Origin of the sequence: Mesorhizobium sp. M5C.F.Ca.ET.164.01.1.1, assembly GCF_004792125.1 — a bacterium.
Taxonomy (GTDB): Bacteria; Pseudomonadota; Alphaproteobacteria; order Rhizobiales; family Rhizobiaceae; genus Mesorhizobium; species Mesorhizobium wenxiniae.
In genome coordinates this window covers 1-57,671 of sequence record NZ_SRTG01000011.1, presented here as the reverse complement: position 1 = coordinate 57,671, position 57,671 = coordinate 1, and the positions used below count along the sequence as shown (strand labels likewise).

General features: G+C 58.0%; 47 protein-coding genes and 4 pseudogenes. 26 read left to right on the top strand and 25 right to left on the bottom strand.

Annotated elements, in window-relative coordinates; translation table 11 throughout:
• Positions 1-571: 571 nt before the first annotated feature.
• The 9 genes from EN807_RS30290 to EN807_RS30250 all read left to right on the top strand — a co-directional run bounded on the left by EN807_RS30290 (position 572) and on the right by EN807_RS30250 (position 10,149).
• On the top strand, positions 572-1,162 hold the full coding sequence (locus EN807_RS30290) for a NodA family N-acyltransferase (RefSeq protein ID WP_127211607.1): 591 nt from the start codon (positions 572-574) through the stop codon (positions 1,160-1,162).
• The gene (nodB, locus tag EN807_RS30285) at positions 1,159-1,815 is read left to right on the top strand and encodes a chitooligosaccharide deacetylase NodB (RefSeq protein WP_135937775.1); all 657 of its coding nucleotides are present in this window, start codon (positions 1,159-1,161) and stop codon (positions 1,813-1,815) included. The genes EN807_RS30290 and nodB overlap by 4 nt, the downstream gene beginning before the upstream one ends.
• 15 nt (positions 1,816-1,830) lie before the next feature.
• Positions 1,831-3,156, top strand: a complete 1,326-nt coding sequence (gene nodC, locus EN807_RS30280; protein ID WP_127210724.1) for a chitooligosaccharide synthase NodC — start codon at positions 1,831-1,833, stop codon at positions 3,154-3,156.
• A gap of 264 nt (positions 3,157-3,420) precedes the next feature.
• Complete coding sequence (gene nodI / locus EN807_RS30275) at positions 3,421-4,329, top strand: nodulation factor ABC transporter ATP-binding protein NodI (RefSeq protein WP_127210725.1); 909 nt, start codon at positions 3,421-3,423, stop codon at positions 4,327-4,329.
• A gap of 3 nt (positions 4,330-4,332) precedes the next feature.
• The gene (locus EN807_RS30270; RefSeq protein ID WP_135937774.1) at positions 4,333-5,121 is read left to right on the top strand and encodes an ABC transporter permease; all 789 of its coding nucleotides are present in this window, start codon (positions 4,333-4,335) and stop codon (positions 5,119-5,121) included.
• A gap of 275 nt (positions 5,122-5,396) precedes the next feature.
• The gene (locus EN807_RS30265) at positions 5,397-6,152 is read left to right on the top strand and encodes a sulfotransferase domain-containing protein (RefSeq protein ID WP_127210727.1); all 756 of its coding nucleotides are present in this window, start codon (positions 5,397-5,399) and stop codon (positions 6,150-6,152) included.
• 390 nt (positions 6,153-6,542) lie between these two features.
• The gene (locus EN807_RS30260; RefSeq protein ID WP_128248104.1) at positions 6,543-7,826 is read left to right on the top strand and encodes a dicarboxylate/amino acid:cation symporter; all 1,284 of its coding nucleotides are present in this window, start codon (positions 6,543-6,545) and stop codon (positions 7,824-7,826) included.
• A 294-nt stretch (positions 7,827-8,120) separates the two neighbouring features.
• On the top strand, positions 8,121-9,182 hold the full coding sequence (locus EN807_RS30255; RefSeq protein WP_127211545.1) for a LacI family DNA-binding transcriptional regulator: 1,062 nt from the start codon (positions 8,121-8,123) through the stop codon (positions 9,180-9,182).
• Between the two features lie 163 nt (positions 9,183-9,345).
• A complete protein-coding gene (locus tag EN807_RS30250) occupies positions 9,346-10,149 on the top strand; it encodes a TIM barrel protein (protein ID WP_127211546.1) in 804 nt (267 codons plus the stop codon).
• Between the two features lie 48 nt (positions 10,150-10,197).
• Here the strand turns inward: EN807_RS30250 and EN807_RS30245 are convergent, their stop codons facing one another.
• A complete protein-coding gene (locus EN807_RS30245) occupies positions 10,198-11,115 on the bottom strand; it encodes a LysR family transcriptional regulator (protein ID WP_128176747.1) in 918 nt (305 codons plus the stop codon).
• A 1,566-nt stretch (positions 11,116-12,681) separates the two neighbouring features.
• Between EN807_RS30245 and nifA the strand changes: the two are divergent.
• Both nifA and EN807_RS30235 read left to right on the top strand, forming a co-directional pair.
• Positions 12,682-13,749 (top strand): annotated as a pseudogene (nifA, locus tag EN807_RS30240) (nif-specific transcriptional activator NifA); the annotation flags it as partial.
• Positions 13,750-14,068: 319 nt separating this feature from the next.
• Positions 14,069-14,632 (top strand): sugar O-acetyltransferase, encoded by a 564-nt coding sequence (locus tag EN807_RS30235; protein ID WP_127211807.1) that lies wholly within the window; start codon positions 14,069-14,071, stop codon positions 14,630-14,632.
• Positions 14,633-15,222: 590 nt separating this feature from the next.
• Here EN807_RS30235 and EN807_RS30230 read toward each other — a convergent pair.
• The 9 genes from EN807_RS30230 to EN807_RS30190 form a co-directional block, all read right to left on the bottom strand.
• Positions 15,223-15,438, bottom strand: a complete 216-nt coding sequence (locus tag EN807_RS30230; RefSeq protein ID WP_128176729.1) for a hypothetical protein — start codon at positions 15,436-15,438, stop codon at positions 15,223-15,225.
• 245 nt (positions 15,439-15,683) lie between these two features.
• A complete protein-coding gene (locus EN807_RS30225; protein ID WP_127211805.1) occupies positions 15,684-15,869 on the bottom strand; it encodes a hypothetical protein in 186 nt (61 codons plus the stop codon).
• Positions 15,870-16,211: 342 nt separating this feature from the next.
• The gene (locus tag EN807_RS30220) at positions 16,212-16,682 is read right to left on the bottom strand and encodes a MucR family transcriptional regulator (protein ID WP_128176745.1); all 471 of its coding nucleotides are present in this window, start codon (positions 16,680-16,682) and stop codon (positions 16,212-16,214) included.
• Between the two features lie 376 nt (positions 16,683-17,058).
• Positions 17,059-17,337, bottom strand: a complete 279-nt coding sequence (locus EN807_RS36915; RefSeq protein ID WP_246684449.1) for a TolC family protein — start codon at positions 17,335-17,337, stop codon at positions 17,059-17,061.
• A gap of 947 nt (positions 17,338-18,284) precedes the next feature.
• Positions 18,285-18,818, bottom strand: a complete 534-nt coding sequence (locus EN807_RS30210; RefSeq protein WP_246684448.1) for a tetratricopeptide repeat protein — start codon at positions 18,816-18,818, stop codon at positions 18,285-18,287.
• 53 nt (positions 18,819-18,871) lie between these two features.
• Entirely contained in the window at positions 18,872-20,935 is a 2,064-nt protein-coding gene (sctV, locus tag EN807_RS30205) for a type III secretion system export apparatus subunit SctV (protein WP_135937772.1), read from the bottom strand.
• Between the two features lie 232 nt (positions 20,936-21,167).
• Positions 21,168-22,058 (bottom strand): hypothetical protein, encoded by an 891-nt coding sequence (locus EN807_RS30200; protein WP_135937771.1) that lies wholly within the window; start codon positions 22,056-22,058, stop codon positions 21,168-21,170.
• A 116-nt stretch (positions 22,059-22,174) separates the two neighbouring features.
• Positions 22,175-22,417 (bottom strand): nodulation protein NopA, encoded by a 243-nt coding sequence (locus EN807_RS36910; RefSeq protein ID WP_236370642.1) that lies wholly within the window; start codon positions 22,415-22,417, stop codon positions 22,175-22,177.
• Between the two features lie 72 nt (positions 22,418-22,489).
• Positions 22,490-22,819: a hypothetical protein gene (locus EN807_RS30190; protein ID WP_029354838.1), complete on the bottom strand. Its 330-nt coding sequence runs from the start codon at positions 22,817-22,819 to the stop codon at positions 22,490-22,492.
• 1,370 nt (positions 22,820-24,189) lie between these two features.
• Here EN807_RS30190 and EN807_RS30185 point away from each other — a divergent pair.
• Entirely contained in the window at positions 24,190-26,286 is a 2,097-nt protein-coding gene (locus EN807_RS30185; protein ID WP_246684447.1) for a hypothetical protein, read from the top strand.
• A gap of 546 nt (positions 26,287-26,832) precedes the next feature.
• Here EN807_RS30185 and EN807_RS30180 read toward each other — a convergent pair.
• The 12 genes from EN807_RS30180 to EN807_RS30125 all read right to left on the bottom strand — a co-directional run bounded on the left by EN807_RS30180 (position 26,833) and on the right by EN807_RS30125 (position 36,393).
• Complete coding sequence (locus EN807_RS30180; RefSeq protein ID WP_024505378.1) at positions 26,833-27,636, bottom strand: hypothetical protein; 804 nt, start codon at positions 27,634-27,636, stop codon at positions 26,833-26,835.
• A 356-nt stretch (positions 27,637-27,992) separates the two neighbouring features.
• Positions 27,993-29,030 carry an EscU/YscU/HrcU family type III secretion system export apparatus switch protein gene (locus tag EN807_RS30175; RefSeq protein ID WP_029354843.1) on the bottom strand — a complete coding sequence of 346 codons (1,038 nt, stop codon included), beginning with the start codon at positions 29,028-29,030 and terminating at the stop codon, positions 27,993-27,995.
• Entirely contained in the window at positions 29,027-29,845 is an 819-nt protein-coding gene (gene sctT / locus EN807_RS30170) for a type III secretion system export apparatus subunit SctT (protein ID WP_024505376.1), read from the bottom strand. The genes EN807_RS30175 and sctT overlap by 4 nt, the downstream gene beginning before the upstream one ends.
• 8 nt (positions 29,846-29,853) lie before the next feature.
• Positions 29,854-30,102, bottom strand: coding sequence for an EscS/YscS/HrcS family type III secretion system export apparatus protein (locus EN807_RS30165; RefSeq protein ID WP_081714428.1), 249 nt, complete (start codon positions 30,100-30,102; stop codon positions 29,854-29,856).
• Between the two features lie 29 nt (positions 30,103-30,131).
• Positions 30,132-30,797: a type III secretion system export apparatus subunit SctR gene (sctR, locus tag EN807_RS30160; RefSeq protein ID WP_095486053.1), complete on the bottom strand. Its 666-nt coding sequence runs from the start codon at positions 30,795-30,797 to the stop codon at positions 30,132-30,134.
• A complete protein-coding gene (gene sctQ, locus EN807_RS30155) occupies positions 30,790-31,818 on the bottom strand; it encodes a type III secretion system cytoplasmic ring protein SctQ (RefSeq protein ID WP_127212435.1) in 1,029 nt (342 codons plus the stop codon). Before sctQ ends, sctR begins: the two co-directional genes overlap by 8 nt.
• Positions 31,819-31,907: 89 nt before the next feature.
• Positions 31,908-32,420: a hypothetical protein gene (locus tag EN807_RS30150; RefSeq protein WP_091595843.1), complete on the bottom strand. Its 513-nt coding sequence runs from the start codon at positions 32,418-32,420 to the stop codon at positions 31,908-31,910.
• Positions 32,396-33,754: a type III secretion system ATPase SctN gene (gene sctN, locus EN807_RS30145; protein WP_024505372.1), complete on the bottom strand. Its 1,359-nt coding sequence runs from the start codon at positions 33,752-33,754 to the stop codon at positions 32,396-32,398. The genes EN807_RS30150 and sctN overlap by 25 nt, the downstream gene beginning before the upstream one ends.
• Entirely contained in the window at positions 33,751-34,374 is a 624-nt protein-coding gene (gene sctL / locus EN807_RS30140) for a type III secretion system stator protein SctL (protein WP_135932615.1), read from the bottom strand. Before sctL ends, sctN begins: the two co-directional genes overlap by 4 nt.
• Complete coding sequence (locus tag EN807_RS30135; protein ID WP_281405227.1) at positions 34,371-35,066, bottom strand: nodulation protein NolU; 696 nt, start codon at positions 35,064-35,066, stop codon at positions 34,371-34,373. Before EN807_RS30135 ends, sctL begins: the two co-directional genes overlap by 4 nt.
• On the bottom strand, positions 35,011-35,874 hold the full coding sequence (sctJ, locus tag EN807_RS30130; RefSeq protein ID WP_135937770.1) for a type III secretion inner membrane ring lipoprotein SctJ: 864 nt from the start codon (positions 35,872-35,874) through the stop codon (positions 35,011-35,013). The genes EN807_RS30135 and sctJ overlap by 56 nt, the downstream gene beginning before the upstream one ends.
• Positions 35,875-35,883: 9 nt before the next feature.
• The gene (locus EN807_RS30125; protein ID WP_135937769.1) at positions 35,884-36,393 is read right to left on the bottom strand and encodes a nodulation protein NolB; all 510 of its coding nucleotides are present in this window, start codon (positions 36,391-36,393) and stop codon (positions 35,884-35,886) included.
• Positions 36,394-36,579: 186 nt separating this feature from the next.
• Between EN807_RS30125 and EN807_RS30120 the strand changes: the two genes are divergently transcribed.
• The 8 genes and pseudogenes from EN807_RS30120 (at position 36,580) to EN807_RS36905 (ending at position 46,445) form a co-directional block, all read left to right on the top strand.
• The gene (locus EN807_RS30120) at positions 36,580-37,278 is read left to right on the top strand and encodes a secretin N-terminal domain-containing protein (protein WP_091595837.1); all 699 of its coding nucleotides are present in this window, start codon (positions 36,580-36,582) and stop codon (positions 37,276-37,278) included.
• A gap of 427 nt (positions 37,279-37,705) precedes the next feature.
• Complete coding sequence (locus EN807_RS30115) at positions 37,706-39,517, top strand: HrpF/NolX family T3SS translocon protein (RefSeq protein WP_246684450.1); 1,812 nt, start codon at positions 37,706-37,708, stop codon at positions 39,515-39,517.
• A gap of 1,050 nt (positions 39,518-40,567) precedes the next feature.
• Positions 40,568-40,891 (top strand): helix-turn-helix domain-containing protein, encoded by a 324-nt coding sequence (locus EN807_RS30105; protein WP_245486299.1) that lies wholly within the window; start codon positions 40,568-40,570, stop codon positions 40,889-40,891.
• A gap of 54 nt (positions 40,892-40,945) precedes the next feature.
• Positions 40,946-42,282, top strand: a pseudogene (gene glyA / locus EN807_RS30100) (serine hydroxymethyltransferase).
• Between the two features lie 58 nt (positions 42,283-42,340).
• On the top strand, positions 42,341-43,516 hold the full coding sequence (gene metK, locus EN807_RS30095) for a methionine adenosyltransferase (protein ID WP_128248102.1): 1,176 nt from the start codon (positions 42,341-42,343) through the stop codon (positions 43,514-43,516).
• Positions 43,517-43,616: 100 nt separating this feature from the next.
• Positions 43,617-44,602: pseudogene (locus EN807_RS30090) on the top strand (adenosine kinase); the annotation flags it as partial.
• Between the two features lie 91 nt (positions 44,603-44,693).
• Entirely contained in the window at positions 44,694-45,728 is a 1,035-nt protein-coding gene (tdh, locus tag EN807_RS30085; protein ID WP_127212469.1) for an L-threonine 3-dehydrogenase, read from the top strand.
• A gap of 471 nt (positions 45,729-46,199) precedes the next feature.
• Complete coding sequence (locus EN807_RS36905; RefSeq protein WP_246684446.1) at positions 46,200-46,445, top strand: hypothetical protein; 246 nt, start codon at positions 46,200-46,202, stop codon at positions 46,443-46,445.
• A gap of 388 nt (positions 46,446-46,833) precedes the next feature.
• Here the strand turns inward: EN807_RS36905 and EN807_RS30070 are convergent, their stop codons facing one another.
• Positions 46,834-47,124: a hypothetical protein gene (locus EN807_RS30070; RefSeq protein WP_127212811.1), complete on the bottom strand. Its 291-nt coding sequence runs from the start codon at positions 47,122-47,124 to the stop codon at positions 46,834-46,836.
• Between the two features lie 309 nt (positions 47,125-47,433).
• On the opposite strand from EN807_RS30070, the gene EN807_RS30065 reads away from it, so the two are divergent.
• The 4 genes from EN807_RS30065 (at position 47,434) to EN807_RS30050 (ending at position 52,142) form a co-directional block, all read left to right on the top strand.
• Positions 47,434-48,120 (top strand): response regulator transcription factor, encoded by a 687-nt coding sequence (locus tag EN807_RS30065; RefSeq protein WP_128248103.1) that lies wholly within the window; start codon positions 47,434-47,436, stop codon positions 48,118-48,120.
• 71 nt (positions 48,121-48,191) lie between these two features.
• The gene (locus EN807_RS30060) at positions 48,192-49,613 is read left to right on the top strand and encodes a type II and III secretion system protein family protein (protein WP_245493090.1); all 1,422 of its coding nucleotides are present in this window, start codon (positions 48,192-48,194) and stop codon (positions 49,611-49,613) included.
• Positions 49,614-49,622: 9 nt separating this feature from the next.
• Positions 49,623-50,186: a CpaD family pilus assembly lipoprotein gene (locus EN807_RS30055; protein WP_127212730.1), complete on the top strand. Its 564-nt coding sequence runs from the start codon at positions 49,623-49,625 to the stop codon at positions 50,184-50,186.
• An 84-nt stretch (positions 50,187-50,270) separates the two neighbouring features.
• Positions 50,271-52,142, top strand: a complete 1,872-nt coding sequence (locus tag EN807_RS30050) for an acyltransferase family protein (protein ID WP_091595825.1) — start codon at positions 50,271-50,273, stop codon at positions 52,140-52,142.
• Positions 52,143-52,631: 489 nt separating this feature from the next.
• On the opposite strand, the pseudogene EN807_RS30045 reads toward EN807_RS30050, so the two are convergent.
• A pseudogene (locus EN807_RS30045) lies at positions 52,632-53,770 on the bottom strand (porin).
• Between the two features lie 682 nt (positions 53,771-54,452).
• On the opposite strand from EN807_RS30045, the gene EN807_RS30040 reads away from it, so the two are divergent.
• Together EN807_RS30040 and hemN are read left to right on the top strand one after the other, a co-directional pair.
• Positions 54,453-54,809: a hypothetical protein gene (locus EN807_RS30040; protein WP_127212655.1), complete on the top strand. Its 357-nt coding sequence runs from the start codon at positions 54,453-54,455 to the stop codon at positions 54,807-54,809.
• Positions 54,810-55,322: 513 nt separating this feature from the next.
• Positions 55,323-56,651, top strand: a complete 1,329-nt coding sequence (hemN, locus tag EN807_RS30035) for an oxygen-independent coproporphyrinogen III oxidase (protein WP_135937768.1) — start codon at positions 55,323-55,325, stop codon at positions 56,649-56,651.
• Positions 56,652-56,883: 232 nt separating this feature from the next.
• Here the strand turns inward: hemN and EN807_RS30030 are convergent.
• On the bottom strand, positions 56,884-57,671 hold a 788-nt coding region (locus EN807_RS30030), incomplete at its 5' end, for an MFS transporter (RefSeq protein WP_189522625.1).

Sequence of the window (57,671 nt, the reverse complement as noted above, 5' to 3'; positions counted from 1 at the left end):
CGGCGAAACGGGCCGACGCCCCCAAGCCCAGAACTTGGGCGAAACCAACTCCCACCAAAGGACAGCCAGAGCTGGATACACGAAAGAGATACTGAACCCGCGAATCAGACGCTGATCAATCGTCGTTTCTGAGCTCCGCTCGGCTCTTACGGAGATAATCGCGCGGCCCGGCAACGACCGCACTTACCGGCAGGGATAAGTTGATCCTGCGTGCCGCGGGCGTGAGCTTTGCGCTTCGTTTGAAGTGCCTCGAGCGTGATGACGATAATTGACAAGTCATATGGAACGCATTCGCGCACCTATCCAAAGCGTGGATACCTTTCATCTAAACAAAGGATTTTGCCGTTTTTGCTGCAGGTCCCATAGAAGCGCTTCAAGTTGGAAAGAAGGTAATTCCGATGGTTGCGTTGGCTCCGAGGAGCATCATCTGGTGTGCAGGGCGCACAAAGTCAGTCGCATCTGCATTGCGGCTTGGTCTTTCGGCGGTCTGCACAAGTTACGCCGCGTTCGCACGACGCCAATTATGCTTGGACATTTATCTCAACCAGACAGCTACAAGGTGAGGTCTTCCATGCGCCCGAATGTCGAGTGGAAGTTGTGCTGGGAAAATGAGTTGCAACTGGCCGACCATGTCGAACTCTCCGACTTTTTCCGAAAGACCTATGGACGGACTGGCGCCTTTAACGCAGAGCCATTCGAAGGCGGTCGCAGTTGGGCCGGCGCGAGGCCGGAATTCCGCGCAATCGGCTACGACGCGCAAGGGGTAGCGGCTCACATCGGCATGCTGCGGCGCTTCATCAGGGTTGGCGAGGTCGATTTGGTCGTCGCTGAATTGGGCTTGTACGCGGTTCGTCCGAATCTTGAGGGACTCGGAATCAGTTTTTCAATGCGCGTTGCGTACCCCGTGCTCCAGCAAATGGGTGTTCCATTCGCTTTCGGCACGGTTCGGCACGCGCTGCGAAACCATGTCGAAAGATTCTGCAGAGCCGGCCTCGCCAACATTGTGTCGGGCGTTCGCGTACGGTCGACCCGTCCAGACGTGCATCCCGACCTGCCGCCCACACGCCTGGAAGACGTACTCGTGTTGGTTTCGCCGATCGGACGCTCGATGGACGAGTGGCCGTCGGGTACCCTGATCGACCGGAACGGTCCGGAACTATGAAGCCTCTGGACTACATATGCCAAGGGCAGAGTGACGCCGATGGCATTGCAGAGCGCAGCGTCTATCTGACGTTTGACGACGGTCCCAATTCATTTTTCACACCGCAGATACTCAATGTGCTGGCGCAACATCAGGTGCCGGCGACCTTCTTCGTTGTTGGGGCCTACGCGGCCGATGAGCCGGAACTCGTTCGCCGAATTATTACAGACGGGCACGGTATAGCCAACCACACAATGACTCATCCGGACCTGGCTAAATGCGGGCCCGTCGAAGTCGACCGCCAGATAGTTGAGGCAAACAGAGTCATCGGGATGGCTTGCCCGCAGGCCATGGTTCGGTACTTTCGTGCACCGTATGGCATCTGGACCGAAGAAGTAATCGCTGCATCAGCGGGTGCGGCATTGGCGCCCGTCCATTGGTCCATTGATCCACGCGACTGGTCTCGCCCCGGCGTTGACGCCATCGTCGACAGAGTGCTCGCCGATATCCGGCCGGGCGCAATCGTGCTGTTGCACGACGGGTGCGCTCCCGACGAATTGCAACCAGGCAATCAAGCCAGTCTGCGCGACCAGACGGTGACAGCGTTGTCACGCCTCATTCCAGAATTGCACGGCCGCGGATTTGTAATCCGATCACTTCCTCAACATCCCTGAACAAACAGAGATCCTATGGACCTTCTCACCACAGCCAGTACTGTTGCCGTTTCGTCTTATGCGGTGCTCTCAACTGTTTACAGAGGCATGCAAGCGGTCTACTCCCAACCGGAAAATGTTACGCCGCCGTCGGAAAGCTTGTTCGGATCCGACCGTTGGCCGAGCGTGGATGTCATTATCCCCTGCTACAATGAGGACCCGCGCACACTCGCGGCGTGTTTAGCTTCCATTGCAAATCAAGATTACGCCGGAACATTTCAGGTCTATGTGGTTGACGACGGTTCTGGAAATCGTAATGCCGTCATCCCGGTACACCACGCCTACGAGGGCGACCCGAGGTTCAATTTCATTCTGCTCCGCGAGAATGTTGGCAAACGCAAGGCGCAGATCGCCGCCATCCGCCGCTCATCTGGAGATTTCGTGCTCAGCGTCGACTCTGACACGATACTTGCGTCCGAAGTCATCACGAAGCTTGCAGTAAAAATGCGGGATCCCATGGTCGGAGCGGCCATGGGCCAGCTGACGGCATACAACCGCAGCGACACTTGGTTGACCCGGTTGATCGATATGGAATACTGGCTGGCTTGCAATGAGGAGCGCGCGGCGCAAGGTCGCTTTGGTGCGGTCATGTGCTGCTGCGGCCCATGTGCAATGTACCGCCGGTCTTGTCTCCTTTCTCTGCTGGATCAATACGAGACGCAGCTGTTCAGGGGGAAACCAAGCGACTTCGGTGAAGACCGTCATCTTACGATCCTCATGCTGAAAGCAGGCTTTCGAACCGAGTACGTTCCAGGTGCCGTCGCGGCGACAGTCGTTCCGGACAAGCTGGGACCTTATTTGCGCCAACAACTCCGCTGGGCACGGAGCACTTTTCGGGACACGATGCTTGCGCGAGGTCTACTGCGTGGCCTGGATCGCTATCTAACGTTGGATGTGATGGGAGAGAATCTCGGCCCATTGTTGCTCGGCATCGCGGTAGTAACGGCGCTCGGTGAGCTACTAGTTTTACATACAGTAAATTGGTGGACGGTGCTGGCTATTGTCACCATGACCACAATCAGATCTACGGTGCTATCTTTCCGGACTCGGCAGCTTCGATTCATCGGCTATTCAATGCACGCGTTCATCAGGATATTCCTGTTGATCCCCTTGAAGGCTTACGCCTTGTGTACATTGAGCAATAGCGATTGGCTGTCGCGTAAAAGTGTTCCCCTGCCCAACAGGAACAAAAAGGAAATCACAAGCGCAATGCCGCTTGCCGGAGCAAATGCTGCGGACGATTCTGGAATTGCGGAGTCACTTCATACTGCAGATCTTTCGCTCACGGCTGGTGAAGTCTGACGGCCCTGCAGCGCCGAGTGACCGAGTAAGTTGTGTCAGTCGACACGTGGTGAAGCTTGTCGAGTTACACCTATGGTCAGAACGGGAACTATCTGGAAGCGACACGTGGCATCTTGACGTTAATTCTTTGGCGGAAGCGATACACGCGTCGCTCCGGCCGCGACTTTCCAAAGGTGCCATCTCAAGGCGGTGGCCTGCTCTGAACCAGAATTCGTAAGTAAGCTGCCGGTGGCCAATCGGACTCATTCCGCTTGAGATAAACGCATGTCCAATGTAGCAATCGACCTTACCGGCGTAACCAAATTATTCGGAAACAAGCTCGTTGTGGACGGGCTGTCCTTCACCGTTGCATCGGGAGAGTGCTTCGGTCTGCTGGGGCCGAACGGCGCAGGCAAGAGCACGATTGCGCGTATGCTCCTCGGTATGACCCGGCCTGACGCGGGTGATATAACAGTCCTCGGTTTGCCGGCACGCAGCCGCTTGGCCCGCAAGGGCATAGGCGTGGTCCCGCAGTTCGACAATCTCGACCTGGAATTTACGGTACGTGAGAACCTGTTGGTGTTCGGGCGCTACTTCGGCATGAGTACAAGAGAGATCAACGCCGTCATCCCACGGCTCCTCGAGTTCGCTCGCCTTGAGAGCAAGGCGGATTCACGTGTCGGCCTGCTATCCGGCGGGATGAAGCGGCGCCTGACGCTGGCACGTGCTCTGATCAACGACCCCCAGTTGCTTGTGATGGATGAGCCCACGACCGGCCTCGACCCGCATGCCCGCCATCTGATCTGGGAGCGACTTCGTTTCCTGCTGGCGAGCGGAAAAACGATCATTTTGACCACCCATTTCATGGAAGAGGCTGAGCGGCTTTGTGATCGGCTGTGTGTTCTCGAGCGGGGACGCAAGATCGCCGAGGGCAGTCCTCATGCGCTGATCGACGAGTACATTGGGTGCAACGTGATCGAGATCTTCGGCGGCAATCCACAGGAGCTGATTTCGCTGATCAGGCCGTACGTTCAGCGTATCGAGGTAAGCGGCGAGACGCTCTTTTGCTATGCGCCTGATCCGGAGCAGGTGCGTGTCCAGCTTCGCGGTCGCGCGGGTCTGCGTCTTCTGGAACGACCACCTAGTCTGGAGGACGTTTTCTTGCGGCTAACCGGACGTGAGATGGAGAAGTGAACAATGGGTGAAGGTTTTACAGCGGCTCTACCCGCCAACGCGTGGAACTGGATCGCGGTATGGCGCCGCAACCATATGGCATGGAAGAAGGTCGCATTTGCTTCAATTCTCGGTACCCTTGCCGATCCTATAATTTACCTTTTCGGGCTCGGCACTGGCCTTGGACTTTTGGTAGGCCGCGTTGAAGGTGCCTCCTACATTGCATTTTTGGCAGCCGGCATGGTCGCGACAAGCGCGATGACCGCATCGACCTTCGAAACAACTTACGCGGTTTTCGGTCGCATGCGCGATCAGGGCACTTGGGAAGCAATCCTGCATACACAACTTACCCTCGGCGACATCATTCTCGGTGAATTGGCGTGGGCAGCCACCAAGGCCTTTCTGGCCGGTACGGCAATTACTGTTGTTGCCGCCACGCTGAGCTATGCCGCGTGGACGTCCGTTCTCTACGTGCTGCCGGTCATCGCTCTCACCGGGTTCGCCTTTGCGAGCCTGGCGATGGTCGTCATCGCGCTCGCGCCTAGTTACCACTATTTTATATTCTATCAGACGCTGGTCATCACACCCATGCTGTTCCTGTCAGGCGCGGTTTTTCCAGTCAGCCAATTGCCAGGCGCCTTTCAGCAGGTAGCGGCTTTCTCGCCGCTGGCGAATTCTATCGACCTAATTCGTCCGGTGATGCTTGGCCGCGTGGGCGACAATGTCGGGCTGCATATCGGCGCACTTTGCATATACGCGGTATTGCCGTTTTTCCTGTCGGCTGGACTGTTTCGTCGACGCCTGATGCGTTGACGCTACTTACGACCAGCACGAGAAGGAGGTCCGCAATGCTGCATCGCGAACTGGCCACGGCGGCCTGGAGGCAAGCGTGCTTGGCCTAGGAATCGTGAGTGGTACAGCAACACCGAAGCTGAGGCGCCGCCCATCTTCGCGACCAAACCTCAAGCTGCGGTCCAGTGGCGTGGAGCGCGGATCTATCCGTCGCGTCTCAAGATATAGCAGCCAGGCTTCTTGTGCTGGGCGTCCCCTAAACCGTCGCGCCATTATTTTAATTGGAAACATATGCAATGACCCACAACGTACCAACGCCTGAGCCTTTTGTGATTCTTGCTATGCCAAGAACCGGCACGCACTATTTAGAAGAATTGATAAACGAGCATCCGACCGTACTGAGTAACGGTGAGTTGCTCAACGAATACGATCCCAATTGGCCCGGCAAGGATCGCCTGCTACGCACCGATCGCGAGCTTCTCGAGCTTGCCTATTTGCGCTGCCCCATGCGGGACGTCAAGAATGTGACGCACCTTGGCTGCAAGATCAATGAACCTCAGTTTCACGAACGTCCGGCATTTTTTGCTGAACTGGCTCGTTGGCCAGCACTCAAGGTCATCCTCGTAATTCGCAGAAACATGTTGGAATCGCTCCGATCCTTTGTGCAGGCGAGGCAAAGCGGTCAATGGCTAAAGTTCAGTTCGGATGCCGCTCGGCCGCCGAGCGTCAGATTGTCAATCGCTGACTGCGAGGCTTACTTCAAAGCCGCCGACGATTTTCACACTCGCGTCGCGCACTCCTTCACGTTGAGCAACCTGCTTGTAGTGGAATACGAGAGCCTTCTTCACGAACCCGCCCGATGCTTGGGAACGGTTTGGGATTTCCTAGGCGTTCCAGCGCGTCCGCCATCAGATCACGCCATCCTGCAGCGCCAGGAAACGCGCCCGCTGGACCAAACGGTGCAGAATTTTGATGAGTTGCGGATTCACTTCGCACGCGGACCTTATTCAAGATTTTTTGACCTCGGAAATTCCAGGCGCTCGTCCACTTAATCGCGTGTCCCGCGTGCTCTGATGGTTGTGTAGGGTATGCTACGCATTCTGTCGCAAAGACGACAAAACCAGGGGCGCACCAAGGCGCCAGAGATATCGGCGGGCAGCCGATCTGCAGCAAAAATCAAAGGGGATGTCGCAAGGCAGCCTAGTCAATTCTCCTCTACTACCGAAGCACTTTGTCAGTACCCGCCCATTGGCGAGCCTTGGCTGCGAGATTCCGCCAACGGTAGAAGGCAGCCAGTGCGAAACCCGCACCAACCTCGCTGGCTGGGACAGGTCTCCCAGTTGGCACGGCGCTTGCGCCGAGATGACAGCAGCGCCCGACCGGAGCGCCGCGACGGGAGAAGCTGGGAAGGGAGACCCCCGAGCCGGTCTGGGAGAGAAACGGTGTTGGTTCCAAAAATCCGCCGCGCGAACGCAGCGCCTCGCAAGCCCCTTTTTGCCCACGCCTACGTACAGGTGCTTGCCGGCATCGCCCTGGGGGCTGCAATTGGCTATTTCTATCCGGAGACCGGCGAGAGCCTGAAGCCGCTCGGCGATGCTTTCATCAAGGTCGTGAAGATGATCATCGCACCTGTCGTCTTCCTGACCATTGCGACCGGCATCGCCGCGAACGATCTTCACAAGGTCGGCCGCGTTGCCGGCAAGGCGATGATCTATTTCGTCACCTTCTCAACGCTCGCACTTGTCGTCGGACTTATCGTCGCAAATGTCGTTCAGCCTGGCGCTGGCCTCAACATCGATCCGGCTTCGCTCGATCTCCAGGCCGTGAAGGGCTTTGTGGCCAAGGCCCACGAGCAGTCCGTGACCGGTTTCCTGATGAACATCATCCCGTCAACCATTCCCGGTGCCTTCGCGGACGGCGACATCCTGCAAGTCCTGTTCTTCTCGGTCCTGTTCGGCATCGCTCTGGCGACGGCCGGAGAGACGGGGAAACCGGTCGTTTCCTTTCTCCAGGCGCTTACCGCCCCCATTTTCAAGCTCGTCGGCATCCTGATGAGGGCCGCACCGATCGGCGCCTTCGGCGCAATGGCCTTCACGATCGGCAAATATGGAATCGGTTCGGTGGCTAATCTCGCGATGCTGGTCGGAACCTTCTATCTCACCGCCTTCCTCTTCGTGTTCGGGGTTCTCGGCGCGGTCTGCCGCTACAACGGCTTCTCGATCTTTTCTCTGGTCCGCTATATCAAGGACGAGCTGCTGCTTGTCCTGGCAACGTCCTCCTCGGAGGCCGCGCTGCCCTCGCTCATGGAGAAGATGGAGAAGGCCGGCGCCACGCGTTCGGTCGTGGGTCTCGTCATCCCGACTGGATATTCATTCAATCTGGACGGTACCAATATCTACATGACGCTCGCGGCCCTCTTCATCGCCCAGGCGACGAACACTGATTTGTCAATTGGCGACCAGATCCTCCTGCTACTGATTGCGATGCTTTCCTCGAAGGGTGCGGCAGGCGTCACCGGCGCTGGCTTCATCACTTTGGCCGCTACGCTCTCTGTCGTACCGAGTGTTCCCGTTGCTGGAATGGCTCTAATACTCGGCGTGGACCGCTTCATGTCGGAATGCCGCGCGCTGACGAATTTAGTCGGCAACGCGGTGGCATCGCTCGTTGTCGCCCGCTGGGAAGGCGAATTGGACCAGTCGCGGATGGAAGCCGCCTTCCGCGGTTAGGGCTTTCCGCGATTTCAAACTGGCCACCCCGCCGACCAAGGTTGCAGCAGCGCCACCTGTATCGAGGGGTTTGGCCACAACAATCGAATCGCCAGGCTCCAAAGAGTGCTCAGCGGGAAATAAAAGCACTAACGCGGTGAGTAATACAAACAATATGGACGACCTAAGCAAACGAACGGTTCACGGATACGCATCTGGTTGCACTTGGAGCGCTGTTCGTCGAATCCACTGTCGAGCGCGGGGTGTGGGAATTACTTCACCTTGCCGCCCCAAGCCGTCGCCGGGGCGCACCGGATGACGGAGAACCGGCCGATCAGAATCGCCAGCGGCAAGCGCGTCACAATTGCCGATCTAGCCCGCGAAGCCGGAGTCAGCGTGGCAACAGTCGATCGGGTTCTGAACGTACGCCTTCCGGTGCGGGAGGAGACCGCCCGGCGGGTCCATGCGGCCGCGCACGCGATCGGCTATCATGCTGCCGGCCTCATCAAACAGCGCTTGCAGCAGCACCTGCCGCACTACAAGCTGGGCTTCATCTTGAGAAAACCTGCCCACCATTTTTACCAAGATTTCGCTCGCGAGATCGAAGCGTCGGTCAGTTTGGCCCAATCCTTTCACGGCCTTCCGGTCATCGAGTTCGCGCAGTCACATTTGCCGCGTGACCTGCTCCCGCTTCTTAAGGACCTTGGAAGCCGCTGCCAGGCGATCGCCATGGTGGCGGCCGATCACCCGAAGATCACAGCATCAGTCGAGGAGCTCAAAGCGAAAGGTATCCCGGTTTTTTCGCTGCTGTCTGACTTCGCCGACGGCGTGCGCGAGGGCTATATCGGCCTCAACAACCGCAAGGTCGGACGGACTGCCGCTTGGGTGTTTTCCAAGGCCGCAAAACGGCCCGGCAAGGTGGCGGTGTTTGTCGGAAGCCACCGTTTCCAGGCCCATGCGCTCCGGGAAATCGCCTTTCGTTCGTATTTTCGTGAGAACGCGCCAAAATTCGAGGTGCTTGATACGCTCGTGAACCTTGATAAACGGCAGCTCACTTACGAAAAATTGCTGGATCTTATGCACCGGGAACCAGAGCTCGTCGGCTTCTATATGGCCGGCGGGGGGATAGAGGGGGCAATTTCCGCGCTCCGAGAAGAGGGGAGCGGTCAGGATCTCGTCGCGATCGTGAGTGAAATCACGCCGCAGTCACGTGGGGCGCTTGCGGATGACATCTTGACGATGGCGGTCGGCACGCCAATGCGCCGACTTTGCCAGGAGCTGATAATGGCAATGGAGCGGGCCATCAAAGCCGGCGTCGCGGAGAGCCCGGGGCAGACATTTCTGCCGTTCGACATCTATCTTCCAGAAAATGTTTGAGCTTGATGGATTTCTATCATGAGCGCCCAGTTTCTTTCACCGATGAAAGGAAAGCTCGATTGACTAGGCGGTCTCTGTCCGATCTGTGAACCGGCGTGGTTCCGTCTTGAAAGAAGCCGGATGCCGATATGGCGGCCGCGCTTCATGGAAGGAAAGTCAAGCAATGCGCCAGGTATCGCCCCGCTTTGAACTCGATCACATGGCGGCGCCCCGCCTTGACGTCAGTGCGCTTTTCGCGCTTGCCCGTGACCAAGGCCTGACCGACGTCCAAATCCGTTACCCTCATTTCAGCAATCCTGTCGCACGCGGCATTCCGGCTGCGGACGTCCGGTTTGCCGCTACCGAAGCGGGCGTCACGATCATCTCTGTCAACGCCTTGCAGCGCTTCGACGACTGGACTCCAACGCGTCAGGCCGAGGCAAGCAACCTCGCCGATTATGCGACGGCGTGCGGGGCGGAGACGCTCGTGCTGGTGCCGGCCAACCGCAGCTCGTGGCCCGCCAATGGCGAGCGCCAGGACAATCTTCGTTTCGCTCTAAACGAGATCAAGCCAATCCTCCAGTCGCGGGGTCTGATCGGTCTCATCGAGCCGCTGGGTTTCCGAACCTGCTCGCTTCGATCAAAGAAGGAAGCGGCCGAGGCCGTTGCCGCGGTTGATGGCCAGTCCGTCTTTCGCCTCGTGCACGACACGTTCCACCACACCCTGGCCGGGGAGACATGCCTGTTCTGCGAGCTTACTGGCCTGGTGCACATTTCAAGCGTAAATGACCCGACCTTCTGGATTTACCCCGATCGCTTTCTTGGAGGTTCCGACAATGGCAGCCAGATTCAGGCGCTGCTGGATGGCGGCTACGCGGGACCTTTCTCGTTCGAGCTGGTCGAGGAAGTCCATTCTCTGGACGATCTCGCAGGCGCACTTGCCGCCAGCATCGACTTTATCCAGCGAGGGCTATTGTCGTCAGAGTAGATGGTGACAGGAGTAGTGAATATAGGTGCGCCTGAATTTTCCGTGGGTTCACAGCGGGGCAGCCATCCGAGATGCCTCCTGCATCATTATCTCCCGCATCCAGATGCTTGCCGGATCGCTATTGTGGAGGGCCGGCCATTGGAGGGTCTCGGTGAATGTGGGAAATGGCAGCGGAAGTTCGATGACCCGCAGGGGGAACGTTTTTTCGAAATGCCTGACCAGCCGCAAGGGCATGGTCGCTATACGAGCTGTGCCGGACACCATAGGTGGGATCATGCTGAAGCCCTGCACGGCGACCTCGACACGTCTCTTAAGGCCATGCTCAAGCAAAAACCATTCCTCGATAGACGGCTTCATCGTACGCCCGAACCTGACCGCGACGTGCCTCATCGACATGTATCTCTCGAATGTAAGCTGCTGTGGCAGCTGCTTGTTTGTCGGACAGCCTACGCACACGAGCTTCTCGTCAAACAGCGCAACGCTTGAATGCACACTCGACGTGAACATATCCGGTAGAATTAGAAAATCGACGTCACCGCGCCGGAGAAGCTCATCGGGGCTATCGTCGACAGGCAGCAGTTCGAAGCTGACGGCGGGGGCTTCCCGTGAAATACGCTCCACAAGCTTTTCGAAAAACACGAGCGTGACGAAATCGGAAAGAATGATCCTGAAGAGGCGATCGGATCGAGCTGGGTTAAACGGATCCGAAGAAATAATCGAGCACTGGATGTGCTGGAGAGCGTCGCGAACTGCAGGGGCAAATGCTGCCGCACGCGGAGTTAGAAAACGTTCGCGGCCTCTTATCGTAAATAGTTCATCGCGGAAATAATCGCGCAGTCGGGCGACGGCCGCACTCATGGCGGGCTGACTCAGGTTGATCCTGCGTGCCGCCGCCGAGAGATTACGCTCCGTCAGCAGTGCGTCGAGCACAACGAGGAGATTTAGATCAAGCCCTTTGAAACGCATGTCATCAGCCATCCATCGGATGGATGCCTTTAACTGAAACAAACGACTTTAACAATATAACCTTCTTGCAATCTTTTGTCGCAAAAAGTTTACGATGGATGACGTTAAGGTCCGACATGTCAACGGCGTGATCTGCCGAAGCGAGCAATCGTACGGTAGTGTGCAGGCTGCCGTGAGGCCTGTGCCAATTCTATCGGCGAAGCCAATGCAGCAGTTCGGCAGCGTTCTTGAGAGCTGTTGTAGGCTCGGCCTAAGCCCATTGGCGCAAGCCTGTCTGAACGAAGCGCCTAGCCTTGTCGTTGGCTTGGGCGTTTACGGCCGGGTGAAGACTTTGCAGGTGGCCCGGAAAGCGTTTGACTGTAGCAGAAGCAATTGTCGGTCATTACGCGCTCGACCCGGGTGCCCAGCTTGGCATAAGGGCTACGGCGGCCTCCACGAAGGCACCGGCACTCGTCTTGCGCTCATCCGGCATGACGTCCTGCGATGCCCCCGAGCGGATGAGTTCGCCCGGATGCTCCCGGTCACGACGCACGGGTTCGGGTTCCAAGCCGCTCAGTTTGTTCAGGCCCAATCGGTGTAGGACGCGGCAGAAATACGAGCGTGACGAAATCGGAAAGAATGATCCTGAAGCGGCGATTGGGTAGAGCCGGGTCAACTATCCGACGAAATAAACGAGCACTGGATGGGCAGGAGAGCGTCGCGAACTGGAGGGCAAGAGCTTTCGGACGCAGCGTTAATTTTGAATACGTCCGCGGCCATGGTCGCGAGCTCGTCGCGCAAATAATCGAGCAGCCGAGCGCTGGCCGCACTCATGACCGGCTGGGCCCGGTTGATCCTGCATGCCGCGCCCATGAGGTTGCGCTCTGTCGGGAGCGCGTCGAGTTCAACGAGGAGATGTTAGTTCACGACCTTTGAAACGCGTGGTCAACTATCCAAAGTGTGGATGCCTTTCATTGAAACAAACGATTTTATCAATGCTCTGGAATCTTGCATGGGCAGAAGCAGCCTCGCTCGACGAGCCGCCGCCTCTACTGGCAGCGGCATCACGCTGTTGAAGCGAGCAGCGCAGCGGCTACTGTTTCCGCACAACTCGGATGGCAATTGGGGCAAGTCCGCACATGTCGTCACGTACGCTGAACGCCGCAGGTACAGCCAAATTGTGGGCGGGGCGTTTCTCCCGTTTTGATAGAACTCTATCAAGCTGACAATTTTCCTCGCACAAATGCAAGGAGAGCTCGATTGACTACCCTCCCTCTCTTGCGTCAACGATGGGTTTGCAGGTTGCGGTGCGGCAGAGGCCGGACAGAACGGCGACCGGTCGAGTAAAGGCCTGCGCAAACAAGCCCGCATATTGCGGGCGCCCGACGAGGAGAAGAAGGCGCTCGTCCTGGTGATAGGCAACGATGGCTCAGGCGCCATTGCCATTTGCCGAGGGCGTCCGCGCGCCGGAAAGCTTCGAGGCAACGAAGGCGCGAGATCGGAGGGTGACAATGATGAAATGCAACGTAGCTCACCGTTCCGTGAAGTTCTGTCGGCGGATGGCGGAGTGGGACGGGCTGCCAAATGGAGCGTAAGAAAGTTATCAAGGAGATGATTGGCGACAGTCCGGCGCTGCGCAAGCTGCGTGAGGAGATCGGCAAGGTGGCCAAGACGAAGACTACGGTCCTGGTGCGAGGTGAATCCGGAACCGGGAAGGAGCTGGTTGCCAAGGCCATTCACGAGCTCTCGCCCCGTGCCAAGCAGCCCTTCATCAAGGTCAATTGCGCGGCGCTCACCGAGACGCTTCTGGAATCTGAATTGTTCGGTCATGAGAAGGGTGCCTTCACCAGCGCATTCAATTCACGCAAGGGGCGCTTTGAGGCTGCCGATAAAGGCACATTGTTTCTGGACGAGATTGGCGAAATATCGGCCTCGTTCCAGGCTAAGCTACTGCGTGTCCTGCAGGAGCAGGAGTTTGAGCGTCTCGGGAGCAACCACACCATTAAAGTCGATGTTCGCGTGATCACCGCAACGAACAGGGACTTGGAAAAGGCGGTTCGATCCAATGAGTTCCGGGAGGACCTCTATTATCGCATCAACGTCGTCCCTTTGCGCGTGCCGGCATTGCGCGAAAGACGAGGTGATATTCCGCTCTTGGCCGCTGAGTTTCTCAAAAATTTCAATGCTGAGAATGATCGCACGCTGACCTTCACTCCCGAAGCGATTGAGGCGCTTATGAACTGCGATTTTCCAGGCAACATCCGAGAGCTCGAAAACTGCGTTCACCGGACAGCGGTTCTGGCGACGGGTCCATCAATCCTCAGAACTCACCTTGCCTGTTGCGTCGGTCAATGCTTCGCTAAGGCGCTTTGGAAGGACGGACCGTGTAAGATCGCGCAACAGCCGGAGCCGACGCCATCGACCGAGGCTTCGGCCGCCGTTGCCGTCCCGCCCGTCGGCAGCGGGCAAGCGCCGGTAGGGCCTGCCGCGGCAGCCCACTTGAATGGTCGGAGGGTGCCCGATGCCGATACGGTCATTGCAGCAATGGAAAAGTGTGGCTGGGTGCAGGCAAAGGCGGCGCGCCTGCTTGGTTTGACTCCGCGCCAGATTGGCTACGTGCTGAGGAAATACGGCGTCAAGATCAAGCGTCTCTGAAACAAACCGCCGAGCGAGAGTTGGATGTCCGCAGGGCAGGAACTGGTCGCTACATACGCCGGTCGCTTACCGCTCGATATCGCGCGCCAATCTGAGATGGGCAGGAAAGTGAGTTCGACCGCTGGACAGTTGCCGACTTGGTCAGGTAATGGCGCCTGCGACCGGTTGATCTGCGATATCTCCAACGTCGCACTGGTCGCGACGAGACTATCGCCCCGTTTCGTGACCGCGCGCCGGCAAACCGAGTTACAAAGTGGCCGAGGCAGTTTGATGTGCGTTCCTGCATTACTGCACGGAACACGACCTGACGGGAGACTATATGCGCAGCCAAAAAGAAAAGATGCTCGCAGGCGAGTTTTACAATGCGGCGGATCCGGAGATCCAAGCTGACCTGTTGGCCACCGGGGCTTGGATCAAACGGTACAATGATACGCTAGGCCAGACCCCGGGGCATTGGCATGAGCTTTTGTCCGAGCGGCTAGGAGAGGTTGGGCGCGGAACGGTCATCCGTCCGCCCTTTTTTTGCGACTACGGATTCAATATCCGCATTGGCGCCAATGCCTACATCAACTTCAACTGCGTTATTCTTGACGTGGTAGAGGTCACGATCGGGCAAGGAACGGCAATTGGGCCTGCCGTGCAGATTTATACCGCCGATCATCCACATGATCCCGAGCAGCGGCAGGCCGGCCTGCAGGTCGGGCGTCCTGTCCGCATTGGCAGCCGTGTCTGGATCGGCGGTGGAGCAATCATTCTGCCTGGCGTCACGATTGGCGATAATGCGGTCGTGGGCGCTGGCAGCGTGGTCACGCGAGATGTTCCCGCCGGGGCAAAGGTAGTGGGAATTCCTGCTCGTGTGGCCAACCCAAATAAACAGGCATAATCAACCTCCTTGATCGTGGAGGTGTCTGCGGGCTGTCGAACTGTGCCGAATTTCTTGTCGAAGCAGTTGAGCGTTGCATATTTTGTCGCGGTCGGCTCGGGCCGCTTCGGTTCATTTTCCACGGGTCGCGAAATCATACGCCTAATGCGCAGCAGCGTGCTCAAGTCCCGCCCCAGCGCCTTCGTTGTGCTGCCATTAGCATTCTACCCCGACGAGTCGAGCCGCGGCGGCGGACGAGCGCAATATGGAGGACTTCCGGGTAGCCCTCGCATTGTCGCGCATGAATGCGCGCATGTGGAAGAGAATGCCGCCCGGGAACGACAATTTCCTGGCATCCTGCTCGACCAGACGCCTGCGGGGTACGTCCGCCTCCTCGAGCGCCAATTCGCCGAAGCCTTCTGGTGTGAATACGCCGTTTGTCGCGTCTCGCGCGGAACGAGGAACAGCGCTTCCGAGAGAACCTGACTTCCCGCCTGAACGATGCGCGTACGCATGCCCGCGAGGCCATCCGTTCATACCGGACCCATAGAGATGTCGAGCGCGTTTTGCAGGAAGTGGGCGGAGCGGCTCTGGAGCCGCTACGGATAGCGTCATACCTGTTCGGCCATCTCGATGGCACTTCGGACGAAGAATGTGACGTTGCCGCCGAATTGCAGGCCGCCGATCCTATCTTCGTAGCCGCGATCGGGGAACTCGTATCGCAAATGCGCCTGCTGTGGAACCGACGCGGCGCGTGGGAAACCCATGACGACATGTTGGTGCTGGGCCGGACTGCGTTCGCCCTCATCCGGGTGTGTGGCGTGCATGCAATAGCTCAACCGGATGGCAGAGCGTATATCAGCGTCCCATTCACTGCCGACACCAATGTAGCGACTTCGCTCGTCCGCGATGGCGGGAACCGAACTGCGGCGTTCCCCTTACAGGAAGTGGCGGCAGGGGGCGTCATCGTGCTTGGGGGATCGTTTAAGTCGGCGGTCGTGTCTCGACCAGGCGTCGAAATCAATAACCTTTGTCGCTGTTCCCGCTGCTGGGAATAGGATTTGGCGAGCGTTCAGCGCACCTGCTGCGTGCGATGGACCAGGAAGATCGAAACAGCGCAGGCGACGCTGACAACCAGCTCTGCCTCGTCATCGCCGAGTTGCTGTCCCTCCCGAATATGTCTTGCCTTGTCCGAGGCAAAACCCCACAGCTTTTCCACGGCCTCGTCGAGCGGGCGAGGAAGGCCGAGGCGCGGCACCAGTCGTCCAGCGTCAGTCCCGGTTCATTGGCGACGTCGCGTGCAACGCTTTCCAGCGCCGCAACGGAAATGCTGGATAGCTGTTTGATCCCAGGTTTTGATGGGGCAATGCGTCCGGGCAAGACTCGGGAAGGATGCGACACACTCCGGACGAACTGACCGGCTCGAAGCCCCGGCCGCAGCATGCAACCCGGTACTGCCGCGGCAGCAATTGCTGGAGCCGTCGCGAATTCCTCTGGGAATGAGGCCCTTAGATGGGAAAGGCGGGGCTCGTCCCCGCCCTTTGATTCCGCGCAGATTGGCCTACGGCTGCTGCGCTCCCGAACGACTGTTGATACGGATTTAGGCTGCGACCTTCTTGCGGGTCCGTTTCGCCGGCGCCGGCGCCGGGGCTTCCGGCTCTTTCGGTTTGCGGCCGAGTCCCATGGTCTTGGCCAAGGCGGAGCGCGTAGCGGCGTAATTCGGCGCGACCATGGGATAATCCGACGGCAGACCCCATTTGGCGCGATATTCGTCCGGGGTCAGACCATAGTGCGTCGCCAGATGGCGCTTTAGCGATTTGAATTTCTTGCCGTCTTCAAGGCTAATGATGTAGTCCGGTTCGATCGACTTTTTGATCGGGACAGCAGGTTTTTTCACAGGCACGGGCTCTTCTGCCGGTATGAGCCCGGCTGTGCCTTTTAGAGCCCCGTGCACTTGGGCGATCAGGGCAGGAAGCTCCCCCGCCGGGACGGGGTTGTTGGAGACGTAGGCTGACACAACATCGGCAGTGAGCTCGATGAGGATGTCGGTGTTGTAGGCTTCTTCTGTCATAAACTTCTCCGGGCAGCTTGAAACACAGTCGGGCGAAGTGTCGCTACATAGTGGCGGTTGCTGCTGAAAGCAAATGGATCGACGGGTGCGCTGCTCCTCCACCATTGAAGTCTCGGGGACGCATCCCGTCATCGTCCATCGGCCTAGAGGCAGCGTATTGCATTATGGGAGCGGTCGCGCCTGCCGCCTTCTGCCGATTTGACCGAAAACGCCGCTGCATCAACCAGATACTGAGTCGCGAGGATGGCTGGATGCCTGGCCGACGCGATCGCGATTGCCGTATCGTGGCTCAAGGGCAGCAGTTTCGCTAAGACCGCAGCGGGCCTGAGTTTGCCCGGCTCATCGCAGATGATTTGGCGATAAGTCGCAGCGCTCATCAGAACCTGTGCGCGGGCAGCGGATCGCGAACGACATCCATATAGGCTTGGGCTGCGTTGAACAGGATGTTACTTTCGGTGTTGCGCAGGCTTTCGACAGAAGCCTTGACTTGCGATTTGGCTGCGGCGACGCTGTTCTTCGCCTGAAAACCGTCTAACAGCGTCTGATTGATCTCGACTCGATACTTGCCGGAAGTCAAACGCGCGTCATCATTCCTCTCATTGAGGTGGCTGCTTGAGTCATCAACGCTCGCGGACCCTTGATGGTCGGGCGCCACCCCGACTTGGCGATGGCCACGCTCTCGGCGGTGACGCGAACCTTGGCGCGAGACGAATTCAGCGAAGAATTATACTGGTGGCCTTCGACAGGGCGCTCAAAACGGTTTTGGCCGAGGCGCCGCTCGAATATAGCGATACAGCCTAAAAAAACCGGTCTTTTGCTTGGTCTCAAATCATTTCTGCTTTCGTGAACGCTAAAGCTTGACTGCCATGCGGGCGCCAAGCTGCTACACATCACCTCGCGGGCAACCGTGCACCACACGGGAGTCGCCCGAGCGATACATTCGTCACTTGCCGCGTATCAGCGCTGGTGATTGCACTTTGCAGCCTGCCTCCGGGTCCGCAGCGCTCACGCTGTTGGTTTTGCGCCTGTAGGCTTCGGAAGTCGGATTGCCGCAGCTAATTTCGTCACGCGGACGAATTCAACAGTCGATTGTTTGGATCGAGGGCATCCACACCATTGATGCCTCCAGAATAGATCCAGCTACTATCACCGTGCTCTAATGGCAGGGACGGCCAGCACAAGCGCAACACGATCCGGCTGTGGCTGCGAAAATCATTTCGTCTCGCAAGAGCGCCAGTTGATCATCGACACCGCGCGCGGGTCTGTCGCTGCGTTACGTATTCATGCTACTGCATCGCGCGCTCGGTCGACCCCTTTAAGCCAGGTGGCTCGCCGCATTGCGAGACGGTGACGGGCAAGGGAGAGCGTATCTCGCGGGCAACCACGAAGGCGCTGGCAAAGAAGCGAGGCGGATGGCCTTGCGGGTGGCCGAGAGTGATGTCATCCGGCTCTCCTGCCGATCTCTGCCGGCTAGTCTAGATCTGGAGCAACAGCTTTGCGTAGATATGGCTCTCTTCAGAGGCCATCTATGATGGGAGCCGAGCGCGTCTTCGAGCCGGGGAATAGGCTGCACATGCGCTGTGCCCACCTATTGCGATCGTGCTAACCTTGGCTATTCGGACTTGCCGTTAAGGCAAGCGACAGATTGAAGTTATGCTGCACCATCTGATTCCCTGGCTCGGTTTCGAGAGCTCGCCGATACAGGGCCTGTGCCGCGTCGTGCCGCCCCTCAATGTCCAAGATCACGCCCTTCGCATTCAATGCACGTACGTTTGCTGGGGCTGCAACCAAGACGCTGTCGAGCACCTCAACTGCTTCGTGCGGGCGCTTCTGGGCCACCAAGGCTTTTGTAAGCCGTATCGCCGCATCGACATTGTCCGGGTGCTGCTTCACCTCATCCCGCAAAGCCCGCTCTTGAACATCCTGACCAACTTCGCGCAAAATGCGTTCGCGCATAGCCGGATCGATTTGATCGGCGCTGAGCAACTCTGGGGAAGATGTCTCCTGCACGGAAAGAGCGGGCTTTTGCCAGCTGGCGCAACCGCCCAAAGGCAGAATGGCGAGTACGGCAAAAAGAAGTGAGTTCCGGCGCAGAAACATAGGCGATGGAGAAACTGTATTACTAACAAATTTCATATTATCTCTCGGTTATCAGGGAGGCGCGTGGCGTTCAGTTAGGAAAGGTGGAACTACTCTAACAATCCGCTGTTCGATCCGTGCGGGAGTTTGACGGATCCTGCGGGGCGAATTGTAAAGTCGGAGGCGAGGTCTTGATAAGACAGCACGGCGAGATCGATCCCGTTTCGCGTCAGAAAGCCGCGGACGAAACGTCGGACATCCATTGACGTCAACAGAATAGGGCGGGTTTGACCCGGTTCTGTGTTCGAAACGACCTGACGTATCTGTGATAGCATCGCTTCGCTTTGCCGATCCTCCAGTGCGAGATAGGGGCCTGCATCCGAATCTCGAACCGCGCCACGCAACACATCCTCGCTCTCGCGTTCGACGACCAGGGCGGACACGATGCCCTCGGTGTTGGCATAGCGGTGGCAGATCTGTCGCTTCAAACCAGAACGGACATATTCCGTCAGCAGGGCAACGTTTTGCTCACGCTCGCTCCATTCGGCCAATGCCTCCAAGACGAGACGGGTGTGGCGGATTGGTATACCTTCCTCCAGGAGGCGGCGCAGAACATCGGCAATCCGAGGAATCGGCGTCGTGCGCAGCACCTCTTTCACAAGCTCAGAATATTCCTGCTCCATTCGGCCCAGGAAATGTCGCGTCTCTTGGATGCCCACCAATCGCGGTGCGTAGCGGGTCAACGCTGCATGGACGCGCAAGGCGAGGAGTTCGCCGGGAGCCCGATGCTCCGTGCCGGCGCCCGTAAGGGCCTGTGCAGGGGTATGTTCCACCGGGAGTCTGTCCGTTTTCGGCTCACGTCTAAGGGGGATACCGCTCGAGTCGACGTGCGCTACATCGGCTCGGAGCGTCATCTGGCTTGGATCTATCGCGTCCTGTTCGACTGGCACGCCCTCGACATCTATCCGGAATTGCGATGCAGGCAGCTGCTCGTCAACCAAGACAGGGATGCGGGGAACGATAATGCCCAGATCGGCTGTGACCAGGAGCGAGACGCGCCCAATATGTTTTTGCAATTCGGCTTGATCGATCGCCTGCATAAGATTTGGCGCCAGAAAAAATGCGATCGGGAATTCCTTCGCAGGCGCGGCTTGCTTAGGCTCCGCTGCAGTTCCATCTTTCGCATCGGCAGTGCCGGCGCCCAGCACATCAGCCTTGACAATGCTTACCGCAGCGAACACTGCGGCCAGCATCAGAAAGACGGGGAGGGGAAACCCAGGAACGAACCCCATCACAACCAGGACGCCGGCCGCCAGCCGCAAGGCTCGAGTACTGGCCGTGAGCTGACTGACCATTTCGGTACCGAGGTTGATCCTCGCCGTCCCAGTCACACGGGTGACGATGGTCGCCGCAGTAATGGAGAGCAGAAGGGCCGGAATCTGCGATATCAATGCATCGCCTATCGTCAGCAGAGTATAGTGATGCAGCACCTCGCCGAAGGACATGCCCTTGGAGAGCAGGCCGATCGAAATTCCACCCAGCATGTTGATGCAGATAACCACCAGCCCGGCGATGGAATCGCCCTTCACAAATTTCATCGCGCCGTCCATCGCGCCATATAGTTGGCTTTCCTTCTCCAATTCGGCGCGCCGCCGGCGGGATTCGTTGGCATCGATGTGGCCGTTGCGTAGCTCTGCGTCGACCGCCATTTGCTTGCCTGGCAGAGCATCCAGCGTGAAACGCGCCGCCACTTCTGCCACCCGTTCGGCACCCTTCGCGAGGACCATGAATTGCACCATGGTGACGACCAGAAATATGACGAAACCCACCACGATATTGCCTGAGATGACGAAATCGCCAAAGGTATGAATAATGCTGCCGGCCTCCCCCTCGGCCAGGATCAGTCGCGTCGTTGCGACCGTGAGCGCGAGACGGAATACAGTGGAAATCAAAATAACGCCGGGCAAAGAGGAAAAATCAAGTGGAGTACTGACATACAGGGCAACCATCATCAGCAGTATGGCCAACCCCATATTGAATCCTATCAGTGCGTCAACCACCACGACCGGGATAGGCATGACCATCATCGCGACAGCCAGAAGCAGCATCAACGCAACCATTAAATCCGGGCTGGCCGGCGCACGCTTGATGAAGTCACGCAGGACGTTGGCCATCGAGACACCTTTGCAATCGGTTGAGACTTACTCTGCTGTTACGCCCTGAAACGTAGCTTTCGAACTCCGAAAGCGCCTCGGCCTTGGCCAGCGCGTGTCCCTGCATGAGAGCCACAGACAGGCGCGAAATGGCTGGGCAGCAAATGTTTCCAACGCAGCCAGCTTGTCAGCACAGAGCGCGACAGGATGTTTGGCTGGCCATAGAGTGTTGCTTGATGGGGCCTGCGAGCTTTCAATATGGGAGAGCAGCAATGCGGCCATTCCTGCTCAGCAGCACACGGCTGTCCTCAATACGATCGACTACCCATCCATCAGCCAAAATGGCGCCGACAAAATACTTCTCGCTGTCGATGACAAGATACGGTTGGGCCCCATGCCACACAGCTTCGACCGCGATTGCGGATGGCGCCTTCTCCTCTTTCATGAGCACTCCGTTCACCAGTGTTAGAGTACCCTTGGTGCGACGATCGAACGATTGCTGAAGCTTCTGCCAGCTGATGACCGATTCAGACGTGACGGTGCCCTCGGCGGTCACAACACCCTTTGCGGAGCCAATCTTGACGTCGAGAAGACCCGCTCGATCGACTTCCTCCTGCAGCTCTTTGGCCGCTGCCTCCGTAAGTTCATTGTCAGCGCGGTGACTGATCGTTCTGGACGCGACTTCAGCCCGAAGTGAATTGGGGCTCGATCCACTTGCATTGCCAAGATAGGAGAACATGCCCGAAAGCGCGCCGATCCCGAGTGAGCTGATTATGACCATGGCGAGCACACCGATCGGGAGGCGTGGTATGCCGGTCGAACCAGGCGGCTCTGCATCCTGCACGGACCAAGCAATGGACATCTCGCCTACGAGCAGGACGGCAGGAAGGGGCACAACAACGGACTGGCCTGCGGCGATATTCCGGTTGCCCTCGATACTGAGTCCGGGTGCAAGCGCCTCGAGTTCGATCGACTTGCCAAGAAGAGTTACACGAAGATGATGCGGTGCCAGTCCTTGCTCGACAAAGACCAAATCGGCATCGAAGCCGCTGCCGATTAAACACGTTTGAAGATCCGTCTTGCCGGTCAGTCCGCAATAGAGCCCCGAAAGCACTTCGAAACGGAGGGAAACGGCGTCATCCACAGAGCATCTCTCAAACAGGATAGAAGCCGCACGGCAATTGCCATGCGGCTCATTTCGGGACTACGTCGCGTCAGTAAGGAAACGCGCTAGGGGCAGTCTAAAAGCCGCTTCCGACATTACGAAACGCGTTCGTCGGCGGCCTTCTTGATGGTCTGGAGATTGGTCGTTAGAGTGCGCAACTGGACACTCCTTTTCGTCGCCTCCAAGCTAACATTGGTTAGTTCTTGCACCTGCGCCTGAAAAGCAGTAGCATCAGCTCCGCTTGTATTGCCGGGAGTGCTACCGGTAGTTTTATCGGTGTTGCCAGTGCTATTGGTGTTGGTATTGCCTGATTTTTTATTATTATCAACTGCAGCCATGATCATTCCTTTTTCTGTTGGAGTTGTGCCGTCGATAACGGCCTGTATGACCTCACGCCGGATTTTCCCGCGTCAGGCATCTTCTGTGTCATCCAAAGCTTCATCGGCCTCAGCCATCGCATCGCTCGCGAATTGGCACGCGAACGATCGCAGGATACTTTGGAAGGCTTCACTTTGTGCTGCAGACTGTGAGTTGTCTTGAAGTTGATCATTTGAAACGGTCCGGTTATCCGCCCGGTCGTTCCCGCCAGCCGGCTTGCCATCATTCCCGCCAGCCGGCTTGCCGTCATTCCCACCAGCCGGCTTACCATCACTAGGATGCTCGGATTTCGAATCTCCATGGCCCTTTCGGATCAAGGAAGTCCCGAAGTTGCTAACTCCACTCCCAATTGCTGCGATCATCAGGTACTCCGGCATTTGCCATTGGCGGCGACGTGTTAAAGATCAATCTCGATCAAGCTAAGAGCGGGAGCTTTCGAGAACCTGACGGCTTTCGACAAAAACCGGCCAGCGCAAAAATGTATGCTCTGCAGGATGTTGCTCTCGCATCGAACAGTCGACGAAGATCTCGGCTGTTCGGCCAATCCCGACGTCCACGCGTGCCGCGACCGAATGGCAGCCGCAGCAGCTCGTTTGCACCCTCGATGCTGTGGTGTCGAACAGGAGACACGGTCCACGTGCTGCATGACCGCAATGACCGTATTCTTGCTGGCTCCACGGGCGCACGCAACGAGCAGGAACTCGGTCTTGTGCATCACCATTCTCTCGCCTGCACATCACGGCCCGGCGCGGTGAGCTCATTGGCTTCGAGAAGGTCGGCGACCGTACGAACATGGGATGGTCTGCCGGCTTTGGGAGGCCGGTGCGGATCCTCTTCTCACCATATCGAAAGCTTGAAGCGGTCGGATTTTCTTGCCCTGTTCGTGAGAAGTCCCATCGTCAGCTAATCGTCAGCCAAGCGGTCTATCTAGGCCGGCCGTGCCTGACCTTCGGATCCAAAGGTCCCATCGCGACACGTTTTTATAACTATAGATCGAAATGGTTTCCCGCGCGACACGCAACGCATACGCTTCTCTGAAGCAAACGTGTGACTTTGTCGGTGGCAAACGAGAGGAGTGACGCACTAATCAATCCTCCGACACGTGTCTAGAAAGGGGATCTAGCCGAGTTAGTTTGATTTCGTTCACTGTTCCTGTAAATCGACGGACTGAAATCGCTGATAATCTCATGACATCAATTGCAACGTTGCGAAAGTCCTGTGAGCTCGGGCCAATCTTGGCCTGCTACTGAGAAGCGCTTTGGGGGGAACATTACGCCGTCGCGGGTCTGGCTGACCGTGACGTTAACGAAAGATGCCGCTGGTCTCGTCAGCCGCCAGCACAATAGCAGCACATTCTCGCCTATTACGGAGACGCAATATGAAGGGCATTGGCCGACCACGGAAATCGCAGGCTGAAACTGGAGCCAGCCGCGCGGGGCGGGCGAGCAGTTCCCTTTCGCAATCAAGTCTTGCCGCGGGAGAAGGTGGACAGTCATTCGATTCCGTCGTGGAGCAGATGCGCTCTGGGGACGCCGATAGGAGGCCCTCCTCCGTTCCCGTTGCGCGCGGTCCAGGCGATGCCCGCGAAAGTCTGCCAGGCGCCTCGATTGGCGAAGATCAAATCCTGAACGCACCGCCACGTGGAGCCGCTGCGCCACCACGCGGAACCGTAGCGCCACGTGGCGCAGCCGCAAGGCGGCGCGGTTCTCCCTCCATGTCTGAGGGTGAAGCAATGGCGCCGGTCGGTAGCCAACTATCAACCGCGCAGGTGGAAGGCACCAGCTCATCGTCAAATGAAGATATCAGTCCGACACAGCTCAGAATGAACAGTCTTGTTCAACAACTGACTGATTGCGAGGCTGCGGCCAGGAAAACCGATGTCCCCGAGGAGGGGGTGGAGCTGATCAGTCGGGTCGTCGATGCAGCCTCAGCAATTCTGGAGTACCGCGCTAGCCTGCCTGCGGCTGAGGCGCAGACAATTATGCCAGACGACAAGGTGCGTAGATGTTGCCAGATCGTGTGCGACGCCGCGAATGAAGTAGACAAACTTGGCCTGTCGACGATCACGAAATTGGACGAAAAGACAAAGAAAGCGAAACATATGGTCGAGACACTCTACTCCCACGCCCAGGCGGACCGGCAGGAGCTGTTGATTTTAAATGTGGAGAACCACCATACGGCGGCAATTAAGTGGTGGGAAAAAAAGGCATGGCGCTCCGAACGGCAGCGATCCGCCTGCGCTGCCACCGCTAGCCTATCCAGTGGAACGCCCGTGATGCGGGAAGCCGAGCGGTGCGCACTGCGGCTGCGTGCCGGCTCGGTACTGAGTGTCAGGATCTGGCTGGTCCGTGAGCGGATCGGTCTTGCGCGGGCCAAGATTGAACTGCGGGCGAGCAGGTTCGAGCCAGATTTGAAGGAACTCCTCGTCGGTCGAAATGGAGTGGTGCAGCTGATGGCAAGCGCCGTTCAAGAAGCTCTTCGCGCCCTCTCTTTGGCGAAGGGCATAATGGATGATGGCAAAGCACTCAACGCTCATGATTGCGCGGTTGTAGAAAGAATCATGGAGCGGCTTTCGGATTTTGGATTGGCGTTGCATGAGGTGCATACCAAGCTAAGCCATACCTACCCAGATGCCGGCCTCCCATTGAAACTGTTCGCACGGATCGTGGACGATGCATGGATCACTGCGCACGATGCCATGCAATTGTTGAACCTGCAGTCTCCGCCGTCAGCCATCATGGCGCCACAGGCCCAGGCGGGCGCTGCGATGCCGGCCAGGGCAGGCGCTGCGATACCGGCTGACACTGCTGGTACGGCTGCAGTGTCAGAAGGCACTACAGCGCGAAGGAAAGGGAAGTCAAAGCATAAGTCGGCAGCTCGCGCCGGGACTTCTGCCGCCGGGCAGCCATCAACACCAGTCGCTGCGAACGCCGGCACAGTGCCAGCAGCCAAGGTTCTCGCGCGCTCGGATCAAGTTGCGAGTACACAGGTGAGAGCGCAAGAGGTGGGTGCGAGTTCGTCGGGGGCAGGCTCGACAATCGGGAGCGCCGCGTTGTCAATGGAGGTATTGACGGAGCGGCTCAAACGATTGGACGAACTTTTGCAGTTCGATCTGGCCGGTCAGCAAAGCGTCGTCTCCCAAGTGCGCCAGATGAAGCCTGAGGAGGCCGGTAAGGTCGTGGACGATGTGGCCCAGTACCTGCGAGCCCAGGCCGTTGAGATGCAAACCTGTCTCGCCGGGTTGCAGGGGCGTAATGTACGCCTGCTACTCACCTCCACCCAGCTACCCAAAGTGCACGAACGCACAGACCAGCTCAAAGGGTTGCTGAACATGGTGCTGGGACAGGCCAACGCATTGAATGAAGGAAAAGCCGGCATTACGACTGATTGCATGAAGACCTACGCATTTCCGGCGCAAAAATACCTGGAACATTTGTGCAATGCCGACGAATTGATGCCGCCGGAGGCACCGGTCGCGCTGCGTGGCGAGCCAGGAAAGCTGTTTGAGATGAAGCTGCAGCCCAAGATGCTGGTCAATGGTGCGATGCCGAGCCCGATGTGGGTGCACATCCACACGAGTCGCCCCGTCATGGCCAGAAACTTGGAAGGGCTGGCTGATTCCGAATTCACCGCTTGCCACGTTAAATCCAACGAACAGCGCGGCTACAATCGAGAGCGAGAGGAAGCCGATGCTAGGTCCGGTCGCGAGAAGGTCATAATTCATCGCGGCAAACTCACCCCCGCTTTCTGTAAGTCCTTGTTGACCTCGGGGCTTGGCCGCCAACCACGCCATTCGCGTGCCGAGCTCCCGTCGGCGCAGGCTGCATGACAGGGCACGTACTTTGGGGTCTAGGGCAGAATGCGGCCGGCCACGCTGTGAGTCAGCGAGCATTTCTCCTGGCCAAACCGCGAATGCCGCTGCGCGAGTTGCGGTCCGGCGATTGGAGTCGATCGGCTACCGTCAGGGCCGATTTGCGATGTCGCGTTACCTGCTGTTGACGTGGCGGCGTATCTTGCCTCCCATCCAACTTATCGCCGAGATCGCGCCGCCAAGATCGAGGCGGAAGGTCTTCCTGCGAGCGCGGAGCAGGCATAGCCGATCCGATCGGGATCGGCGCATCGCAACGACCCAACGGTGTGGTGGAGAAAATTGGATTCGGGAGAGCTCGTATCCAAGAGGCGGAGTTCCGGCCCGAATACAATCCGCTCGCCCGCTGCACCCACGATGCGCATCCGCAGTTAATTGTCTGGGAGATGGGCTGGATTGCTCGGCGGCGCTGGCGCTAAGGCGGGGCTGATCGCCGGACAATCAGCATTCACTGCCAACAGCCTTGCAACCGTCACCAGTTGCAAGGCTCGGCGGCGGGTCGACAAATCACATGAAATCGTCGTCGGACCCGCTATCGCTGCTGTCGCTGTCCTCGGTTTTGTGGAGATAGAGTGGAGGTTTGCCTGCACGCTGCCACTCACCGGCACTGTTCTTCGTCCATTTGTCGGGATGCTGCGTAGGGTCAAGCACCAGGTCGCCATGATCCACTTCAACAAACCCCATCGTCTGCGCGCGCGCTTGTGCTTCCGGATTAGCCGCACGCCAATTCAGCAACGGTCGGTCGCCGTCTATCCGAAGTTGATGCTCCAGCAGAATATCGCCCGCATTTTCGACGAGCGGATGGGCGACTTGAAGATCCACTATGGAAGTGACCTCAGTTCGACCAGGAAATTGTTCCCGCCAACTTTCCGATTCGAACTCGTTCATGCTGAATCCGCCTTCCATTCTCAGCAGTCCGGCACTCCGGTCTCCCAATTGGTAACTGAAATATCGCGCGTGCTCCGTATCTCGACGGATGCCATATTGCTGAGCAACGTCCGCGGTGCGCCTGGCTCGTGACGATACGAACTCCGAATACTCTTGAGGATTGTCGGCGATGTGCGTGATTTCATCACCATGAAATTGCCTCACCTGTCTCCTGAAGGAAGTCCTATTGATCTCCACCACAGGAGGTCGGGAATTGAGGGAGTATGCTTGGGGAGCCGCCGATGATGAGGCGCCGCTACCTTCCGATCCGGATAAGTGCATTCGGGCAAATGTGTCCGCGAACCCTTCGCTTCCTGCATCCGATTGCTCGCCGGCATTATGCGCGCGGTAACTATCGGATGAGCCACCAATTCGACCATACATGACGATTCGTACTCCTATGTTTCGCAACCGAGCTCAAGTTAGCACGGCTGTTCAACATAGGGCGCTTAGTTGACGACTAGCTGACGAGGGCATTCCAACGGCTGCACCAATCAAATCCGCACTGCCGGCCTCAAAACCTCGGACTGCGCCACGCACCGGCCAGCAGAGGCTGCAAGGTCATGCCCGGAGGACTTGCCGTAGTTGCTGGGTGGCAGATCCGAGGGGAGTGATTGCCCCAGGCCCGCGGTTGCGCGGTTGGCCTGACAGAGACACTGGGGCACGGATGGCCAGCCGACATTTGCCACTAGCATGGAGCCAGGTCAGTTTTGAACTGGGCAGTCGTGGACTTCCAATGACTAGGCCAAGCCTGCGGCAAAGAATGCTTTCGCGACAGGCTGGAAATATTGCATAGGAACCGCGTGGCCGAGTTTTGTAGTGCTTATCAGCTGACGCGCTAAGACATGGTCATGGACGATCGTCAGGCGTAGTGCCCGCGCCTCACTCAGCACATGTGAAACGCGCTCACCTTCGGCACGGCAAACTAAGAACGGCACCCCGGTTTCACCGCGAACGTAACGCAGACCGATCAGGACCGCCCTTCCTGTTAAGACCAGCGTGGCGCGATGCACGCCAAGCGCAGGCTCGTCGGCCGCCTCCTCGCGGATGCGACGCTGTTCACCTTTCAACTCTGGCGCTCCTTGCTGATCCTTCGACTCGCGCGTCACTTCGGTATTGGTCATGCGCATTTCGCGCAGATACAACGCGCGCTGGAGCAGGAGATCGATCAGTCCGCCGACCAGCAGTGCGCCGGCGCCAATTCCCATCAGCAATTTTGTCTCCATAAAGATGAGGCCAACACAGCCCATGCCGCAGATCGGCAGAGGGACCATTGTCTTCCACATCCCGAGAAGGACAATGGAAAAGGTTGCGCTGAGAACCAATACCTTGAACATGGTCTTGCAGACTTCGACCATGGAACGAGCAGACCCCAAGCGCTTCAGCCCTTCAAAGGGGTCAATTTTCTTAAAGCTGAGCTTCATCGGCTCCAGAGAGAAGACAAATCCACCATTGGCTAGCAGGCTGGCCAAAATCACCGCGGCGACGAGGGTTCCAAGCAGCGGGCCAACAGCCGCGACGGTGAGTTGGACGAGCACAACCAATGCCTGCGGCACCGCGGTATCGAAAGGTAGGCTCTGCAACTTGGTGGCTAATAGGAGCGCTTCCCGGCATTTGTCCTCGATCACGCTGCCTCTTAGCCAAAGGTAGCCGAGCCCAGCGCAAGTCCCGACCGCGCGGACGAAATCGGAGCTACGTGGCAGCTGTCCTTTTTTGCGCGCTTCACTTAACTTCTTCGGGCTGGCGGCGTGTGTCTTCTCTTCACTTGTGTCGCTCATGGCAGCAATTTGTCGAACCACTCCAGCACGCCGTTGGCACGTGTGACCTCCAGTTTCATGCTCTCCACCAGATAGGCAGCGTAGGTGACCATGAGAACTGGAAAGACAATGTTCTTGATTGCCGGAGACAGTTGGCTCGCCTTAAATTGCGGGGCAAAGCGACGCAGCAGCATCATCGATATATCAATCAGTATCAGGAAGAACACGACAGGCCCCGATACCAATAATGCCGTGCGCATTATGCTGTCGAGAAGCCCCAACAACTCCATTGCTCCTGGCCCGCTCAGTGTCGGGTGAAACTGATACACCGGCCAAATCAAGTAGCTGCGGTACAGGACACTGATCAAAGTTTCCAGGCCTCCTGATCCGACGAATATGGCAATCGCAGTGATCCCCAGAAAAACGCCCATCGCGGAAGCCTGACTGTTCGTCGCGGGATCGGCCGAAGCGGTCGGGCTGCTGATGCCGCGTTGGTTGTCGATAAGCTCCCCGGCAGCCTGAAGGCCCCAAAGCGGAATGCCAAGAAAAGTGCCAAGGAGTACACCGACAAAAACTTCCTTGAATCCGAGCAGGGTTAGCTGGATCAGGCGCGTATCAGGATCCAGCGCCGGCAATCCGCCGCTGACGTGTGCCAGGCATGGTAGTGCGAAGCCAACAGCCAAACAGCCCCGGATCAGCCCACTGATCTGCGAGCGTGTGAATACGGGAAAGATCAGCATGATGCCCATCGCGCGGGCTGCCCCAAGACCTGCCGCAACGACGAGTTCGAGAGCCGTCTGGATCAGAATTTGAATATCGGCCGATGGCGCGTCCATGGGGCGGACTAGTAGCTAAGTGTCATTGCGGGAAACTCGGTGAAGATCTGATCGGCTAGCTCTATGAGCGGGGCGCTTAGCACAGGAGCAAACAGCCCAATCACCGCGACAACGACCAGAAGCTTCACGGTGAGCGGCAAGCTTTCATCCTGGATCTGCGTCGCCGCCTGGAGGATGCCGATGACGAGGCCGACAACCACTGATGCAATGAGCGGCGGTAGAATCCAGATCATGAAAACCACCAGTGATTGGCTCATAAGAGTAATGATGCTGGATTCAGTGATGATCAGCCTCCCGGTAACGTATAACTCAGCACAAGCCCATGCATCAATTTTGACCAACCATCAATGGCAACAAACAAAAAGATCTTGAACGGGACAGATATAACAGTTGGTGAGACCATCGACATACCCATTGCCATCAAGATAGTTGTCACTATCAGATCTATAACAATAAAAGGCAGATAAAGTAGAAATCCCATCTCAAATCCGCGCTTCAATTCTGATAGCAAGAAAGATGGCACAAGTATTGCAAAGTCATCAGGCGTGGCTGCAGCGTGCATTTCCTCTGGCCAGACCTTTTCTGTCGAAGATAGGAAAAATCGCCGCTGCTCTTCATTTGTGAATTTCTTGAGATGCTCGCGCAAGGGCTCACTTCCGGCTTTAGCGGCGCTTACCCAGTCGTCGAATGTCTGATAGTGGAGCTTGGGATCCGACATGCGGTCATAGGTCTGCTCAGCAACGGGCGCACTAACGAACATAGTGAGGATCATCGCCGCGGCGTACAGCACCACATTGGGTGGTATGGTCTGGGTCCCGAGCGCATTGCGGACGAGGAAAAGAACAATTGATACCTTTACAAAGGCCGTTGTCGTGGCAACTGCTAAAACCAGCAGACCGAGTCCGGCGGTAACCGCAAGAAGCGCCAGGATTGTCGGCTGAGCTTCACTCATTGCATGCAAACCCGCCACGGAGCCTGATGCCCAGCTCTTCTCCGATGCGGACAATGTCGCCACGCCCGATACGCTGACCATTGGCCACTATGTCGATCGGGCCGTCGATCGGCCATCCAAGTTCAAAAATATGCCCTTCGCCGGCACTTCTTAATTCCCCAAGAGAAATAGGCCAGCGGCCGCATTCAAAGACAAGCACGATCTCGACATCGTCGAGATCCTTAGTAAGCTCCAGTTGCGATCCGGGTTGTGTCATATGCGCATTCTCCAAAGGACACGGTCGCGGGCGGAAAGGCCCCCGCAAGATTAATTCATCGCCGTCAAGATCCGCCCCGGCGCACAACTGGCCGACAGCTAGGGTGATCTGGCCGCGGCCGAACGGCGCAATATCGGGCAACAATGCATCACCGACACATGCGCTTCGAAGAAGCGCCGCAGGAAGGCGAAGCGTGCCGACCTCTCCTGCAACAATGAGCGAGAGCTCTGGAGGCAGCCCGCCCAGCTGCCGCGGCAACTGGGCAAGCAGTTCGCCTAGCGCGCGAAACGCAGGCGGTACTAAGCCGTCAAGAGGCGTGAACAGGAATAGACGGCCCTTGCCCTTGACCGCGCCGAAAATGATGTCGAGTTCAAGATGAGGAGCCAGCATCGTGGCTTCGCATACGCGCACGAGTTGCACGTTCAGACGCGTCGTCTCCTCCAGTCGAGTGACAAGCGGCTCAAGAGCGAGTTCGAGAATAAGCGAAGCAGTTGGCTCGGAAGGGAAGGCCAAGCCGTTCTGCACTGTCGTGATGAACTCCTCTACGAGCGGGCGCGACAGCGACAAGATGACCGTTTCGGCTCCCACTCTCCAGACGCAGTCAAGCATCGGAATGGCAGCAGGTTCCTGCTGCCAGACAAGCCCTGCCGTTCGCACCGATAGCGGCACCTCGTTGATCCGGCTTTGAAACGGCGTGCGGGGCGCTGCTGTATCATTGAGCCACGAGACAACCGTGCGGGACAGTTTCAGAACTGGTTCGAACATGGCGGGTGTGACCGCAGCGGCTATCAAAGACTGCACGGTCGTGTCATTCGGACGACCTCTTGCGACTGTCGGATCCGGTTGCGCGGCATTTAGGCAAGCGACCCCCTCGCATATTTCAGCAGTATCTCGTCGTCGGCCTCGATCTCGGCTGCGGCCTCCGAATGAGTCTCGACGGCGCGCCGCACGTCGTCCTCGATTTGTTGCCATTTGTCCCTTGCCGCCGAACATATGACCCATAGCTCCCTCGTCCTGGACGCCGCCATCTCAGCCTCCTCTTGAGCGATTTGGGCATCATCAAGCATCTGCCGTCTGGAAGTGATCTCAGCGGCAAGCTGTTCAGTGTGAAGGCGGTGACGGTCGAGCGCTGCGCTAGACAAGTTGTCGAGTGACATCAGATGCTGATAGAGCGCTGCTTCTGTTCTTGAACAATGTTGCTGTATCATTGCAAGCTCCCTAGCGGCATTTTGTACGGCTGAGGCGGCCACATCGCGCTGGGCTTCCTTCTTGGACAGCTCGCCAAGGGCACGACGCTCTTGCATTTCCTTCAGAAGCCGTAACCTCGAAGACTGAACCCAGTTCACGCGGTCAGACGCGACATCCATGCGACCGTCTCCTCGAAATCTGACGCGTCATCTTCGCTCTGGCGCAGAAACTCCCTCAGTTCGTCGATTGACGCGACGGCCCGGTCAGTCAGGGGATCTCCACCTGGCTTGTATTCGCCAACATTGATCAAGAACTCGGTCTCGGCATAGCGCGATAGGAGCTCGCGGAAAATGGATGCTGCCTTGCGATGTGTCCCCGAAACGACTGCATCCATGACGCGGCTGCGACTCTGCAGCACATCAATAGCGGGGAAATGCGATCGCGCCGCAATAGCGCGTGAGAGGATGACATGGCCATCGAGAATACCACGCGATTCCTCGGCGATTGGATCACCTGTGCCATCACCCTCTACAAGCACCGTATAGAAGGCCGTGATTGAGCCCCGCTCACCCATGCCGGCGCGCTCGAGCAGGCCTGGCAGCATGCCAAAAACGGAAGGAGGAAAGCCCCGTCGCGTCGGCGGCTCACCCGCAGCAAGGCCTATTTCGCGCATAGCGCGGCAGAAGCGCGTCAGCGAATCCAGCATGAGAGCAACGCGTAGGCCCTGATCGCGAAAATATTCCGCGAGCGCAGTCGCCATTGGAGCGCATTGCGCACGCTCCACCGCCGAGCGGTCGGAGGTTTCAACCACGACGACCGTACGGAGAAGGCCCTCTTCACCAAGATTCCTTTCGATGAATTCACGAACTTCCCGTCCACGTTCGCCTATGAGCGCCACTATGACGACGTCAGCGGCGGCACCCTTTACGATCTGTGACAACAGCGTCGACTTGCCACCACCTGGCTCGCCATAAATCCCGATCCGCTGGCCCTCGCCGCACGTCAGCAGACCATCGAGGACACGGACCCCAAGCGGGAATGGCCGCTCAATCATGCGCCTCGTCATCGGATTGGGGGCTCTGCCATGCAGTGGCCGAGTTTCGACGGTCTTGATTTCGCCTTTGCCGTCCAATGGGCGGCAACGACTGTCGATCACGCGACCGAGCAAATCGCCGCCGACGGGCACCTCACGCATTCGGCCAGTGGCCACGACCTCTGCGCGGCTGGATAGGCCCACCAAGTCCCCGATCGGTGTCAGCAATACACCATCACCCGACAGGCCGATCACCTCGGCCTCGAGCGACAGCCCGGTTCGCGGGTCCTCTAGGAGGCAAAGTTCCCCAATACGAGTGTCTGGCAAGACGGCATGAACCAGTGTGCCGATAGCCCGCGTGATCCGACCCCGCACCGCACGCGTGTCAATTCGCTTGGCCGCAGCCCTCAACGACGAGATTGCTGGAACGAGAGCTCGAGTGTCGGCGTCAGCGTTATGTTCTGGGACGGGCTTTCTCATAGCTCGCCTTTTTCACAGAGCGTCCCGAAACCAAGGCGCAGCGCGCGCATCTGGGCGTCAAGTCCTAGGTCGACATTGCCGTACTCGCTCCACAGCACGCAGCGTTGCGGCGACAACGTCGGGTCGGGCTCGATCCGCACCCTTGGTCGACCATCCTGGCCGTCGCATCGAGCAAACTCTCGTGCAAGCATGTCGACTTGCATGGGAGAAACATGAAGGCAAACTTCGGCGCCGCTGTATTGACACTCTATGGCGTGACGAACAGCCCTCACCAATAGCTCGCCCGGATCGAAAGCGCCGATAAGATCGCTCAATATTTCCATCACGAGCTGCGGCAATTCCTGCTCCAGAGCCGCCTTTCGTCGCGCGATTTCGGAGATTGTCTCCGCAATCAGCCCTGCCATCTCCTCGGTGCCTGCATTCGAGCCCTCCATGTGGCCGCGCGCCCACGCCCGCTGGTAAACGGCGCGTGCCCAGTTTCGAACGCGCTGCCGATGCCGTTCTGCCGCGGCAAGGGCTTGCGCGGCGCTGTGCCAGGTTTCGAGCTCGCTCGCGGGTATCAGTGGTCCGACTGGACGCATCTGCGGCGCTATTGGCCCCTCGGAAAGTTCGACTGTCATTTCACCGGGGTCTCTGTCTCAAAATGAGCTACTACAAGTGAAAGCAATTGGCCGGCGGCGGTCCAATGCTCAGGTGCTGGAGTCTCCGCGGCAGTCCCCTCGGGCAATCGAAGAAGCACGCGGTTACGCTCGGTCGCTGAACTGTCCTGGAGCCAAGCCCCAAGACATGCGTGTCCATCGTATTCGATTTGCTGAGCGAGTTTTTCTGGGTCCGCGATCAGTCTTTTGTCAACAGCATGCAGCAGGTGTCGGATTCCGAATGCGTGTGCATCCACGCCGATGCGTTTAACAAGGATGGCAAGCTCAGGCTGAGAGACAAACGCGACCAGCGAACGGGCATGCCAGATACTACCAGCAAGAAGGGCAGCTCGATATGGATCGTGCCCGCGTAGAAGGTCCGGCCTGCAGCCGATGTGGTTCAGATCCACGTCATAGTTGCCCAGCAATTCTGCCAGCCTTGGATGCAGTCTGGAACACTTCTGCAACTTCACTAACGTTTCTGCCGATAACGCTGGATCAAGACGCGCCGCTAGACGGGTCGGATGGGCCGAAGCCGCAAGCTCGCTCGCGCCCGGAAAACGCAATTGGTGCGGACCATCAGGTCGGGCGGTCTGTATAGGCATTTGCAATGAGATGTCACCCACGTCCAATTGCAGGCATTCTTTTGCGAATGGCCTCGACAGCAGAAGCATCCCGGCGCCCCTCGACCTTGGAAACGCCGGTTGATTGCTTGCGCCGACGCGTAACAACGCTGATCAAGAGATAACAGGCCACGGCGAATACGGCTGCGGCAAAACCTGTTACGGTCGCCAGAAGTGGCGCAGGAAGAGGTAGTGATGCTTGTGGCAAAACAGCAGTCGGATCGGGCCGTTGCTCGTGTGCGGACCGTTCTACCGGCACCAAAACCACTTCCACCTTATCGTAGGACAGGCCTTCGATGCTGTCGGCTACAAGCATCTTTATCTTTGGCAGCAGAGCCGCGACATTTGTTTTTGCGTCGTGCCTGATAAACACCGAGGCCGAGGATGGCGTGGCACCGGCTCGCACAAGGTCGTTATGCGGCAGCACGACGTGAACACGTACAGAAAAAACGCCATCGATATCGCTGATCGTCCGCGACAACTCTTCGCTCAGGGCATACACGTAACGGGCACGCTCTTCGGTCGGCGAGGCAATCAGGCCTGATCCTTGGAATATCTCACCGAGGTTCTTGAAGGATTGGCGCGGCAACCCCTTGGCGTTCAGAAGGTTGATTGAGAAGGCGAGCAGCTTTTCGTCAACCTGGATCGTGCTGGTTCCATCCTTGGCGACCACCCGGATCGCGGCGACCCCGTTGTCTTCAAGAAGTGCGAGCATTTCATTTGCCTCACGCTCTTGCAATTGCGTGTAGAGGTCGGCTTTGCAAGCAGTGAGGGCGACGAGAACTGGCAGCATGACAAGTCTAACCGACCGCCACCCTGACAGCCCACGCATGATTTCGCCCTCGGCCAAGCCAATCATGCGCGCGGTTCAACCTTCCTTCAAAAGTTTATTCACGGATGATGTGACGCCGCTGACGCCTTTGGAGATAAGCGCCACCTGGGTGACGCCGTTGTAAACATCCCGAAGACCAGCCATCATCATTTCGAAGTCTTGCCCTTGTTGAGGAATGCCCGAGATTCCGGTTCCCGCCTCACCTGGGACGGGAAGCTTCTGCGCCGGTCCCGGTAGAGCGCCCTTCGAAAGGGCTATGTCATGGTCGAGCGCGGGGAAGGAAACAGTGTTGTGTGGATATAGGGAGGAAATCGTCTGCAACACGCGATCGCCCATGCCGCTCGTCGGCGCAGCCGCGCGCTGAACATCCATCGCCGCAGCAACTGGCGCCGCACTCGCTGGCCCCGCGGCGGGATCGTTTTTCAGCGAGTCGGCTGCATGCCCTAAGGCGCGCTCAAACTGGGCCTGCTCGACAATCGACGGTGATCCGACCCTGGGGAGGCCAGCCGTTAGAGTGGCAGAGATCGACGTGACAGGCATCATCATGTAAGGACTCGGTTGCTCTCTCTGACCGGGCGAGCCCCGCCCATTCATCACCCGGTGTCGGCGCAACACTCCTAGGGGGGCAAGCTGACAACAAGCTGACTAACGGCGGCGTCATTTCGACATCTAAAATCTCTTCGGCAATTTAGTCACTTGTGATGATTTCAGCGTTTGGTTTATCAGTGCGACATGCCGAGAACGCTTATCCAACCCGTCACCCTGCATGTTTTGAGACTTCTCTGTGCCGGGTTTTTTCTGTCCACCGGGATTCACCCGGCGCACGCAGTCCCGCTGTCCCTTCCGGCGACACCCTATAGATACACGGTTCTGGATCAGGAACTCGCTGCAGCGTTGCAGGAATTCGGCAACAACCTGAATATCAGGGTCAACATCAGTCCTGCGGTGAAGGGGCGAATTCGCGGACGTATGCCTGATTTGCCACCGCGCGCGTTCCTCGACCGCTTGACGAACCTTTACGGTCTCCAATGGTACTATGACGGCCTTGTGCTCTATGTGTCTGCTGCACAAGAATCGCAAACTCGAATGCTTTTGATGACGTCGATTCGCTTCGATGCGTTCAAGGGGGCTCTCGACAAGCTTGATATCTCCGACGAGCGCTATGTGGTCAAACCCGTGCCAGGCAATGGCCTCGTCTTCGTTTCCGGTCCACCGCGCTTCGTCGCACTCGTGGAGCAGACCTTTAACGGCTTGGTGGCGGAGGCGCAGGCGCAGACTCACATAGCGGCCACGCCAAAGGAATCAGTGCTGATCTTGTTTCGCGGCTCCTCCACTACGGTCGTTCGCGACGGACGACCGGATGCTTCTTATTCTTCTGACATCCCACAACAGGATAGCGTTGGCGGGAAGCCTGAGCTGGGCAAGAAATGAACATTGAGGATTTGCCGCAGCTCTGAAGAACATGACTGCGGCTACCCCTTTGTGAACTCTTCGCAAACTCGTCAGTTTCTCGAAAGCTAATCCGCTCATGATGAGTCCCGGCAGCTCTCGCGGTGACTCCGGCCATTGTGTTGGACCGAACCTTGGAGCCGGCCCGGAACACAGCAATTGAAGGCAGGGCAGGCGCATTCGTGACCTGCCGACGCTTGGAATTGTCGAATTTTGTGAAACGCAAGGGATCTTCTGTCGGGGTCTCTTGTGGGGATTTCAACGTCACGTCTGAGGATGCACAATGTCGGCCAGCAATCTTTCAACTTTCTACCGCTCAAATTCGCTACAGTCCGCAAGGGGTTGGCCGGGCCTGAAAGTTTCCCATTTTGCGACCCAGCATCAGCAAAGTGCATCGTGCTTCGAAGCGATGCTGTCCACTTGTGTGCTGGCAAACAAGCCCGGCTCTTTCGCGCAAGGGGATCTGCCAACGTCGAATCTTGATTCGACAATGGATAAATTGCGGCAGGACCCTTTGGGCCATCTGGCACCGGATGTCGAATCGACATTGAAGGGCTTGGAGCAACACCCACTGGATCTGCTGCCGCCACATATGAGGGCGGCTCTCAAGGAGGACCAATCGCAACGCTCCAAGGCGACTGAAGCCCAACATCTGCTCCGCGTCACCCCGAAGATCGAGCCGGCTCCCAGGCCGAGCCCCGGAATCACGTGGAACGGTGGGTCGCTGACCACGGCTGAGTTGCAGATTGTTGCGGTACTCAACCGTCACAAGGACCAATGCCCGCTTAGTTGGAAGTCGTTGACCGAGAAAGCCAATGATCCCTCTACGCCACCGGATCTGAAAGCGGCGATCAAGGGACTGCAGCAGGATTCGGGACTTTTTTATGCGATTGGCTCGCAGGGCGACGGCCGCTGTGGAGGCAAGATCAACGCCAAGGACTTGGCCGGATTTTCAAACCACCACCCACAAGTTGCTGCATTTCAGGAAGCCCAAGCGCAAAGCTACGAGCAGAACTACATACCATCCGACGGCAGCGGAGGTTTGCAGCCTTCGGTCATGACCTTGAGCGATGCCTTGCGGGAGTTTTACCGGTACTCCGAAAATCTGTCCAAGGACCTGAGTCTGGATGAGTTCAAGAAAATGGTCGGCGGCGAATCGAAAAACGGCAAATTTCCGCCCCAGGTCATTGCGGCGGCGCAATATTTCCTCGATCACCCCGATGCTTGGAACCAGTTGTGCGGTGGCTCGAAAGGGAAGATGCACAAAGAGGATTTCCTGCAAGTCGCCTCATCGTCGATGAGCCTCACGCAAACTGAGCTGAATACGGTCGAGATGATCAAGGACCATCAGGACACGTTCTTTGGAAGCGGTGTTCTGACTCGCGACAAACTGGCGAAAATGAAAGACGACAAGAGCCTTGATCCGAAAGTGCGGGAAGCAGCCTCTCAGCTCCTTTCAGATCCTCTTTTGTTTGGCCTCCTGAACAATTCGATCACGGGCTATAAGACCCATCATAAATTCTTCGACTTTGGCGGCGGGCATACGGTTGATTCCGGCAATATCAGCAAAAAAGACTTTGCCCATTTTTGCACAAACATGTCGTCTGCGAACCGCAACGTTCAGCAGCCAATCACCCACGGCGCCCAAACCGCAGAAGAGCAGAATGCCGTCGCGGACATGAAGATGGGCCTGATGGACCAGCCTGACATTAAGTCAGCCAAAAAGAACGGCGGGGCCGTCATGCACGTCGTCGACTCCGTGCTCAAAATCGAGACGAAAGTGCTCGACTTGGCGGCAACGGCGGTGGGACTGCTCAGCTTCATTCCGGGCCTCGGACAAGTAGCCGATCTTGCCTCGATGGTTCTCGAGGCTGAGTCGCAAGCAGCCAATCTCCTGCGTACGGCCATTAACGGAGGCGATATGAAGCGAGCGCTGGAGGAAGCTGGCCTCAATATGGCCGCGCAGGCGATCGGCCTTATCGCAGGCCCCGAGGTCAAACTGGCCATTCGAAATGGGCTCGTAAAGCAACTGATGGAAGAGGCCTTGGCGGCAGGCATTGATCTTTCGGTCTCGACGGCGCAGGACTACGCAGAAGGCTATGTGAACAACCTCCAAGCACGCCTTGCAGGCGGCCCTGAGCAAAACCTCGGCCTTCCGAGCATGCCATCATTCCAGAGTGTGGCAAGCAATGTGCCCTTCGTCGGCATTGCCTTATCCTAGCCGTCGCCTTGCGCGGAAGCTTTGCTTGCGCGCTGAGATAAGGGTCATTGTGGCACACGCAGGGGTTCATCCGGATCAACGCAAGCGGTGTTCCTGACGCCATCTGGATCGGGCTGTGAGGGGGATGTCCGAAGTCTGTGAAGGCTTCGGTATATGACGACTTCAGAGTTACGCTGAGCCCAGCTATCTCGAGCCGGTGCGCCGGGTCGAGGTTTTCACGGGCGCCGGACGGCAGCGGGAATGGTCTCCGGAAGGCACGGCGCGGATGGTGGCGGAGCTGCGCAGCCGAAGGGACGGCTGTCGCGCGCCCACGGCGGCCTCCCGAACAGCCAGACGATGATCTCCTGCCTTGGGCCTATATCCTTGTGCCCACGCTCAAGGCAGTCGGCTGAAAACAGCGCTGATTTAAAACAGCATTATCCTGCACTGCACCCTCGATCCTTGCGCTCACCGATCGCTTGTCGGCACGCACGCGGTCAAGTCATTATCGCGCGCTATGCCGATGGGCTTCGAGAGCAAGGTGGACGCAGAGAGGTGCGTCAGCCTCAGGTGGCCAGCTTTGGGTCTCACGCTCTATGACGGCAACACCCGGCTGATCCACTTGGCCTGTTCGCGGCTCCCGCAGCGGCGCGGAAGCCACGGTCCGCCTTCCTCGGCTTCAGGCCAAAGACACCGCAGCATGCTCCAGAGCTATGTCAGCCGCCTTCGCCCCATCGTCGCGGTCATGTGGAAAGGACAAGCAGGCTACGCACCCCATAATCCCATCGGGCAGGATTCGACAGTCGACGGCGAGACATTCGCCAAACCTCGTCCTTGCTTTCTCAGCAACTTTAAAAAAAATTCACATAATGTTCGTGAGCGTAGTCTCCTGTCAGGTGGTACATTCGCCACAATATCTGACGTCTTAGTGGTAGAAAGGACTGTGATCCATCTTCCATTAGCACCAATACCAGCGGATTTACAGCAAATGACGAGAAGAGATCTCATGCGGATTGATGGGGATAGAAGGGCTAGCGGCTTCCTGCATCCCGTCCGGGTTGATGCCAACCAATGTTGACACTGGTAAATCGCCTAAGGAGGGCAGCGCATCTTGATCGCCTTCGAATCCTGGGCCTTTGCGCGCATGCGGATCTAACCGTCGGCGAGCTGGCCGATATTACCAGTCTGCCTCGCGAGCAGGTTCGACGCCACGTCCGGCGGCTGGTCAGAGCCAACTTTCTTTGCTGCAACGAACAACGTCCGCAGTCTTCGTACCATATGCAAGCAGGAGGCAAGGATGGCGGGCTGGCTCAATTGTTGGTCGATCTCCTGCCCCACGAGGCCATCATAAAAGAGATCTACAACGCCTCGAAGCAATACAAGACGCGCGGTTGAAGGGACCGCCTGCTTGATCGTGAAATAGATCAGTCCAAATGGAGCGCGACTACCATGGATAACTCCGCCGGCGGCGCCATCGCGCAGCCCGACACTTACGGGCGGCCTCACTTAGCCGCCGTCGACTCCCGCGTTCACGAACTGCTTCTAAGACAGGAGCGCCAGGAGCGGACAACTCTCAAACTGATCGCCTCCGAGAACTTTGCCTCCTCGGCGGTGTTGGAAGCGACCGGGTCGATTTTCACCAACAAGTATGCCGAGGGATACCCCGGTGCGCGCTACTACGCCGGAAACGAGATCGTCGATGAGCTTGAGACCCTCGCGATCGAGCGCCTGAAAGCGCTATTTGGCAGTGAGCACGCCAACGTCCAGCCTTATTCAGGCTCGCCAGCCAACCAGGCTGTCTATCGCGCGCTTTTGAGCCCCCGTGACAAAGTCATGGGCTTGCCTTTACCCGAAGGCGGCCATCTGACTCACGGTTGGTCCGTCAATTTTTCCGGCAGCGATTATCAGCGCGTCCCGTACAGGCTGCACGAAAAGACACAGCAAATTGACTATGACCACTTGCGCGAGACCGCCAAGCGGGAACGCCCGAAGCTAATTTGGGTCGGCGGAACTGCTTATCCGCGTATTTTTGACTACGCGGCAATGGCCGAAATTGCTTCGGAGGTGAACTCGTATCTGGTGGCTGACATCGCCCACATCAGCGGCCTGGTTGTCGCAGGAGTGCATCCGAACCCCGTGCCCCATTGCGATGTAGTCACCAGCACCTCTCACAAGTCGATCCGCGGTCCCCGGGGTGGCTTCATTTTATCAAGGAATGAAGACCGTTATCAGCCCCTCCACATCCGAAGAGCAAACACAGTCTGGCCAAACGTATAGACCGCGCCGTGTTCCCTCTTCTGCAAGGCGTACCGCATATGAATACTATCGCCGCGCTTGCCGTCGCTTTGCAGGAAGCAGCGAACTCGTCCTTTCGTGTCTACGGTCAGCAGATCGTCCACAACGCCAAGGCTCTGGCCCAGGCGCTTCTGGAGCGAGGTTATGAACTCGTCACCGGGGGCACTGACAATCACATGCTGATCCTTGATCTTCGGGACAGGCCGCTGTCAGGCAAAGCCTATGCGGAGCGCTTATCGCGTGCAGGTATCATTGCGAATTTCAATATGGTCCCGGGCGACCGGCGGCATCCTGCGCTGACAAGCGGCATCCGCTTAGGGACACCAGCGGTGACGTCCATGGGCATGCGCGAGACGGAGATGGTGCAGATCGCCGCTTTCATCGACTCGGTCTGCCGCCAGCCCGATGACCAGGAAGTTCATGCGAGCGTACGAAGAGACGCTGCCGACTTCTGCACTGCGTTCGATGTTCCCGGCATCCCCGACCGATAAGCCACCCCAATCCAGAAACTCCTCACCTAACTCCAGCACTTGAAGCGAGGGCATTTTTATGACCAGGCAGTTCGTGTTCACTTCCGAATCCGTCGGCGCGGGACACCCCGATAAGATGGCAGACAACATCTCCGATGCCATTCTCGATGCGGTCCTGCGCACCGATCCGAAGGCGCGCGTCGCCTGTGAAGTGTTGGTGAAGACGGGGATGGTCGTTGTGGCTGGCGAGATCACCAGCCATGCCCAGATCGATTACAGCCAAGTCGCCCGCGATACGATACTCGATATTGGCTACGACGACGATGCGATCGGCTTTGATGGTCGACGTTGCGCCGTCGTTCTGGCCCTCACCGAGCAGTCGCCCGACATAAGCCAGGGCGTTGATGAAGGACGAGGGCAGGATCTCGAGCAGGGGGCGGGGGATCAGGGCATCATGTTTGGATTCGCATGCAACGAGACGGATACATTGATGCCCCTGCCGATCCAACTCGCTCACCATTTGACGAAAAGACAGGCCGAGGTCCGGAAAGCGGGACAGCTTGGCTGGCTGCGTCCGGACGTGAAATCTCAAGTGTCCGTACGCTACGAAGGGCTCCGCCCGGTGGCGCTGGATACCATAGTCCTGTCGACGCAGCATGACGAGGCGGTCTCACAAGCCACGGTCCGCGAAGGCGTCATTGAGGAGATCATAAAACCGGTCCTGCCGACCCACCTGGATACTTCGGGGATCAGATTTCTGGTCAACCCAACAGGGCGGTTCGTGGTCGGTGGGCCTGCCGGCGACTGCGGCCTCACTGGACGGAAGATCATCGTCGATTCCTATGGTGGAACCGGGCGTCACGGCGGCGGTGCCTTTTCGGGCAAGGACCCATCCAAGGTTGACCGCTCGGCGGCCTATGCCGCCCGGTATGTCGCGAAGAACATCGTTGCCAGCGGCCTTGCGGAGGTCTGCGAGGTTCAGCTTGCCTACGCGATCGGCGTGGCCAGTCCGGTTTCTGTCATGGTCAATACCTTCGGAACCGCAAGGATCGAGGAAAAAAGGATCGAGCGCCTTGTTCTCGAGGTTTTCGATCTCCGACCGAAAGGCATCATCAAGATGCTTGATCTCTTACGCCCGATATACCGCAAGACGGCGACATACGGACACTTCGGGCGTGAAGAGCCTGAGTTCACCTGGGAGAAGACGGACAAAGCTGACGACTTGCTGCGTGAAGCAGGACCGGCAGCTGCGTGAGGGCGGCTGGATCAAGCGCATGCGGCAACACATTTCAACTCGCGAGACCCACGCCCGGCCGGCATAGCAGAAAGCCGGTGACTCGTTGGCGGAGACATTGATGCCGGATTATGGCGTGCTTTGCATCGGCAATGCCATTGTCGACATCATCACCCAGTGCGAGGAGGAATTCCTCGAAACCAACGGCATCATCAGGGCGCGATGAACCTCATCGATACCCAGCGCGCCAAACTGCTGTACAGCCGCATGGGCCCGGCGATCGAAGCCTCCGGCGGCAGCGCCGGCAACACGGCGGCCGGCGTCGCCTCCTTCGGCGGCCGTGCCGCCTTCTTCGGCAAGGTTTCAAACGATGCGCTGGGCGAAATCTACGCGCACGACATCCATGCCCAGGGCGTCGCCTTCGACACCAAGCCGCTCAAGGGCGGGCCGCCGACGGCGCGCTCGATGATCTTCGTCACCCCCGATGGCGAGCGCTCGATGAACACCTATCTCGGCGCCTGTGTCGAGCTCGGGCCGGAGGACGTCGAGGCCGACAAGGCCTCTGGCGCCAAGGTCACCTATTTCGAGGGTTATCTGTGGGACCCGCCGCGCGCCAAGGAAGCGATCCGGCAGACGGCGAAACTGGCGCACGCGGCAGGCCGCGAAGTGTCGATGACGTTGTCGGATTCGTTCTGCGTCGACCGTTACCGCGACGAATTCCTCGAGCTGATGCGCTCGGGCACCGTCGACATCGTCTTTGCCAACAGCCACGAGATCAAGGCGCTCTACCAGACATCGTCGTTCGACGAGGCGCTCGCGCAGATCCGCAAGGATTGCCGGATCGCCGCCGTGACGCGGTCCGAGAAAGGCTCCGTCATCGTGCGCGGCGACGAGACCGTGGTCATCAAGGCCACCGCCATCGAGGAACTGGTCGACACGACCGGCGCCGGCGACCTCTACGCCGCCGGTTTCCTGCATGGCTACACGCAGGGTCGCGATCTCAAGACCTGCGGTGATCTTGGCTCACTTGCCGCCGGCCTGGTGATCCAGCAGATCGGGCCAAGGCCAAGGCAGAATTTGCGCCGCGAGGCCGAGCAGGCGGGGCTGACCATTCCGGACGTTCAAACGAGTAGTGGCCTACCTTCCCGTTGTGCAGGCTATCTCGCCAGAAGCGCAATCACGGAATAGGGAGATCCTGATGTCGAACATGATGAAGGCGCTGGTCAAGGCCAGGGCCGAGCCGGGCATCTGGATGGAAGAGGTGCCGGTACCGGAGATCGGCCCCAACGACGTGCTGATCAAGATCAAGAAAACCGCGATCTGTGGCACCGACGTTCATATCTACAATTGGGACCAGTGGGCGCAGAAGACCGTGCCGGTGCCGATGGTGACCGGCCATGAATTCGTCGGCACCGTCGCCGATTTCGGCGCCGCGGTCAGCGAATACAAGGTCGGCCAGCGCGTCTCCGGCGAAGGCCATATCGTCTGCGGCCATTGCCGTAACTGCCGTGCCGGCAGGGGCCACCTATGCCGCAACACGCTCGGCGTCGGCGTCAACCGTCCCGGCGCCTTCGGCGAGTATCTGGCGATCCCGCAGCACAATGTGGTGCCGATCCCCGACGATGTGCCCGACGAGGTCGCCGCGATCTTCGATCCCCTGGGCAATGCCGTCCATACCGCATTGTCCTTCGACCTTGTCGGCGAGGACGTGCTGGTCACCGGCGCCGGGCCGATCGGCATCATGGGCGCGCTCGTTGCCCAATGCGTCGGCGCGCGAAAAGTGGTGATCACCGACATCAATCCGGTGCGGCTGGCTTTGGCGAAAAAGCTCGGCGTCCAGCATGTCGTCGATGCGTCGAAGGAAAAGCTGCGCGATGTCATGCCGGCGCTCGGCATGACCGAGGGTTTTGACGTCGGCCTCGAAATGTCGGGTGCGGCGCCCGCCTTCCGCGACATGATCGACACCATGAACAATGGTGGCAAGATCGCCATCCTCGGCATCGCGCCGACCGGCTTCGAGATCGACTGGAACAAGGTCATCTTCAAGATGCTGCACTTGAAGGGCATCTACGGCCGCGAGATGTTCGAGACCTGGTACAAGATGATCGCGCTGGTGCAAGGTCCGCTCGATGTCAGCGGCCTGATCACCCACCGCATCGGCATCGACGACTTTCAGACTGGGTTCGATGCAATGCGCAGCGGCAGTTCCGGCAAGGTGGTGATGGACTGGTAGGGATTGCCTTGGCCGCTCTTCAGGAAAAGCTGACGGGACAGCACCCTCTGGTCCGCCGGACATCTTCCAACGAGGGGAACATGGCTGGGCGGAGAGCTATGGCTCCGCTACGTGCGCCCGCTAATCATGATACGGCGACGTATCGCGGCCCATCCGATGACGGTCGATGGGGCAATTCGCTTCAGTCGATGACGGAAACCCGGTGAACGGATGCTCAGGCCCCGACGCGATCGTCTATTTCCTATGATCTGCGATTGAGGTCGAGGTGTTGCCGCCGTTTCAGCGGGTAAGATGCGATAGACGACTTCCGGTACCTTTCCGGTCAGCGAAAAGGAAGGCAACGAGCCGCATTGCCTCAAGCAAAATGTTACCAATAGTGTCCCTGTTCCAAAAGGGATGGACAGGTCGTGCCATTCCGGTTCGGGAGAAGGATGGCGCGGCTCAGCATGGCGACACGGTGAAGCGGCGATCGTGGAGCGTTATCGCGGCGTTGACAAGCGGCGCATTCTGGATGAGTTCAAGGCGGTAACCGGCTATTATCGCAAGCGCGCGATCCGTCTTATGAACCGTCGTGAGCAGAGGCCGTCTTCGGGCAAGAGCCGCAGCCGCTGTTACGGCAGCGATGTCCGCGAGGCGCTCATCGTGTTGTGGGAGGCTTCGGAGCGGCTGAGGTCCGCATCGTCGCTCGCGGCGGCCAGCGCCGCCGGGCAGGAATGAGTTCGGCAGTTCGCCGCTCGGTGCCAGCCCGCACCTTCGGCGATTGGAAAGATCCGCCGCCCGGCTTTGTTGAGCGCATTCGGGCACGTCTTCGTCAGGGAGCTTCGTGCAGACGATGGTGCTGACCGAGATTGCCGCCGGCTGGACCGAATGCATTCCGGTCCGCACGCGCGACAGCGGCAATGTGATCATGGCGATCATGCAGGCCCGCTCGCGGTTTCCCTGACCCTGTGCTGCTGTTTGCCGGCATCCGCCCACACAGGAAGAGCTTGGAAAGCGGTTGGTCGTGGCCTGAATGCGGAAATCGAGGAGCCGTTGGTCGTCGATCTCCAGCCTGAACGCGGTCGTTTCCTGGTGCCGCAAATCGGCTGTTGCATGCACATCCCTGTCAGACGTCAGTTTTCCTCGCCCATTTTGGTGTCGAGCGCGAAGTGCTCTTTAGGACCAGCAAGGCTTTTTGGAAATCTGAGAGCGGCTTTCCGCGGGGCGCTCCATTTTTGAGCATCAAGCTACCACAGCCAATGACGCGCAGGTTCCACCAGACTCGCCAGCCTTGAAGGACAGCGAAAATAGCAGAGCACGACAGACACAACAATCCATCAGGAAGCCGCAGTCGTTGAAGATGCGGCGCTGCATCCATACCGTGGATGCATTCGATCCAAATAATCGATTTGTTCAATCAGTTTCTCGAAAGCTAACCCTACCCTCTGTGGGAATCGGGCTCTGGGCCGCGACGCTGCCTTGCGAACGCAGGGGCTGCACGTAGGAGAGATGATGCAACGAGAAATCGCACGCGGGTTGCTGGCGTCGTGGGTTCGCCGACCGGCGTATTTGAGCCCGTCAGTTGGTCCTCACCCGCGCCTATTGCCACCGAGCGACTTGCATGTCCCTCCAACTCGGACCTGTTCCGAGAGATGCGACGAGTTGCGCGCCGTGTGCTCCGATCAGATGGCCGCCGGTGACGCGTCTCTCTTCGATAGGAGATGAAATGCGAACGCTGCTCGTGGATCATCATGCGGATCTTGCGCGCGCCATGCGACTTGCGCTCGGGGATGGCGGCTTCGTCGTTGATGTCGTTGGTACTCTGGAACTGGCCTCGAGTGCATTTTCTTGCGCTAGCTATGAAATTCTCCTGCTGGAATTGGCTCTGCCAGATGGCGATGGCTTGGGTTGGCTGAGGCAGTTGAGGACCCACGGGCATTCAGTTCCTGCCGTCATTATGAGCAGCCTTAACGATCTCGATAAGCGAATTGCGATCTTCAACGGTGGTGCGGACGACTTTCTGCTCAAACCCGTCTCTACCGATGAGCTTATCGCCAGAATGAGAGCCATTCTGCGCCGGGCGTCACAGATGACCGACCTGAGGCTCGTATTTGGCAATCTCAACTTCGATCCGGTCGCCCGGCAGGTTTTCGTTGCTGAGCACCCAATGATGATCGCACGTCGCGAACTCTGTATTCTAGAGCATCTGCTTAACCGGGCAGGCCGCATCGTGCCCCGTGCGCAGTTGGAAGATCACCTCTATTCGTTCAACGACGACGTGTCTGCCAACGCGCTTGAAGTCGGAATCTATCGTTTACGTGGACATCTGACCAGATCAGGTGCAACGCCACGGATCAAGACCATCCGTGGCATTGGATACATTCTAGAATTGACTGACGCGTCATCCGCATAGTTTGTCGAACCGAAAGAAGATCTATTTTGCTGATCCTTCAACATCCTTGCCCTGCGCTCAATTGGCGGGCGATCGCCATCAAGGTTCCGAGACCTGCAGTGCCCCGTTACCTGGGCCATCTCCTCTGCGCGCTTATTGTGACTTTCCCACTTGGTGTCGCGGCGCAAAACAAGCAGGACAAAGGCGCGCCGCGTGCGGCTTCGAATAGCATCAACGCCACGCTGACCCTTTCCTCTTCGCTCGGGGAGACCGTTCATCTGCCCGCGCCAGCCACGACCATCTTTGTTGCTGACCCGACGATCGCGGATTTTCAGGCACCATCGAGCAAAACAATCTTCGTCTTTGGCAAGAAATCGGGGCGGACCAGCCTATTCGCCTTGGACGGCAACGGCGAACCTCTCGCCGAATTGCGTATCGTTGTCACGCAACCGATCGGGGATTTACGCGCCATGTTGCGGGAGCAGGTCGGCGACTATCCCATCCGCGTCAACTATACGCCGCGCGGCGCAATCCTTAGCGGGACGGCGCCCGACGCAGAGGTCGCCGACACCGCAAAAAGAGTCACTGAGCAATATCTGGGCGACGGAGCGCAAGTCGTCAACAACATCAAGGTCGCTGGATCCCTGCAAGTTAACCTCAGCGTGCGCGTAGCCGAAGTCTCACGCAGCGCCATGAAGTCACTTGGCGTCAACCTGTCCGCCTTCGGTCAAATCGGCAATTTCAAAGTGGGCGTTCTAAGCGGAAGCGGTGCAAGCGCTGGATCTGGTTCAACCCAGGGTGGCGGTACAGCAGAAATCGGATTCGACAACGGTGCCGTCAACGTCAGCGCGGTTCTCGACGCGCTCGCCAAGGAGCATATAGCTTCCGTCCTGGCTGAGCCGAACCTCACCGCTATGTCGGGTGAAAAAGCCAGCTTTCTCGCTGGCGGCGAATTTCCCATTCCTGTCCTGCAGGAAAACAGGCAGGTATCGGTTGAATTCCGTCACTTCGGCGTCAGTCTGGAATTTGTGCCGACAGTTCTCAGCAACAATCAAATCAACATTCACGTAACGCCCGAAGTCAGTGAACTGTCGACGCAAGGTGCCGTGCAAATCAACGGAATTTCCGTGCCGGCAGTTTCCACGCGCCGAGCCGATACGGTCGTCGAACTCGCCAGTGGGCAGAGCTTCGCAATCGGCGGTCTAATCAGGCGGAACGTCAACAATGATGTCAGGGCCTTTCCCTGGCTCGGAGAAATGCCGATCCTGGGACCGCTTTTTCGCTCGTCCTCGTTTCAAAAAGAGGAGTCAGAACTGGTCATTCTAGTTACGCCTTACATTGTAAGACCAGGCTCCAACCCAAACCAGATGAGCGCACCTACGGAGCGGGCGGCACCGGCTTTGAACGGAGGGGGCGCTCCGACGAATTCCGTGGCAAGTCCCCCGCGAGACCGCGCTGCTATCCGTGCGGGCGCGCCAAGCGCCCAGGGCGGTCTCGGCTTCATCATCGAATAGTGTCGTCCAATGATGTTGCGTTTTATAGTCCTCTTTGTCGCTCTGGCACCAAGCGTAAGTGGCTGCACAAGCACTACGCCAGTTCATGTCGAACCATCGGCATCAATGCTTGTCCGAGAGGAGACCACCCTCCTGACGTTGCAAAGCCTGCGCGCTTCCGAACGGCAGCGTTTGCGTGATTTCCTAAACAAGGCCAGTCGCGGCCGATTCGATGCCCTCCACCTCCTCATCAGCGGTTCGCCCCAGCTCAGCGCAGGGGTAGCCCATCAGGCCAGGCAGTTGGCAATCGAAGCAGACAACATTCAATTGCTCGATCAACACGACGCCGGCTCAGTGCGAATTGAGGCGATTGTCTATCACGCCCGTCCGCCGGTCTGTCCCTCATATGGTGCCTTACCCAATGAAGAATCCTTCAAACAGCCGCTTGGTTGTTCGACAGGATTTAACCTGGCCGTGATGGTCAACGATCCGCGCGATCTGCTCGACAATCAGGCCGTCAAGTCCGGCGATGGCGATCGTGCTTCTGTACCAGTTGCCACTTACAGAACATTCGGGACGGATAAAGGTGGCTAATACCGGCCCTTATCTTGGCAGCACTCCTACCGGAGATTGAAAGCTTCCAATCTCGTCCTGATCTAAAATCAAAGGAACCGCTGGATGCAATATAGGCGCGATATCGCGGGCCTTAGGGCTGTTGCTGTACTTCCGGTCGTACTCTTTCATTTCGGAATTTCGGCGATCCCGGGTGGCTTTAGCGGGGTCGATATCTTCTTCGTCATCTCCGGCTACCTGATCAGCGGAAGCCTCTTGGATGACCTTGAACGCGGCCAATTTTCGATCGTCAACTTCTACTGGCGCCGTGCCCGGCGCATTCTGCCGGCTCTCGTCTTTGTGATGCTTCTCACCTGCATTGCCGCATTGTTCATTCTTCTGCCATCGGATCTGCGCGAATTCGGTCTTAGCATCATAGCTGCCTCGACCTTCTGGTCGAACGTTTTTTTCTGGAAAACGTCAAGTTACTTCTCGATCGATGCCGCGCTTCGACCACTGTTGCACACCTGGTCGCTTTCCGTAGAGGAGCAGTACTACATCTTCGCCCCAATCCTGATGTTCCTAATCTATCGCTACATCGGGAAGCGCTGGCTGACGACACTTCTTCCGATAATTCTCTGCAGCTTCGTAATGGCGGTGATGGCGACATCGCTGGCGCCCACCGCCGGATTCTATCTGCTGCCGACCCGAATCTGGGAACTCATGTTGGGCGCCCTGCTCATGCTCAAACGCCCCCCGCCGTTGGGCAACCGATTCCTGATGGAGTCGGTGGGGTTGGCCGGATTTGGCCTTCTCGCCATCGGGTTCTTCGCGCTTTCGGAGAGCGACCCGTTCCCAGGCTACAACGCCTTGTATCCATGCATCGGAACGGCCCTTCTGATCTATGTTGGCCAAAATTCCCCCTCGACGGTCGCCAGCCGCATGCTCGAAGTCCGGCCGCTGGTCTGGATTGGGCTCATCTCGTATTCTTTGTATCTTGTTCACTGGCCGCTCAATGCGTTCGCGCATTATCTTTCGTTCCAAAAACTCGATCCTTTGATGACCGGTGCGATGTTGGTAGCAAGCCTCGCATTGGCTGCATTCTCCTGGAAGTTTGTAGAGCAGCCGTTTCGACAGAAGAGGGCCTTCACCGCCCCGGGGCCTATCTTCGCCTTTTCAGCGCTCGCGATCGTTGTTCTTTGTGCCGGCGGAGCGGCGGGGGCGCTCGGCAACGGCTTTCCGCAACGGTTTCCGGACTATGTCCAGCGGCGCATTTCCGTCGGGGACTGGAGGAATGGCATCTGTTTCAACGAGGGCACCAGCCGGATCGAAAGCTGGAATATGGAGGATTGCACGCGCACTCGCGGTTTTCCAACAACGGTTTTTTTGTGGGGCGACTCCTTCGCCGCGCACTATGTTTCCGGCCTGGGTGCTAACATAAATCGGTTGCAGGCGAACATCGTGGAATATACGTACGCCGGCTGCCCGCCGATACTCTCTTACTACTCTTACGCTCGTCTTGATTGTGTCCGGTTCAATCGCAAGGCCTTGGACATCATCTTGGAAGCGGACATCAAGACGGTTATCCTCAGCGGTAAATGGAGTGACTATGAGGTCAGAGGCTTCGACGGTCTTCAGCAAACAATCGATACGCTTCGTGCCCTGGGCGTGCGCGTGTTTGTCATCGGCCAGTCTCCGCAGTTCCCAACTGACGTCCGGAAAATTGCGTTCTTCGCCAAGCGCCAAAATCTGGACGATACGTCCTGGCCGATGGCGATGGACCCCGGCATCAACGAACGTGTGCGCTCATTTACCAAAGGCGCCACATTCATCGATCCGCTGAAATTCCTGTGCAGCGCAGGACGCTGCCCCTATTCCGACAGAGGAGAGTTTATGTATTTCGACTATGGTCATTTCTCTTCAGCCGGCGCCACACTGGCAATCTCGAAATACTGGCCGGCTTTTGGCAAAGACAATGCTCTTCCTAAGACGAAGTAGCGGGTCAGATGGCTGACAAGCACCAGTGCGGGTCCCTGTGATTGCTCCTGCTTCGGCAGCAGCCGCGACGATGGAGCTGTTCAGGTTTAAGGCCACCCGATAGCGACCTAGGATGGGTGCTGCCACGCGGATCGGACTAAGCGTGCATTATCACGTAAATGTTGAGAGAATGAATGGCGCCGCGAAGGGCAATTCCAGCCATCCACAGCGACAGGCGTGTCGCGGTCCCGACATAGCAGTGGCACTTACCTGACACGGCCTCACACTGCCCTCTAAACGGCCCCGAATTTGAACTGACCACCCCTGGCCGGTTCATTGGGCAGGTCAAGGGCTAGGCTGTATTACACAGGGCTCACCCCTTTCAGTCTCAAGTTGGTACGATGGGCCGTGGACGGTCGATGCAGACTTCAAGGATGGCGAAAGAAGCTCTCTATGCGTGCGTTGTCGAGGCAAGTGCCTTTGCCAGAGATGCTCGCGGCTGGAGAGATTTCAAAATGAGCGTTGGAAGCGGAGAATGCCGCCGACGCTGTTCGGCTTGCTCGTGCCCTTGACCGTGGTAGGGTCGGCAGGGCCGACGCCAAAGTTGCCGTAGTGGTCGTAATCGACCTCGGCTGTGACCGTGAAGCCAGGAACGACCATATAGACGACGTTTGCAGCCAAACCAGAATTCTTGAGCTGATCACTCGAGACCTGAAAGTTGAACGAAGTTTTCTCGTCAAACTCGTAGGTGGCGCCCGCCCAGAAAGCCCACTGGCCGTTCCAGATTTTGTACGAGCCGCGCACATGATTGGCGATTGCGCCGTTTGAGTCCTCGTTGAGACTGCCATTGGAACCGTAGCCGAACAGTCCAAACAGCGACAGCTGGTTTGTGACAGCGACGTCGACACGGATCTTGCCGGCCAAAGCTTCGTAGTTGCTGTCATAAGCCGCGACGCCGGTGATCGAGCCCCAGCCTTGCGTGTATTTCAAGCCGGCGACAACGTGCGGAATATAGCTGTCGATAGTACCGGCTGAGCCCGATCCTTGTTCGAGCGAAATCACGGTCGAAATGCCGTTGCCGGCGTCGAAGTAGTACTGAGCCACGTTGGTGTCGAAGCCGGCCGACCGAATGAGCATACTATCGAGAACGTTGCCAGCGTAGCTTACAAACGTATCGAAGGCCGACCCGTCCTTGCCAACTCGCAAGCCCCCCAGCTCGACCCAGGCAGAAGCCAGTGCGAGGCCGCTGTTGAAATCATAGTTCTGAGGACTGTCACGCGAGTTAGCGCTATTGCCAAAATTCACATGGGTTTCGGTATAGGTCGTCAACGCGCCGAGCTCGGTATGCTGGCCGGTCCAAGTTTTGAACGTGAAGCGTGTGTTGTTTCGCCAAGTGCCTTGGTCCTCGCCAGTTCTCACATCCGAGGTTCTTGCGCTGTCATACGATCGGACATCACGAGGCCGATATCATAACGGACATAGCCGCCGATGCGCAGGCAGGTGTCGGTGTTGAGAATATAGGAATAACCCGAGCCGAGGACGTCGCAGATCTTGATGTACTCGGCCGGTTCCCGCTCGGCGCCAGCTGCTCGAACGACGGAAGCGGCCATCAGAGCAGTTAAGCCGAGAAGAGGACTCTTGATGTACATGTCTAGATCTCCATGAAGGATTAAAAAGGATGGAGGCGTAAGAGAAAGCTTTCCTCTAAATTTTGTGCGTGTTATCTCCAATGTGTGGACGCCCAAGCGCTTGACACGAGAGGTTAGCCAGCGTAAAAGCCAAATGTACTTAGAATAGTGTTTTCTGCTAGGAGATTCATTATCGTTTATATGTGAAACACTCCGGTCAGACCGCTGCAGCCTCCGAATAGAGCAGCAAGCGACATGCCAACCTGAAGCGTAGATGCGGCTGACACTAAAATTGGGCCGACGCGCCTTCGTCTCGCTGGAATCACTTTTTTTGAGGGTCACTGCGAAAAGCAATGTGCGACACGGTTCGCCATGTTCGATATGTGACAGTCTCGTTAAACAGCGACGGCTTCCCGTCTGACCGCAACGGAGGCCGGTTCATGCGCTACCGAGAAGGATTACTGCGCGCATGCGGTCCGCAAGGGCTGCGCCACGGACAGAGGGCGTCCACGTCCGATGCGTCGCATGGTGGCCGCAGCACCTTTTCGCCGCTGTAAGTTCGCCGTGCAGGTACATTGCGCGGCCGGAAGCGAGGAGGGAGCGCACCCTGAAACGGTTGCCTACGGCTCGCCTCGAGTAATTGGCGATGAACAGCATTCTCGAGAACTTAGTCTCGACGGAAAGAGCAACGAAAGGAAGCCGCTTGGACGAGCACGATCCGAAGGAAGAACTGATCGAGACCATTTTCCGCAACGGCACAATCACTGCCGTGGGTATCCTGCTTGCCTTTTCGCTCGGCTTCCTCACTCATTGGGCGGCGAACCCCTTGCCATGGCAACTCTACGATCTGTTCGCCGTAGTGCCGATCCTGCTCGGCATCGCACTGCAGATGAGAGCGCTGTCCATGCTGCTCGACATGAGTTCCTTGCGCCGCCCCATCTACGAACGCGCCAATCGCATTTTCATGGTCGGCCTCATCCAGACCGCGTGTGGCGTCGGGATGGCCATCTTGCTCGATCTTTTCGGGATATCGGTAGGGGGCACGGTGCCCGGCGCTTGACGACAAGCCACACCGCCGCTCATCGCTCGAAGCGACGTCAAGTCCGGGAGCCTTGTGCACCCCCTAGCGGCCTTCCTTCTATCAAATGAGCGGACGTCAGCTTTAGAGCGTCTCGGTGGCTAAAGCCGGTATGGTTTTTCGGCCGGCAGGGAAGACCGCTGGCTGGATCTGGATGGATCAGGCGTTTGCGTCTGAACGAGGCTTGACAGGTGCGTTGCGACGTTTGGCGTCGGACATGAATTTCGCATTGCAAAGTTCTTCCGCAGACGCCTCAAGTACACTGCACTGGCGTCACGTACTCAAACGTGAATGCGGCACCGCACCATCACCTCAGGCGGAACCATGGCACGCGCACTCCCCGGCGTGGTTGATACCGTCCTGTCCAACCGAGACTGCGACATCGCCGCCTCCGCCTTGAAAACGCGGAGAAAGCGGGACGCACTGACTTAGGTCAGAGACAGGACGAGCGCGCAACGAAACAATGATGGATCAGCGACGTGGGACGACAGCTCCTTGCACGCCTCAATCCTGACAAAGTACCGGGACCGCCGGCCGCCTTGGTATACCATCTATCCGACTGTGCCAGACTTCTCTGCGGCGGTTGGTGCTGACGATTATGAGGAATGGCTGAGGGGCCTCCCGGCCGACGAATCGGTGTCGCTCTATTTCCACATTCCGTTTTGCCGATCCATGTGCTGGTATTGCGGCTTCCCTACCGCGGTCACCCGTCGCAACGGCCCGATCCTTAATTATTTGGCGGTGCTGCGTCAGGAGATCAGTTTGGTGTCGGAGCAAGTGCGGCAAGGGCTGCCGGTGAGCGATGTGCATTTCGGCGGCGGAACGCCTCACCTTATCGGGCCAGCCGAGCACTTGGCGCTGATGGAATTTCTACGCCGCCACTTCGCTTTCAGCAAAACTGCTGCGATCGCCGTGGAGATCGATCCCCGAACGTTCACACCGGAAATGGCCGAAGCCTTGGCAGCTACCGGTGTCAACCGCGCGAGCATCGGCGTGCAGAGCTTTGATCCCGATGTGCAAAAGGCGATCAATCGGATCCAGAGTAAGGTGCAGACGGCCGCTGCCGTCGAAAATCTCCGCCGGCATGGCGTTGGCCATATCAACTTCGATCTCATCTTCGGTCTCCCGAAACAGACTGTGCAGTCCTGCATCCAGACCGCGATGGCTGCGGTCGCCATGCGCCCCAACCGGTTTGCGGTGTTCGGCTACGCGCATATTCCTTCCGTGATAAAGAATCAGCGCCTAATCGAGCAGGCAGGTCTACCGGACGGCGATGTTCGCGCCGAACAGGCTGCAGCTGTCGCCGAGACACTGGTTGGCGCCGGCTACCGGGAGATCGGGCTCGATCATTTCGCTTTGCCGGACGACGAACTCGCGCTAGCGCAGAAGACCGGGCGCCTGCGGCGTAATTCGCTGGGATACTCGGCCGATACTTGCAAAACCGTGATCGGCTTCGGCGCGTCGGCTATTGGCCGAGTCGGCGAGGGGTACGTTCAGAACGAAGTAACACGGGATTCTTACGCCCGGCACATCGCAAGTGGACGTCTGGCGACATCAAAGGGCTATCGTCTCACCGACGAAGATCGCGTGCGAGCCGCAATCATCGAGCGGCTGATGTGCGATTTGGAGGCCGACGTGCCGACCATCTGTGCCGCCCACGAAATCGAACCAGCTCGTTTTCTCGATTCAGTTGAGCGTTTGGTGACGCTGGCTGAGGAGGGGATCGTGGACGTCGAAAACGGCTTCATCCGCGTGCGGCCGGAGCACCGCTTTGTTGTTCGCGCCGTTGCTGCTGCATTCGATGCTTTTCTCGCGAATCGATGAGTTGAGGCCACGACTCGGAAGGCATCAGACCTTGTTTGGCGCTCGTCGGCATGGGCTCTCGCAGAAGACTCCGCAAGCGCATGCAGGGGACTTCCACTTGACGCCGCGTTTCCCATCATCTCGCCTGGGTGCGCTCGAAAGTCACAACTCGGAGCACGCTGCTCTCGGTGTGAGGCTGTGCTCTGCAAAGCACCGGTGATCCACCCTGTCCTTGGATAGCAGCTTGCTGGCGTCATCTTGGAGGACGAGAAAAGATTGTCGAGGTACGGGTACGAATTGCCTCGGTCGTTCGTTCAATCGAAAGCACTGTCTGCGGAGGCAGCTCTCCTTCATGCAGTGACAGGAGATGCTGGCCGACTTCCTTATCTGCTGCGGTGAGTCGATGATTTAGGCGGAGAAAGTCCATCCAGGTGGGGGTGCGGAATGTCTCCGTCCAAAGTGACGGTGTTTGCAGATTTCGCTGGAGCGTCCAGTTTCGTGCACCGGCACGGCTCTGGACGTGTCGCCGCGTGCGCATGTAGCCCAGAAAGGCCTCGATATTTTCCTCCGATATCAAATACTCGACCTTGGCCACGATAGGGCCACTTCTGGGTTTCAGATCGAGAGCCACGTCCGGCGGATGAAAAACTGAACTTTCTTGATCCGTTTCTTCCCAGGGACGGACCGGCAACACGATCCCCGCTGCTGCAACCAGCAACAGAGCGCCCGCGGCGCCCTCCAATGCTGAGGTCAAGGAATAGTTTTGCGCGACAGAACCCCAGATCCAGCTGCCAGCAGCCATACCGCCTGCGCTCAAGGCGTAGTAAATGGAGAGCGTGCGGCCTACAACCCACCTTGGGCTTGCCAACTGCACCGACACGTCAATGCCCGTCCAGGTGATAAGCCAACCCGCCCCGCCGAGCGCCAGCGAAATGGCCGCCACAGGAACCGACGATGTCAGGGCAAGGGAGAGGCAACAGACTGCACAAGCCACAGAGGCGAAGGCCACCAGCCTGTTTTGAGACGTGACCTTCCTCAAGA

Bases quoted from the DNA above. Each gene is read 5' to 3' on its own strand.
- EN807_RS30185 (WP_246684447.1), top strand. From the start codon at position 24,190: ATGGCGCCGGTCGGTAGCCAACTATCAACCGCGCAGGTGGAAGGCACC.
- EN807_RS30180 (WP_024505378.1), bottom strand. From the start codon at position 27,636: ATGTATGGTCGAATTGGTGGCTCATCCGATAGTTACCGCGCGCATAAT.
- EN807_RS30165 (WP_081714428.1), bottom strand. From the start codon at position 30,102: ATGAGCCAATCACTGGTGGTTTTCATGATCTGGATTCTACCGCCGCTC.
- EN807_RS30065 (WP_128248103.1), top strand. From the start codon at position 47,434: ATGCGAACGCTGCTCGTGGATCATCATGCGGATCTTGCGCGCGCCATG.
- EN807_RS30245 (WP_128176747.1), bottom strand. From the start codon at position 11,115: ATGCGTTTCAAAGGGCTTGATCTAAATCTCCTCGTTGTGCTCGACGCA.
- EN807_RS30135 (WP_281405227.1), bottom strand. From the start codon at position 35,066: ATGCTTCTGCTGTCGAGGCCATTCGCAAAAGAATGCCTGCAATTGGAC.
- EN807_RS30250 (WP_127211546.1), top strand. From the start codon at position 9,346: ATGCGCCAGGTATCGCCCCGCTTTGAACTCGATCACATGGCGGCGCCC.
- EN807_RS30210 (WP_246684448.1), bottom strand. From the start codon at position 18,818: ATGAAATTTGTTAGTAATACAGTTTCTCCATCGCCTATGTTTCTGCGC.
- EN807_RS36910 (WP_236370642.1), bottom strand. From the start codon at position 22,417: ATGGCTGCAGTTGATAATAATAAAAAATCAGGCAATACCAACACCAAT.
- EN807_RS30220 (WP_128176745.1), bottom strand. From the start codon at position 16,682: ATGACAGAAGAAGCCTACAACACCGACATCCTCATCGAGCTCACTGCC.
- sctL (WP_135932615.1), bottom strand. From the start codon at position 34,374: ATGACAGTCGAACTTTCCGAGGGGCCAATAGCGCCGCAGATGCGTCCA.
- sctV (WP_135937772.1), bottom strand. From the start codon at position 20,935: ATGGCCAACGTCCTGCGTGACTTCATCAAGCGTGCGCCGGCCAGCCCG.
- EN807_RS30230 (WP_128176729.1), bottom strand. From the start codon at position 15,438: ATGCACGCCACACACCCGGATGAGGGCGAACGCAGTCCGGCCCAGCAC.
- EN807_RS30270 (WP_135937774.1), top strand. From the start codon at position 4,333: ATGGGTGAAGGTTTTACAGCGGCTCTACCCGCCAACGCGTGGAACTGG.
- EN807_RS30050 (WP_091595825.1), top strand. From the start codon at position 50,271: ATGCAATATAGGCGCGATATCGCGGGCCTTAGGGCTGTTGCTGTACTT.
- EN807_RS30290 (WP_127211607.1), top strand. From the start codon at position 572: ATGCGCCCGAATGTCGAGTGGAAGTTGTGCTGGGAAAATGAGTTGCAA.
- EN807_RS30190 (WP_029354838.1), bottom strand. From the start codon at position 22,819: ATGATCGCAGCAATTGGGAGTGGAGTTAGCAACTTCGGGACTTCCTTG.
- sctT (WP_024505376.1), bottom strand. From the start codon at position 29,845: ATGGACGCGCCATCGGCCGATATTCAAATTCTGATCCAGACGGCTCTC.
- EN807_RS30175 (WP_029354843.1), bottom strand. From the start codon at position 29,030: ATGAGCGACACAAGTGAAGAGAAGACACACGCCGCCAGCCCGAAGAAG.
- sctJ (WP_135937770.1), bottom strand. From the start codon at position 35,874: ATGATTGGCTTGGCCGAGGGCGAAATCATGCGTGGGCTGTCAGGGTGG.
- EN807_RS30235 (WP_127211807.1), top strand. From the start codon at position 14,069: ATGCGCAGCCAAAAAGAAAAGATGCTCGCAGGCGAGTTTTACAATGCG.
- EN807_RS30120 (WP_091595837.1), top strand. From the start codon at position 36,580: ATGCCGAGAACGCTTATCCAACCCGTCACCCTGCATGTTTTGAGACTT.
- tdh (WP_127212469.1), top strand. From the start codon at position 44,694: ATGTCGAACATGATGAAGGCGCTGGTCAAGGCCAGGGCCGAGCCGGGC.
- nodI (WP_127210725.1), top strand. From the start codon at position 3,421: ATGTCCAATGTAGCAATCGACCTTACCGGCGTAACCAAATTATTCGGA.
- metK (WP_128248102.1), top strand. From the start codon at position 42,341: ATGACCAGGCAGTTCGTGTTCACTTCCGAATCCGTCGGCGCGGGACAC.
- EN807_RS30150 (WP_091595843.1), bottom strand. From the start codon at position 32,420: ATGGATGTCGCGTCTGACCGCGTGAACTGGGTTCAGTCTTCGAGGTTA.
- EN807_RS30265 (WP_127210727.1), top strand. From the start codon at position 5,397: ATGACCCACAACGTACCAACGCCTGAGCCTTTTGTGATTCTTGCTATG.
- EN807_RS30125 (WP_135937769.1), bottom strand. From the start codon at position 36,393: ATGATGATGCCTGTCACGTCGATCTCTGCCACTCTAACGGCTGGCCTC.
- sctQ (WP_127212435.1), bottom strand. From the start codon at position 31,818: ATGTTCGAACCAGTTCTGAAACTGTCCCGCACGGTTGTCTCGTGGCTC.
- EN807_RS30115 (WP_246684450.1), top strand. From the start codon at position 37,706: ATGCTGTCCACTTGTGTGCTGGCAAACAAGCCCGGCTCTTTCGCGCAA.
- nodB (WP_135937775.1), top strand. From the start codon at position 1,159: ATGAAGCCTCTGGACTACATATGCCAAGGGCAGAGTGACGCCGATGGC.
- sctR (WP_095486053.1), bottom strand. From the start codon at position 30,797: ATGAGTGAAGCTCAGCCGACAATCCTGGCGCTTCTTGCGGTTACCGCC.
- EN807_RS30255 (WP_127211545.1), top strand. From the start codon at position 8,121: ATGACGGAGAACCGGCCGATCAGAATCGCCAGCGGCAAGCGCGTCACA.
- sctN (WP_024505372.1), bottom strand. From the start codon at position 33,754: ATGAGAAAGCCCGTCCCAGAACATAACGCTGACGCCGACACTCGAGCT.
- EN807_RS30055 (WP_127212730.1), top strand. From the start codon at position 49,623: ATGATGTTGCGTTTTATAGTCCTCTTTGTCGCTCTGGCACCAAGCGTA.
- EN807_RS30105 (WP_245486299.1), top strand. From the start codon at position 40,568: ATGTTGACACTGGTAAATCGCCTAAGGAGGGCAGCGCATCTTGATCGC.
- nodC (WP_127210724.1), top strand. From the start codon at position 1,831: ATGGACCTTCTCACCACAGCCAGTACTGTTGCCGTTTCGTCTTATGCG.